The 57,671-nt window shown below is 63.1% G+C and carries 41 protein-coding genes and 1 riboswitch (1 of these 42 running past the window's edge); of the genes, 21 read left to right on the forward strand and 20 right to left on the reverse strand.

What is annotated here, in order from left to right; genetic code table 11:
• Window positions 1–359: 359 nt before the first annotated feature.
• Entirely contained in the window at window positions 360–1,457 is a 1,098-nt protein-coding gene (locus FHS84_RS08135; protein WP_166932830.1) for an MFS transporter, read from the forward strand.
• Window positions 1,458–1,475: 18 nt separating this feature from the next.
• On the opposite strand, the gene FHS84_RS08140 is transcribed toward FHS84_RS08135, so the two are convergent.
• Entirely contained in the window at window positions 1,476–2,978 is a 1,503-nt protein-coding gene (locus FHS84_RS08140; RefSeq protein ID WP_166932832.1) for a glycoside hydrolase family 27 protein, read from the reverse strand.
• 66 nt (window positions 2,979–3,044) lie between these two features.
• On the opposite strand from FHS84_RS08140, the gene FHS84_RS08145 reads away from it, so the two are divergent.
• Window positions 3,045–5,852 (forward strand): DUF5695 domain-containing protein, encoded by a 2,808-nt coding sequence (locus FHS84_RS08145; protein ID WP_166932834.1) that lies wholly within the window; start codon window positions 3,045–3,047, stop codon window positions 5,850–5,852.
• Window positions 5,853–6,152: 300 nt separating this feature from the next.
• Complete coding sequence (locus tag FHS84_RS08150) at window positions 6,153–9,026, forward strand: TonB-dependent receptor domain-containing protein (protein WP_208393764.1); 2,874 nt, start codon at window positions 6,153–6,155, stop codon at window positions 9,024–9,026.
• A 146-nt stretch (window positions 9,027–9,172) separates the two neighbouring features.
• On the opposite strand, the gene FHS84_RS08155 is transcribed toward FHS84_RS08150, so the two are convergent.
• The gene (locus FHS84_RS08155; RefSeq protein WP_166932839.1) at window positions 9,173–9,853 is read right to left on the reverse strand and encodes a GntR family transcriptional regulator; all 681 of its coding nucleotides are present in this window, start codon (window positions 9,851–9,853) and stop codon (window positions 9,173–9,175) included.
• A 223-nt stretch (window positions 9,854–10,076) separates the two neighbouring features.
• On the opposite strand from FHS84_RS08155, the gene FHS84_RS08160 reads away from it, so the two are divergent.
• Together FHS84_RS08160 and FHS84_RS08165 are read left to right on the forward strand one after the other, a co-directional pair.
• On the forward strand, window positions 10,077–12,470 hold the full coding sequence (locus FHS84_RS08160) for a glycoside hydrolase family 127 protein (RefSeq protein ID WP_166932841.1): 2,394 nt from the start codon (window positions 10,077–10,079) through the stop codon (window positions 12,468–12,470).
• A gap of 101 nt (window positions 12,471–12,571) precedes the next feature.
• The gene (locus FHS84_RS08165) at window positions 12,572–14,287 is read left to right on the forward strand and encodes a DUF885 domain-containing protein (RefSeq protein WP_208393765.1); all 1,716 of its coding nucleotides are present in this window, start codon (window positions 12,572–12,574) and stop codon (window positions 14,285–14,287) included.
• 7 nt (window positions 14,288–14,294) lie between these two features.
• On the opposite strand, the gene FHS84_RS08170 is transcribed toward FHS84_RS08165, so the two are convergent.
• Window positions 14,295–15,458 (reverse strand): M24 family metallopeptidase, encoded by a 1,164-nt coding sequence (locus FHS84_RS08170; protein WP_166933861.1) that lies wholly within the window; start codon window positions 15,456–15,458, stop codon window positions 14,295–14,297.
• A 141-nt stretch (window positions 15,459–15,599) separates the two neighbouring features.
• Between FHS84_RS08170 and FHS84_RS08175 the strand changes: the two genes are divergently transcribed.
• The gene (locus FHS84_RS08175; protein ID WP_166932843.1) at window positions 15,600–16,982 is read left to right on the forward strand and encodes an L-serine ammonia-lyase; all 1,383 of its coding nucleotides are present in this window, start codon (window positions 15,600–15,602) and stop codon (window positions 16,980–16,982) included.
• A 3-nt stretch (window positions 16,983–16,985) separates the two neighbouring features.
• Here FHS84_RS08175 and FHS84_RS08180 read toward each other — a convergent pair whose 3' ends face one another.
• The 7 genes from FHS84_RS08180 to hyfB are packed head-to-tail and all read right to left on the reverse strand — an operon-like array spanning window position 16,986 to window position 24,674.
• Window positions 16,986–17,519 (reverse strand): DUF6144 family protein, encoded by a 534-nt coding sequence (locus tag FHS84_RS08180; RefSeq protein WP_166932845.1) that lies wholly within the window; start codon window positions 17,517–17,519, stop codon window positions 16,986–16,988.
• 57 nt (window positions 17,520–17,576) lie between these two features.
• On the reverse strand, window positions 17,577–18,134 hold the full coding sequence (locus FHS84_RS08185; RefSeq protein WP_166932847.1) for an NADH-quinone oxidoreductase subunit B family protein: 558 nt from the start codon (window positions 18,132–18,134) through the stop codon (window positions 17,577–17,579).
• Window positions 18,134–19,624: a hydrogenase large subunit gene (locus FHS84_RS08190; protein ID WP_166932849.1), complete on the reverse strand. Its 1,491-nt coding sequence runs from the start codon at window positions 19,622–19,624 to the stop codon at window positions 18,134–18,136. Before FHS84_RS08190 ends, FHS84_RS08185 begins: the two co-directional genes overlap by 1 nt.
• A gap of 3 nt (window positions 19,625–19,627) precedes the next feature.
• Window positions 19,628–21,076 carry a hydrogenase 4 subunit F gene (locus FHS84_RS08195; RefSeq protein ID WP_166932851.1) on the reverse strand — a complete coding sequence of 483 codons (1,449 nt, stop codon included), beginning with the start codon at window positions 21,074–21,076 and terminating at the stop codon, window positions 19,628–19,630.
• Complete coding sequence (locus tag FHS84_RS08200; RefSeq protein WP_166932853.1) at window positions 21,073–21,729, reverse strand: hydrogenase-4 component E; 657 nt, start codon at window positions 21,727–21,729, stop codon at window positions 21,073–21,075. The genes FHS84_RS08195 and FHS84_RS08200 overlap by 4 nt, the downstream gene beginning before the upstream one ends.
• Window positions 21,730–22,677 carry a respiratory chain complex I subunit 1 family protein gene (locus FHS84_RS08205; protein ID WP_208393767.1) on the reverse strand — a complete coding sequence of 316 codons (948 nt, stop codon included), beginning with the start codon at window positions 22,675–22,677 and terminating at the stop codon, window positions 21,730–21,732.
• On the reverse strand, window positions 22,674–24,674 hold the full coding sequence (gene hyfB / locus FHS84_RS08210; protein ID WP_166932857.1) for a hydrogenase 4 subunit B: 2,001 nt from the start codon (window positions 24,672–24,674) through the stop codon (window positions 22,674–22,676). Before hyfB ends, FHS84_RS08205 begins: the two co-directional genes overlap by 4 nt.
• A 339-nt stretch (window positions 24,675–25,013) precedes the next feature.
• On the opposite strand from hyfB, the gene FHS84_RS08215 reads away from it, so the two are divergent.
• Window positions 25,014–25,358: a hypothetical protein gene (locus FHS84_RS08215; RefSeq protein ID WP_166932860.1), complete on the forward strand. Its 345-nt coding sequence runs from the start codon at window positions 25,014–25,016 to the stop codon at window positions 25,356–25,358.
• Here FHS84_RS08215 and FHS84_RS08220 read toward each other — a convergent pair.
• Window positions 25,355–25,723 carry a hypothetical protein gene (locus tag FHS84_RS08220; protein WP_166932862.1) on the reverse strand — a complete coding sequence of 123 codons (369 nt, stop codon included), beginning with the start codon at window positions 25,721–25,723 and terminating at the stop codon, window positions 25,355–25,357. The two genes, FHS84_RS08215 and FHS84_RS08220, sit on opposite strands and share 4 nt — an antisense overlap.
• A 535-nt stretch (window positions 25,724–26,258) precedes the next feature.
• Between FHS84_RS08220 and FHS84_RS08225 the strand changes: the two genes are divergently transcribed.
• On the forward strand, window positions 26,259–28,151 hold the full coding sequence (locus FHS84_RS08225) for an asparagine synthase-related protein (protein WP_166932864.1): 1,893 nt from the start codon (window positions 26,259–26,261) through the stop codon (window positions 28,149–28,151).
• A gap of 9 nt (window positions 28,152–28,160) precedes the next feature.
• Here the strand turns inward: FHS84_RS08225 and FHS84_RS08230 are convergent, their stop codons facing one another.
• Window positions 28,161–28,892, reverse strand: a complete 732-nt coding sequence (locus FHS84_RS08230) for a hypothetical protein (RefSeq protein WP_166932866.1) — start codon at window positions 28,890–28,892, stop codon at window positions 28,161–28,163.
• Between the two features lie 156 nt (window positions 28,893–29,048).
• Window positions 29,049–29,155, forward strand: a riboswitch (SAM-I-IV-variant riboswitch).
• 63 nt (window positions 29,156–29,218) lie between these two features.
• On the opposite strand from FHS84_RS08230, the gene FHS84_RS08235 reads away from it, so the two are divergent.
• Window positions 29,219–30,271, forward strand: a complete 1,053-nt coding sequence (locus FHS84_RS08235) for a threonine aldolase family protein (protein ID WP_166932868.1) — start codon at window positions 29,219–29,221, stop codon at window positions 30,269–30,271.
• Between the two features lie 7 nt (window positions 30,272–30,278).
• Here FHS84_RS08235 and FHS84_RS08240 read toward each other — a convergent pair whose 3' ends face one another.
• From FHS84_RS08240 to FHS84_RS22065, 5 genes are read right to left on the reverse strand one after another with little or no spacing between them, the layout of a single operon-like run.
• Complete coding sequence (locus FHS84_RS08240) at window positions 30,279–32,009, reverse strand: glycosyl hydrolase family 28-related protein (RefSeq protein ID WP_166932870.1); 1,731 nt, start codon at window positions 32,007–32,009, stop codon at window positions 30,279–30,281.
• Between the two features lie 9 nt (window positions 32,010–32,018).
• Window positions 32,019–34,325, reverse strand: coding sequence for a glycoside hydrolase family 65 protein (locus tag FHS84_RS08245; protein ID WP_166932872.1), 2,307 nt, complete (start codon window positions 34,323–34,325; stop codon window positions 32,019–32,021).
• Window positions 34,322–35,818, reverse strand: coding sequence for an MFS transporter (locus FHS84_RS08250; RefSeq protein ID WP_166932875.1), 1,497 nt, complete (start codon window positions 35,816–35,818; stop codon window positions 34,322–34,324). Before FHS84_RS08250 ends, FHS84_RS08245 begins: the two co-directional genes overlap by 4 nt.
• Entirely contained in the window at window positions 35,815–36,591 is a 777-nt protein-coding gene (locus FHS84_RS08255; protein ID WP_166932878.1) for an HAD family hydrolase, read from the reverse strand. The genes FHS84_RS08250 and FHS84_RS08255 overlap by 4 nt, the downstream gene beginning before the upstream one ends.
• The gene (locus FHS84_RS22065; RefSeq protein ID WP_279589294.1) at window positions 36,581–36,715 is read right to left on the reverse strand and encodes a hypothetical protein; all 135 of its coding nucleotides are present in this window, start codon (window positions 36,713–36,715) and stop codon (window positions 36,581–36,583) included. Before FHS84_RS22065 ends, FHS84_RS08255 begins: the two co-directional genes overlap by 11 nt.
• Before the next feature lie 306 nt (window positions 36,716–37,021).
• Between FHS84_RS22065 and FHS84_RS08260 the strand changes: the two genes are divergently transcribed.
• From FHS84_RS08260 to FHS84_RS08280, 5 genes are all read left to right on the forward strand, one after another.
• Complete coding sequence (locus tag FHS84_RS08260; protein WP_166932881.1) at window positions 37,022–40,387, forward strand: TonB-dependent receptor; 3,366 nt, start codon at window positions 37,022–37,024, stop codon at window positions 40,385–40,387.
• A 188-nt stretch (window positions 40,388–40,575) separates the two neighbouring features.
• Window positions 40,576–41,637: a LacI family DNA-binding transcriptional regulator gene (locus FHS84_RS08265; protein WP_166932883.1), complete on the forward strand. Its 1,062-nt coding sequence runs from the start codon at window positions 40,576–40,578 to the stop codon at window positions 41,635–41,637.
• A gap of 182 nt (window positions 41,638–41,819) precedes the next feature.
• Entirely contained in the window at window positions 41,820–42,368 is a 549-nt protein-coding gene (locus FHS84_RS08270) for a hypothetical protein (protein ID WP_166932886.1), read from the forward strand.
• On the forward strand, window positions 42,365–44,353 hold the full coding sequence (locus tag FHS84_RS08275) for a TonB-dependent receptor plug domain-containing protein (protein ID WP_166932889.1): 1,989 nt from the start codon (window positions 42,365–42,367) through the stop codon (window positions 44,351–44,353). Before FHS84_RS08270 ends, FHS84_RS08275 begins: the two co-directional genes overlap by 4 nt.
• 5 nt (window positions 44,354–44,358) lie before the next feature.
• Entirely contained in the window at window positions 44,359–47,052 is a 2,694-nt protein-coding gene (locus FHS84_RS08280) for a hybrid sensor histidine kinase/response regulator (RefSeq protein WP_166932891.1), read from the forward strand.
• Window positions 47,053–47,082: 30 nt separating this feature from the next.
• On the opposite strand, the gene FHS84_RS08285 is transcribed toward FHS84_RS08280, so the two are convergent.
• Window positions 47,083–47,640, reverse strand: a complete 558-nt coding sequence (locus FHS84_RS08285; protein WP_166932894.1) for a hypothetical protein — start codon at window positions 47,638–47,640, stop codon at window positions 47,083–47,085.
• 215 nt (window positions 47,641–47,855) lie between these two features.
• The gene (locus tag FHS84_RS08290; RefSeq protein ID WP_166932896.1) at window positions 47,856–48,329 is read right to left on the reverse strand and encodes a winged helix-turn-helix transcriptional regulator; all 474 of its coding nucleotides are present in this window, start codon (window positions 48,327–48,329) and stop codon (window positions 47,856–47,858) included.
• 129 nt (window positions 48,330–48,458) lie between these two features.
• Here FHS84_RS08290 and FHS84_RS08295 point away from each other — a divergent pair, with 129 nt between their 5' ends.
• On the forward strand, window positions 48,459–49,010 hold the full coding sequence (locus FHS84_RS08295; protein ID WP_166932899.1) for a TetR/AcrR family transcriptional regulator: 552 nt from the start codon (window positions 48,459–48,461) through the stop codon (window positions 49,008–49,010).
• On the opposite strand, the gene FHS84_RS08300 is transcribed toward FHS84_RS08295, so the two are convergent.
• Window positions 48,982–49,455 (reverse strand): helix-turn-helix domain-containing protein, encoded by a 474-nt coding sequence (locus FHS84_RS08300; RefSeq protein WP_166932901.1) that lies wholly within the window; start codon window positions 49,453–49,455, stop codon window positions 48,982–48,984. The genes FHS84_RS08295 and FHS84_RS08300 overlap by 29 nt on opposite strands.
• A gap of 366 nt (window positions 49,456–49,821) precedes the next feature.
• Between FHS84_RS08300 and wecB the strand changes: the two genes are divergently transcribed.
• From wecB to FHS84_RS08330, 6 genes are all read left to right on the forward strand, one after another.
• The gene (gene wecB, locus FHS84_RS08305; RefSeq protein ID WP_166932903.1) at window positions 49,822–50,958 is read left to right on the forward strand and encodes a non-hydrolyzing UDP-N-acetylglucosamine 2-epimerase; all 1,137 of its coding nucleotides are present in this window, start codon (window positions 49,822–49,824) and stop codon (window positions 50,956–50,958) included.
• A gap of 118 nt (window positions 50,959–51,076) precedes the next feature.
• Window positions 51,077–52,210 (forward strand): DegT/DnrJ/EryC1/StrS family aminotransferase, encoded by a 1,134-nt coding sequence (locus FHS84_RS08310; RefSeq protein ID WP_341801817.1) that lies wholly within the window; start codon window positions 51,077–51,079, stop codon window positions 52,208–52,210.
• Between the two features lie 276 nt (window positions 52,211–52,486).
• A complete protein-coding gene (locus FHS84_RS08315) occupies window positions 52,487–53,206 on the forward strand; it encodes a class II aldolase/adducin family protein (RefSeq protein WP_166932907.1) in 720 nt (239 codons plus the stop codon).
• 195 nt (window positions 53,207–53,401) lie between these two features.
• Entirely contained in the window at window positions 53,402–54,514 is a 1,113-nt protein-coding gene (locus FHS84_RS08320) for an aldose epimerase family protein (protein ID WP_166932910.1), read from the forward strand.
• A gap of 209 nt (window positions 54,515–54,723) precedes the next feature.
• Complete coding sequence (araA, locus tag FHS84_RS08325; RefSeq protein WP_166932913.1) at window positions 54,724–56,235, forward strand: L-arabinose isomerase; 1,512 nt, start codon at window positions 54,724–54,726, stop codon at window positions 56,233–56,235.
• 28 nt (window positions 56,236–56,263) lie between these two features.
• On the forward strand, window positions 56,264–57,671 hold the 5' portion of the coding sequence (locus FHS84_RS08330) for a ribulokinase (protein WP_166932916.1). 260 nt of this gene lie beyond the right edge of the window; the window shows 1,408 of its 1,668 coding nt (coding positions 1–1,408); its start codon is at window positions 56,264–56,266; its stop codon lies off the right edge, out of view.

The raw sequence follows: 57,671 nt of genomic DNA on the forward strand, positions 1-57,671 counted from the left end.
CCCCCTCCCGGCCCCCGTCGTCATCGTCGGGCCCAAGCTCTCCCTCCCGCTCAAGCCAAACGCATTCACCGTCGTCAGAATAAAAACTGGCTGAGTACTGCGGAACCTGTTCAACGAGGCATTGACCGCGGCACTCCAACAGCCCCGGCGCGAGGCGGCTGCGCATGTGCCGCCTTCGCCCGCGCCGGCGGGCGCATTTGTCATCTCGAAAAGTATACGGTATACAGTAATATCGCGATGCCCACTAAAAGGGCGCGACGGCGTTGGCATTCGCTGCGGTGAGGGTTGGATTGCGGACTGTTTTGGCTGCCGTTTGGGCAGTGATCACGTGCACATTGTTCGTCCAGGCAGGCAACGCCTTGCAGACGGACGTTATCGGCCTGCGTGCCGACACCGCCTTCTCTTCCATCATGGTGGGCCTGATGATGGCGGCCTATTACCTCGGCTATTGCGCCGGCCCGATGCTCGGCCACCTTGTCATCGGCCGGGTCGGCCACCATGCCACCATCGGCATTTGTGTCGTGATGGCGGCGGGCGCGATCCTGCTTCAGCCCTTCTTCGTGACGGTTCCCGCCTGGATTGCGCTCCGCGTCGTATCGGGATTCGCTTTGTCTCTGTGTTATGTGGCGATCGAAAGCTGGATCCACGGCAGCGTCACCAATCTGCTGCGCGGCCGCGTCTTCTCCATCTATATGTGCGTGCAGATCATCGGCATGACCCTGGCGCAATGGCTTCTGTACCTCGCAGGGGCCGAAAGCGTCGGCCCGTTCGTGCTCTCGGCCGGATTGTTCCTCTTGGCGGCGCTCCCCATCCTGGTAGCGTACCGGACCCACCCGTCCGACGTGCCGCCGCGTCCGCTCAATATCGCCAAGCTGTTCCGCTATTCCCCGCTCGGCGCCACGGCCACCGTGTTCGCCGGACTGTCGTGGGCGATCCTGTTTACCTTCGGGCCGGTCTGCGCCAAGCGCCTCGGCTTCGACGTCTCCGGTGTCGGCTTGTTCATGGCTTTGGCTGTTGGGAGCGGCGGCCTGCTGCAACTCCCCGCCGGGTGGCTGTCCGATGTCATCGGCCGCCGGCACGTGATCGCGTTGCTGCTGGGGGCGGGTGCCGTCGCTGGTGTGTTCGGCATGATCGCGTCCAGCCGCACCACCATCCTGGTGGCCATTGCGCTTGAAGGAGCCGCCGTATTTCCGATCTATGCCGTTGCGGCGGCGCAAGTGAACGACTGCATTTCACAAGCGGCGCGCGTGGCGGCGGCCGCCGGATTGGTGCTGCTGTTCGGCTTGGGCTCGCTGCTCGGTCCGGTCTTGTGCGGCTGGGTGATGGCATGGTTCGGGACGGACGCCTTCTTCGCCTTGATGGCGGGAACCATGACTGCGGGCTTTGCTCTCACCCTCGCTCTCGGCCGTGATCCGGTGGAGCCGGTGCGGGCCATCGAGGTCGGCCCGCACCCTTAAGTTTTCGCCAGCGCCCCTCTAGCGCCGCCAAACCTTCAGAAGCTGCACGCCGTGAGCCGGAATGGAGAAACCGTTCTGCGCGGGCTGCAGATCGGCATGGGCCCACAGATCGCGGACCTTGGCGACCTCCGGCAACCCGATCTCGGTCCAATCGACCGTCACGCGACGTTCGGTCGTGTCGCGATTGAACACGCCCACGGCCACCGTGCCGTCCTTGAGCTTCTTGGTCCAGATTTCGATCTTGCCGTCCTTCTTGACCGGCAGCCCTTGCGCACCATCCGGGTCCTGGTCGATCGCGATCACCTCGGCATTGGTGAGCAGCGACAGGGTTTCGGCGCTCATCGTGCGCACGTCGTTGCCGAGGATCAGGGGAGCCGCCAGTATCGCCCACAGACTGATATGGGTGCGGTACTCGTCGGCCGTCATACCGCCATTGCCGACTTCCAACATGTCGGGATCGTTCCAGCCGTTGGGTCCGGTGTGCTTGGGTGTTCCGTTCTTGTCGAAGCCGATGGTGGCCATCGTGTTGTAGTTGTCTTCGATATCGCCGGTGGTACGCCACAGATGTCCGCCGACCTCGCGCCCCCAACTGCCGACGTCAAAGCGGCCATATTCGCAAAGGCTGTAAACGATGGGCCGGTCGAGGGTCGCCAGCGCTTCACCCATTTCTTGATAGGTGCCGTAGACCGTGTCCGCGGTGTTGTAGAAGGCCTCGCCGGAGCATAGGTCGTATTTGAGGTAATCGACGCCCCATGCGGCGAAGGTCTTGGCATCGTCCTGGATATGGCCGTAGCTGCCTTCGTATCCGGCGCAGGTCCGTGGTCCCGGCGAGGTGTAGATGCCGAGCTTCAATCCGCGCGCATGCAGATAGTCGGCCAGTCCTTTCATATCGGGGAAGTGTGCATTCGGCTGGAGCTTGCCGTTCTTGTCGCGTTTGCCTTGCCAGCCGTCGTCGATGTTGACGTAGATATAGCCGGCATCGCGCAAGCCCGATTGGACAAGCGCGTCGCCGATCTCGCGCACCGTCTTGTCGCTGATGTCGGTGGCGAACTTGTTCCAGGAGCTCCAGCCCATCGGCGGGGCCGCGGCGAGATCCCGTTGAGCGACTTTGCGTTTCGGCGGCAATGTCGTGGTTTTGAAATCGAGCGCTTTCAGCGCCTTGGGCGAACCGGGCTGCCCGGAAACATCGAACTCCTGGTACCAGATCTTGCCTTTGATATGGATGCCTTTGCCGGCGCGCTCGAGCACGATGTCCTCGGGGGTGAGGCGCGGATTGCCGTTGGAAATCCGGAACAGGATGCGGTCTCCGTCGGCTCGCAGGTCTTGCATTTTCTGGTCGCCGTACCAGACCGAGGTGACAACGCCGCTCCATCCCGCCTTGTCGTGCTTGAGCGTGACGCGGGTGAACCCCGGATAATCCGGTGAATTCGTCATCACCCAGCCGCCGATCGGCGGGGCGGCTTCAGCCGATAGACAAAGCACTGCGGCCAAAGCCGTCGAGCAAACCAGCCTGCGTTTCATGGGTCATTGTCCCTGCTGATGAAAATCGTATACTATATTCCGGAGAGCGTTCTGCAAAGGTGGGATATGGGTAAATTCCGTGTGTCCGGTCGTCCGAAATGGAACGCTGTTGCGGGCCGCATTCTGTGCGGCGTCTCGATCGCGGCGCTCTGCGGCTGCACGCCCGCACAGCAGAGTCTGGATACCTGCCATGGCGGCCCGGCTGCCTGCAGCCGGTTTGCCTCGAAGGACGCGGCCCAAATCCATTTGCAGACAGCGGAATTCGAATTTTCGTTGCAGAAGAGCTCGCAAACCCTCCTGTCGCTCCGGCCCAAGTCCGGGGCCGGTTTCGACTTTGCCCCGTCCGGCCGGTTCGCCGAGCGGCTCGGCAAGGGCGCTTACCGGCTGGGCGACATCGACCTCAGACTGCGTGCGGTTGGAACGGCGGAATGGCGCGACTATTCCTCCGCCCACCGGCGCGTGGCGGTCAAACCGCTCGCCGCCGGACAAGATATCCTGGCCGCTGCCGATATCACGTCGACGCTTGGCGCAGGGTTTCCATTGCGGGTGGAGCGGCGCTGGTCGGTTGCGGCAGGCAAGCTTGTGCTGTCGTTCACGCTGACCAATCCCGGTACCACGCCCATCGAGATCGGCGGTCTCGGACTGCCGATGGTGTTCGACAATATTCTTGAAGGACGCAGTCTCGACGAAGCCCATACCAAGGCGTCTTTCGCCGATCCCTATGTTGGTGAAGACGGCGGCTATCTGCAGGTGACGCGGCTGAACGGTGCCGGGCCGGCTTTGCTGGTGCTGCCGGAGAAGAACACGCCGTTCGAGCTTTACAAGCCCATTCTCGACGACAAGGACGGCGCGGGAAAGCCCAAGCTCTACAGCGATCCCTTGGAACGCGGCACCACGTTCGAAGGCTTCTACGATTGGATGGTGGCCGCCAAAGGCTTCGCCGATACCGAGTGGAAAGGCGTGGAGCAGTGGAACCGCCCCTCGTCGCTGATCCTTGCTCCGGGTGAAAGCCGCTCGTTCGGCGTGCGGTTCGTGCTGTCGCCGGGGGTGCGCGACATCGAGCCGACGTTGATCGAGAACCGGCGGCCGGTGGCGATCGGTCTTCCCGGTTATGTCGTGCCGACCGACATTTCGGCGCAGCTGTTCGTGCATGCGCCGCAGGCGGTCAAGAAAATCGAGGTCTTTCCGTCCGGCGCGCTGACCGTCGGCGAGGGCGATCCGGCCGGCCGCGGCTGGATCAAATATGCGGTGAACGGCAAAACGCCCGGCCGGGCGCGGCTTACGATCACCTATGACGACGGCTCGGTGCAGACCGTGCACTATCTCGTCACCAAGCCGCAGCGTGAGGTGGTTGCCGCGTTCGGCCACTTCCTCACTACCAAGCAGTGGTACGACGATCCCAATGATGCTTTCGGACGCAGCCCGTCGATCATGAGTTACGATCGCGAGACGGGGAAGATTGTCACCCAGGACGGGCGTGTCTGGATCGCCGGTCTGTCGGACGAGGGTGGTGCCGGTTCCTGGCTCGCGGCAATCATGAAGCAGCTAGACAATCCCGATCCGGCGGAAGTGGCAAAGTTCGAGACGTTCGCGTCCACCGTCCTATGGGGGCGGCTGCAGATTGCGGACGGCCCCGACAAATACGGGGTGCGCAATTCGCTGTTTTATTACGACAAGGCTGCACCGGCAGGGGCTTACGATCCCAACACCGATTGGACCACCTGGGCCGCCTGGAGCAAGGAGCGCGCCTACGGCATCGGCCGGTCCTTCAATTACCCGCATGTCGCCTCGGCGTGGTGGGTGCTCTATCGCTTGGCGCGCTTCCATGACGGCCTGACGCGGGAAACCTGGCAAACCTATCTCGATCGCGCCTTCCATACTGCGGTTGCGATGGTCGAAAAGGCGCCGCGTTATGTCGAGTTCGGGCAGATGGAAGGCAATGTCTTCATCGACCTCATCGCCGATCTTCGGCGCGAAGGCCGGGTAGACGATGCCGCCCGCCTCGAAGCGCTGATGAAGAAGCGCGCCGATCACTGGAAGTCCTTGGCGTATCCGTTCGGCTCCGAAATGCCGTGGGACTCTACCGGCCAGGAAGAGGTCTATGCCTGGCTCAGCTATTTCGGCTACGCCGCCGAAGCCGAAAAGACCAAGAATGTCATTCTCGCCTATGATCCCACCATTCCGCATTGGGGCTACAACGGTTCGGCCCGACGCTATTGGGATTTTCTTTTCGGCGGCAAGAAGGAACGCATCGAGCGCCAGCTTCATCACTACGGCTCGTCGATCAATGCAATTCCTCTATTCGATTCCTATCGGCGGGATCCTTCGGACTTTCATCTGCTGCGCGTGGCCTACGGCGGCCTGATGGGCTCGCTCACCAACATCGACGACGAAGGCTTCGGCTCGGCGGCGTTTCACTCCTTCCCCGACACGATGGCCTTCGATGCCTACAGCGGCGATTACGGAGCCAGCTTCTTCGGTCACGCTTATGCGGCGGCGTCTTATCTGGTTCGGCATCCGTTGTTCGGTTGGACGGCTTTCGGCGGCAACGTATCAGCAGTGGGCGACAACGTTGTCATGACGCCCAAGGACAGCGCGCGCTCGCGCGTGTTCGTAGCGCCGGCCGGTGTTTGGATTACAGCACGCGCCGGCAAATTCGCGCAAGTTCGTTATCATCGCACGACGGGTGCCATCGATCTGGTGTTCGAGCCAGCCGATCGCCATACGCCGAAGGCCACTTTCGAAATCGCGGTCACGACGAAAGATGCCGTCCGCTATGACGTCGCTGCGCCGGTTTCAGCTGAACGCGGGCTTTTCAGTGCGGTGCTGTCGGACAAAACGACTGTCGTACATCTGTCGCCGATCAAATTGTAACCGGTACGAGCATTCCGAGTGCGAACAGCACGCGCAGTTATCGCCTGCGCCAACGCGCTGATGCCGATGGTAACGGTACCTTATCATTGCCGCTCTGCTGCGCGTGGCAAAACCGCGACACCGCAGCACGCAACCTTGCAGGATCGTATACTTTATATTTGACACTATATTCTCAGACATGTTCTGCTGCCGGTGCAGTTCAGGGGACCTGCAACAAGGTGGTTGCGCACGAACGCCACCACGTCCATCCAAAGGAGGGCATACATGAGGGGAACACCCAGGATTTCACGCAATGTATTGATGATCGGCACTGCTCTTGCGGCGCTGGCGGCGGGACTTGTGCCGGCCGGTGCGCAGGAGACTCTGGAAACCGTCATCGTCACCGGCACGCACATTCAGCGGCCGAATCTTCAGGCCGTAAGCCCTGTGACCACGGTCGACTCGGCTGAAATCAAGCTTCAAGGTGTGGCGGAAATCGAAACCAACCTGAACCGCTTGCCGCAATTCACGCCCGACGCCAACGAGAACGTCAACAACGGCTCCGGCGGCGTGGCGACGGTGAACCTGAGAAATCTGGGCGCCGGCCGAAACCTCGCTTTGATCGACGGGCAGCGCATGCTTCCCACCGAAGCGATGGACTTGAACTTCGTTCCGTCGGCGATGGTCGAGCGCGTCGACGTGCTCACCGGCGGCGCTTCCGCCGTTTACGGGTCCGACGCCATCTCCGGTGTCGTGAACTTCATCCTCAACAAGCACATGAACGGCGTCAAAATCGACGCGCAGTACAGCATTTCGCAGCACACTAACGATCTCAGCCCGGTTCGCGACGCGGTCGACGCCAAAAAATATAACAAGGCGCCGGACACCGTCTGGAACGGCATGAAGTACAGCGTAACGCTGGCCATGGGCAGCGATCTCGCCAACGGCCGCGGCAACGTTTCTGGCTACGTCGGCTACCGCAGCAACAACTCCGTGCTGTGGGGTTCGCGCGACTATTCCTCGTGTCCGCTGGTCGATACCAACGGCGCATATGAATGCCTGGGGTCGTCCCAGCATGCCTACGGCGTGTTCATTCCCTCGACCGGGCCGAACGCGGATACGGCGTACGCCAATTCCAAGGACGGCTCCAAGACGTGGGTAACGAACGACAAGAGCTTCAACTACAATTATGCGCCTTTGAGCTATCTGCAGCGTCCGGACCGGCGCGTGACGGCGGGTGCGTTCGGAACCTTCAAGGTCAACGATTACATCGAAGCCTACGCCAACTTCATGTACATGAACGACCATACGCATGCGCAGATCGCGCCGGATGCGATTTGGCTCGGTCGTCAGTTCCAGATCAACTGCGATAACCCGCTGCTGAGCAATCAGCAGAAGACCGCGCTCTGCGGTTCCACTACGTCGACCGCGATGGCCAAGAGCCAGGTCGCGTTCCGCATGGTGGCCGCACCGCGCTACGACGACATCCGTCACGAAGACTTCCGCTTCCAGTTCGGTCTGCGCGGCAAGCTGAACGAGGCCTTCAGTTACGACGTCAGCGCGTTGACGGCCCGCTCGGTGATCCCCGAGTTCTATTCCAACGTGATCAACCAGGATAAGGCCGCGTTGGGTCTGCAGGTGGTTTCGGTCGGCGGCGTTCCGACCTGCCTTTCCGTGGTCAATCAAGAGAACGACACCTGCGTTCCGGTCGACGTCTTCTCCGCCAACGGACCGTCGCAGAAGGCGTTGAACTACATCATGACGCACAAGTTCTCGTCGGCGACCCACAACCTGACGCAGTATGCCGTCAACGTGAACGGCGACCTGGGCACCTACGGCGTGACATCGCCGTGGGCGAACAACGGTCTCGCGGTCGCGCTCGGCTACGAGCACCGCACCGAGAAGAAGGTGTTCACGGTGGACGCGCTCGGCATCGCCGATGGCGGCGCCAACGCGGAAGGTAAGATCACCAACGACGAAGTCTATATCGAAGCGGATCTCCCGCTGATCGAGAACAAGCCGTTCGTCAAGGCGCTGACCCTCAACGCCGGTTATCGCTACACCATCTACAACGCCGAATCGGCCTTGCTGTCGATGAAGTCGCCCGAGAAGACGTTCGCGACGTACAAGGTTCAGGCCGAGTACGCCCCGACCGACGACATCCGCTTCCGGGCGGGCTTCAACAAGGCGGTGCGCGCGCCCAACACATCGGAACTCTTCGATGCGATCGGCGTCAGCAACTATCCTACGGTCGATCCCTGCTCCGGCGCGACGCCCTCCAAGAGCCTAGCCCTGTGCCAGCTCAGCGGCGTGACGGCGGCGGAATACGGCCACATCACTCCGTGCCCCACCGACGTGTGCTCGCAGCAGACGGGCGGCAATCCGGCCCTCAAGCCGGAAAAGGCGGAGACCATCACGGCCGGCTTCGTGCTGACCCCGACGATCCTCGAAAACTTCCAGATGTCGTTCGACTATTACAACATCCGGGTGGCTGGCTATATCGCCAATCTCGACGCCAACATCGTGCTCACCCAGTGCTTCGACTCGCAGAACCCCTATTACTGCGGCCTCGTGCACCGTGATCACACGTCGGGCGGCATCATTTTCGGCAAGAACGGCTATGTCATTGCGTCGAACCTCAACATCGGCTCGATGAAGACCCAGGGCCTGGACTTTACCGCGTCCTACGGCTTCAAGACGGAAGCGTCTGGCGATTTCAACGTCAGTCTCGTCGGCACTTATCTGCTGAGCCAGGTGACGGAGCCGTTGCACGGTCTCGGCAGCTACGACTGCACCGGTCTGTTCGGGCCGGTTTGCGGACAGTCGACGCCGACTTGGCGTCACAGCACCCGCGTGACCTGGAACACGCCGTTCTCGGGCGTGCAGCTGTCGTTGAACTGGCGCTATATCGGCCGGGTCAGCCTGTCGAGCAACACCGGGCTGCCGTTCTTCAACACCTCGAAGACGAGCAACCTCAACTCGCACATCTCCGACTATAACTACTTCGACTTGGCGGGTTCGGTTCCGATCGGCGAGAACCTCATCCTCAGGGCCGGCGTCAACAACGTTCTCGACAAGACTGCTCCTGCGATCGACAACGGTCTCTTGAGCAAATTTGGCAACGGCAACAGCTATCCGGGCGTCTACGATCCGCTCGGACGGGTGTTGTTCGTCGGTGTTGAGGCCAATTTCTAGTCGGTCATCAACAGTTTTCCCGAAGACCTGCGGCAACCAGTTTTCTGGTTGCCGCTTTTTTTATCTGCGCGTTTCGGACGGACGCCAAAACGCGTGCCGCAGCCGGTCGGCCCGGCACGGTTCGTCGCTTCAGGAAATGGGAATGGTCAGGCCGTCTTCTGCCGCTTGGTGCTGGCGGAGCGGTCGATCTCGAACTGCTCGCGCAAATCCGTGAGGGTCGAGGAGATGTGTTCGTGCATCATGGTCCGCACGATCTTGGTCTGGCCCTCGCTCCAGGCCTGGAGCATGGCGGTATGCTCGCGCATGGCGCGCTTGCTGCGGCCGGTCGGTTCCAGGTGCTTGTTGACATAACGCTCGCCGACGACATGCAGGCGCTCAATGAACTGCACCGAAATCTTGTGCTGCGACGGACGGACCAGGGCCATATGGAAAGCACGATGCAGCCCGCCCCAGGCGGCGCGATCGTGGGTATCGGCGGTGTCGAGGATTTTCAGCGCATCGACGGCGCGCTGACGGTCGGCATCGTTGGCGAGCTTGGCCGCGCGGCCCACCGCCTCCGGTTCGATCTTGAGCCGCAGGGCATAGACCTCTTCGGCCTCGTCGACCGACATCGGCGGTACGAAATAACCGCGGTTGGTGATCGATAGCAGCAGGCCGTCGCGCTCCAGGCGCGCAAAGGCTTCGCGCAACGGGATCTTGCTGACACCGAGTTCCTTGGCCAGAGCGTCCTGACGGATGGCCGTATCCGTCGTCAACTCGCCGGAGACGAGGCGGTCGCGGATGGCGTTATAGATCTGCTCGGAAAGTGCTTGTACGACGATAGCCATGGTGTCCTCCGACGGGGCGATTCATAGCGCATCTCGCGCCCGCATCATACAGTATACGATGAAACTGTTTCCGGCTTTGTCGCAGCCGTCCTGGCCGCCGTCGTGGTGCTGCGGCCACAATTCTTGGTGAACTGGGCCGGCCGGCGCAGGATGCCATTGTCTGAAAATAGTATACGGTATATCAAATCATCCCCAGGGATCATAACGCCGAGGGTGCTTGCTGATGGAAAACCATCACCAAAAGTTCAACCGCCGCCGCCTGTTGGGCGGGGCCGCCGCTGGTTCGCTCATCGCTCTCCTGCCCGAACCGGTGCTCGCCGCAGCGCCCGCCCCGGCGTTGCCGGCGGTTGCCACGCCGTTGCCGCTCAAGGCTGTCCGGCTCAAGCCGTCGCCGTATCTGACCGCCGTCGAAGCGAACCGCAAGTATCTTCTGTCGCTGTCGGCCGACCGCTTCCTGCACAATTACCACAAGTTCTCCGGCCTGCCGGTCAAGGGCGAGATCTACGGCGGCTGGGAATCGGACACCATCGCCGGCGAGGGCCTGGGTCACTACCTCTCGGCACTCGCCCTGATGCATGCCCAGACCGGCGATGGTGAGTGCAAACAGCGGATCGACTATATCGTGGCCGAACTCGTCAAGGTTCAGGCCGCGCAGGGCGATGGCTACGCCGCCGGCATCATGCGGCGTCGCAAGGACCGCTCCATGGTCGACGGCAAGGAGATCTTTGCCGAACTGAAGGCCGGTCAGATCTATTCCGGCGGTTTCGATCTCAACGGGGCGTGGTCGCCGCTCTATTCGATCCATAAAGTTTTCGCCGGGCTGCTCGATGCTCATGAGTTGGCTGGCAACACCCAGGCGCTGGCGGTGGCCGTCGCGTTCGGCGGTTATATTGAAAAACTCTTCGCCGGATTGAGCGACGAGCAGACCGAGACGCTTCTCAAATGCGAGTATGGCGGTCTCAACGAGAGCTTCGCCGAGATGTATGCCCGCACCAAGGATGCGCGCTGGCTGCATCTGGCCGAACGCCTCTACGACCACCAGAACCTCGATGCCATCGTTGCGCGCCGCGATGCGCTGGCCAACACCCATTCCAACACCCAGATTCCGAAGGTCATCGGTCTGGCCCGCATTTCCGAACTCGATCCCGGCAAGCCGCAATACGCGGCCGGTGCGCGCTTCTTCTGGGAGACGGTCACTCAGCATCATAGCTTCGTGATCGGCGGCGACGGCGACCGCGAATACTTCTTCGAGCCCGACAGTGTTGCCAAGCATGTCACCGAGCAGACCTGCGAGCATTGCTGCTCCTACAACATGCTGAAGCTGACCCGGCAGTTGTTCGCGTGGGAGCCGGATGGACGCCTGTTCGATTATTACGAGCGGACGCACATCAATCACATCCTGGCGGCGCAGAACCCGGCGACCGGCATGTTCACCTACATGACGCCGATGATGTCGGGCGCTACTCGCGATTTCTCGTCGCCCGAAAACGATTTCTGGTGCTGCGTCCTCTCCGGCATGGAAAGTCACGCCAAGCACGGCGACTCGATCTACTGGCAATCGAAGGACGTTCTGTTCGTCAATCTCTACATCCCCTCGACTGTGGAGTGGGGTGGGCAGGGCGCCAAGCTTTCACTCGATACGCGCTACCCTTATGAGGGGCAGATCAGCTTGAAGCTCGATGCCCTCGCTAAGCCGCGGGCTTTCTCGATTGCCTTGCGCATTCCCGGCTGGGCAAAGAGCGCCAGGATCGCGGTCAACGGCAAGCCCGTCGAAGCCAAACAGGAGCGCGGCTACGCCATCGTCCGGCGCACCTGGAAAAAGGGCGATACCATTGCGCTCGAGTTGCCGCTGGATTTGCGCCTCGAAAGCGCAGTGGGCGATGACAAGCTGGTCTCGGTGCTGCGCGGCCCGTTGGTTCTGGCGGCCGATCTCGGTCCCTCCGACAAGCCGTTTGAGGGTTATGCCCCGGCCATGGTCGGCAACGATCTTGTCGCCGGTCTTACCGCGGTAGCCCCGGCAGAGGCCGTCTATCGGGCGGAGGGCGTAGTGCGGCCTGCCGCGCTCACGTTCAAGCCGTTCTACTCCCAGGTCGACCGGCGCACGGCGCTCTATTTCCGTCACTACAGCGAAAGCGAATGGTCGGTGGCGCAAGCGGCCTACGTGGCCGAGCAGGCGCGCCTGAAAGACATCGCGGCGCGTTCGCTCGACGTCATGCATCTTGGCGAAATGCAGCCGGAGCGCGACCACAATTTCCGCGGCGAGAATTCGAACCCGGTGGTCTATCGCGGCCGCAGCGGACGCGATGCGCGCAAGGGCGGCTACATTGAATTCGAGATGAAGGCCGCCCGCGACGGCAAGAAGGCAGGTCCGCTGGTACTCGGCGTAACCTATTGGGGCTCGGAAACCGGCCGCGACTTCAACATCCTTATTGACGGAACGGTGATCGCCCATGTGGTGCTGAAGGAACCCAAGCCGGACGAATGGGTCGATCTCGAATATCCAATTCCGGCCAAGCTGACCGCGGGCAAGGCCAAGGTGACGGTCAAGTTCGATCCGCAGAACGGCAAAACGGCGGGTCCGGTGTTCGGCGTCAATCTCTACACCGCCAAACCTTGACGGCGCCGGAGGCAATAAACGTTGCGGTGGGTGTCGGACCGCAATAGGAGGTGAGCGTTGTGCGCGTTGTTTTCGCTTTGCTTGCGTCGGTGATGATGACCATGTCGATTTTTGGAGCGCCGCCGGTCCGGCAAACCGAAGATGCCAAGTTCGAAGCGATCTACACGGCCGAGTGGGAGTGGCGGCGCGAGCAATTTGCGGCCGGCGAGGATTCCCCCGATGCGACGGCCGCCTCTCGTTTGCCGGATGTGAGCGAAGCGGCGCAGCAGGCGCGACTTGCCCGTTGGCGGGATGTTCTCGCCCAGCTCAAGGCCATCGATAGCGCAAGCCTCTCGGCGCAGCGTGCGGTCGACTTCGAAGTCTACCGTTTTCAGATCGAAACCTTGATCGCCGGTCAGACCTTCAAAACCTATCAGCGTCCCCTGTCGGCAGACACTTCGTTCTGGGGCGATCTCGCCGGCGTGGCGCGCGCGAACTTCCGCAGCGAACGGGATTACCGCAACTATCTCGGCCAGCTCGCCGAAGTGCCGCGCTATTTCACCGAAAACATCGACAATATGCGGGCCGGATTGAGCCGTGGTTTCACCCTGCCGCAAGTCACGCTGCAGGGGCGTGACGCCACCATCCTCAGCATTGTCGATGCGCCGAGCATCGAGGCCAATCCGTTCTATGCGCCGTTCCTGAAGATGCCGGCGACGATTTCGCTGGCGTGTCAGTCCGAGCTCAGAGCCTCCGCGCGCGCGGTGATCGCCGACAAGGTCGTGCCGGCGCATCGCGTACTGCTGAAGTTTTTGCGCGAAGAATACATGCCGGGTGCGCGGGCTTCGATTGCCGCCCGCGATCTGCCGGACGGCAAGGCGTTCTACCGGGCGCAGATTCGCGAATACACCACCCTCGACATTGATCCGGCGGAAGTCCATCGCACCGGTGTCGCCGAAGTTGCCGCGTTGCGTGCCGAGATGGCCGAGGTAATGAGCGATGTCGGCTTCAAAGGCGACTTGGCGGCGTTTCTGACGTTCCTGCGCACCGATCCGCAATTCTACGTCAAGACGCCGCAAGCGCTGCTCGACCGCGCCGCTTGGGTTTCCAAAATGTTCGACGCCAAGGCCGGCGAGTATTTCGGCCGCTTGCCGCGCCAGCGTTTTGCCATCCAGCCGGTACCCGACGATATCGCGCCGTTCTATACCGGCGGACGCGGCGGCCCCGGCATCTATCTGGTCAATACCTACGACCTGCCGTCGCGGCCGCTGTTTTCCCTGCCGGCGCTGACGCTGCATGAATCGGCACCTGGGCATGCTTTCCAGATGCCGTTGGCGGCGGAGAACAAGGACCTGCCGGCGTTCCGTCGCGACACTTATATCTCCGCTTACGGCGAGGGTTGGGCGCTTTACAGCGAGCGGCTCGGCGTCGAAATGGGCATCTATCGCACGCCCTACGAGCGCTTCGGCATGCTGAGCTATCAGATGTGGCGGGCCGCGCGGCTGGTGGTCGATACCGGCATTCACGCCCAAGGCTGGACGCGGGCCGAGGCGCAGAAATTCCTGCACGACAATACGGCACTGTCCGACCACGAAATCCAGACCGAGGTCGATCGTTACATCGCCTGGCCGGGGCAAGCGCTGTCCTATTATCTGGGCGAAATGAATATCTGGAAGAATCGCCGCCGCGCCGAAAAAGCTCTGGGCGCTGCGTTCGACATCCGCGCCTTCCACGACATGGTGCTGGCGCTTGGATCGGTACCGTTGCCTGTGCTCGACGCCGCGACCGACAAATTCATCGCGGCCGGCGGCAAAGGGCCTTATCCCGACGAGGAGTAGGGCGCCGTTACACCGTCAAAATGTCGGATTGAGGCTCGGTGAAGAATTTCGGGCCGCTTTCGGTAATATAGATGTCGTCCTCCAGGCGGATACCGAAGCGGTCGGGCACGACGATCATCGGTTCGTCCGAGAAGCACATGCCCACATCCAGCGGAGTCTTGTTGCCGCGCACGATATAAGGGTCTTCGTGAACGTCCATGCCGAGGCCGTGGCCGGTACGATGGGGCAGGCCCGGCAGGCGGTAGTCGGGTCCCAGCCCGTAGCGCACCAGTACGGCGCGCGCCGCCGCATCGACCTCCTCGCAGGGTACGCCGATTCCGGCCTTGGCGAAGGCGGCGGCCTGCGCCTCCTTCTCGATGTCCCAGATGCGCCGTTCTTCGTCGGTCGGCTTGCCGAAACAATAGGTGCGGGTCAGATCGGACGTATAGCCGTGCAGCCAGCAGCCGGTGTCGACCAGAACCAGGTCGTTTTCCTTGAGGTGCTGCACGCCGGGCAATCCATGCGGGAAGGCGGTGCCGCGGCCGAACTGGACGATGACGAAGGACGAGCCGGGCGAGCCGAGTTTCTTGTGCGCCGCTTCGATGAAGGCGGCCACGTCGCTGGTGCTGATGCCCTCATGCAGGATCTGCGGTACTGCCTTTTCGACTCGCAACGTCATCGCCATGGCCTCGGCAAGGATCGCGATCTCGGCGGGGGATTTGCGGCTGCGGCAAGCCTTGATGACGGGACTTGCTTCCTCGAGGCTAAGCCCGGTCGCGTGTCCGAGCCGGTGGGCCATTGCAAACGGCAAGGCGGGGTCCACGGCAAGCTTCGACAATCCAAGGTCGCGCATGGCGCTTCCGATCAACGCGAACGGGCATTCCTCTTCATGCCAGGGTCTGAGTTCGGCTTCGATCTTGAGGCCGGCGTTCACCGTGCCTTGTTCGAAATACGGGCAGATCAAAAGCGGTTTGCCGGTGACCGGCAGGAACAACGCCGTCAGCCGTTCCGAAAGACCCCACACCAGGCGGCTGAAATAGGCGAGGCTGGCGCCGGGGCCGATCAACAGTGCGTCGGCGCCCAAGTCTCGCGTCAATGCGCGCGCCTTTTCCAGCCGCGCCTCGATTTCGCGTGTTCCGATGGCGGGAACCGCGGGCGTCGCCGGCGTCAACTTTTCCAGCACAGCCGTCATGCGTGAATCGAACACGATTGCCTCCTTCACTGCCGAAGCGCCATGCTATGGTTCTCCGGTTGCCGCGATGCAAGTTCCACCGGTATAGAACCGGGAACGCGAGCAGTATACGTTTTCCATCATTGTACCGGGATGGTGCCGATGTCCGTCAGTTCGATCGTTCCTTCCCGCGTGACACCGCTCAGCGTCACCGATCTGTTTACGATCGGAATCGGACCCTCGAGTTCGCATACGGTGGGGCCGATGCGGGCCGCGCACGCGTTTGCGGACGAGGCGCTGGCACTGGGTACGCCGGTATCGCTGCGGTGCGATCTGTTCGGATCGCTGGCGCTGACCGGGCGCGGTCACGGCACGGACAATGCGGTGCTGCTTGGGCTGTCGGGATGGTTGCCGGAGAAGATCGATCCCGATGCGGTCCCGCAGATCGTCAACGCTATCGGTGCCTCCGGCCATCTCGACTTGGCAGGCAAGGTTGCGGTGCCGTTCGGGCCCGGCAGCGATATCGCGTTTCGCACCGGCGAATTTCTCAAGGATCACGCCAACGCGTTGCGCTTTACGGCGAGCTATTCCGGCGGCCGGAAACTGGAACGCACGTATTTGTCGGTCGGCGGCGGCGCCATCCGTGTCAAAGGGGCCGCTCCGGCGCGCATCAACGTGTCGGTTTCCTATCCCTTCTATGCCGCCACCGATTTGCTTGCGCTGGGCAAAGAGCATGGTCTTTCCATTGCGGCGATCATGTGGGCGAACGAGGAGGCTTGGCGTCCCCGCGCCGAGACCGAAGCCTTCATCGATTCCGTTCGTGCGGCAATGCTCGCATGCATCGATCGCGGTTGCCGTACCGACGGCGTATTACCCGGAGGCCTCAACGTATCGCGCCGCGCCAAGCATTTGCATGAAAAACTTCTGGCGCGCGGCCCTCGCGCCGATCCGTCGGCGATTTTCGAATGGGTCAGCCTTTACGCGCTGGCGGTCAATGAAGAGAACGCGGCGGGCGGAAGGGTCGTCACCGCACCGACCAATGGCGCTGCCGGCGTGCTGCCGGCCGTGCTGAAATATTACGAGGTGTTCGTCCCCACCGCGACCGTCGAAGGCGCGCGTACCTTCCTGATGACCGCATCGGCGATCGGGTTCCTTTATAAAGTGCGCGCCTCGATTTCCGGGGCGGAGATGGGATGCCAGGGTGAAGTCGGGGTCGCGTGTTCGATGGCGGCCGCCGGACTGGTGGCGGCGCTCGGCGGCAGCAACGCCCAGATCGAAAATGCGGCCGAGATCGGCATGGAGCACAATCTCGGTTTGACCTGCGATCCGATCAAAGGTCTCGTCCAGATTCCCTGCATCGAGCGCAACACGATGGGCGCGGTCAAGGCGATCAACGCCGCCTATCTCGCTTTGCAGGGCGACGGCCGCCATGTCGTCTCGCTCGACGCCGTCATCGAGACGATGCGCCAAACCGGCAACGACATGCGCACCAAGTACAAGGAAACCGCGCTCGGCGGTCTCGCCGTCAACGTGGTGGAGTGCTGAGCCTTAGCCCAGCGTGATCTTGTAGCAGCAGGTCTTGTCGCCGCGCAGAACCGACCGGATCACTTCGGCGGTTGCCGGGCGCTGGGCCACCGTCGAGAACATCCGCTCGGCGAAGCCTTCCGAACAGTAGCAGAGATAGGTCGATTGCAGCGTCGGCGCGTCCTTCTTGATCGGGCAAACGCAATAGGACTTGTTCTCGTCGGCCACGATCACGCCCGCCTGCTTGTCGTAGGTGACCTTCCAGCCCCAGCCCTCGCTGATGTCGGCGATGAATTTCTCCATGTTGCCGATCACCGGCGCCAAGGTCTTGTCCATTTCGAGCTGTTCGAAATGGGCCGTGGCGGCGGCTTTGATCATCGTGCGCGCGGTGGCGCGGTCGACGTTTTTCTCGATCTGCGGCAGCAAGGCGCCGACCCAATTGGCGGCAAGCGGAGGCTTGGCCGGTGTTGCCGCTTGTCCCGCCGCAGCGCGGCTGAAACCGCAGGCGCACAAGCCGGTACAGGCGCCGGTCAGAAAACTCCTGCGGTCCGATTTCACGCGGCGCCCCCTCTGGCACACTTCGGGATATAATATAGTATACGATTTGTGAGGACGTCAACGCGCGCCGCTGTCCTCGGGCTTGGCCGCGCGCGAACGGGGAAGCCGGCGTTTCATCAGCGCAAGCAAGCCGGCCAGCAGGTCTTGAGGACTGGGCGGGCAGCCGGGAATATGCAGGTCCACCGGCACCACGGCGCTGACCCCGCCGACGACGCCATGACTTCCGGCAAACAGCCCGCCGTCGAGGGCGCATCCGCCGACAGCCACCACCCATTTGGGATCGGGTGTCGCCGCATAGGTGCGTTCGAGCGCTTCGCGCATGTTGGCGGTCACCGGCCCCGTCACCAAGAGAACGTCGGCATGGCGCGGCGACGCCACGAAATGGAATCCGAACCGCTCGAGATCGTAGAAAGCGTTGTTCAGGGCGTGAATCTCAAGCTCGCAGCCGTTGCAGGAGCCCGCATCGACCTGACGGATCGACAGGCTGCGGCCGAGACGCCGCCGCGCCGTCGCCTGGACCTTTTCCGCAAGTTCGGCGAGGGCGCGCTTGTCGGCGGCCGGTGCCCGTTCGGTCAGCGGTCCTCCGAAGATGCTTTTGAGCAGCAGTTTGCGCATCAGAGGTCATGCCCTGAGTAGGAGCAATTGAACGATTTGTTGCAGAGCGGAAAGTCGGCGACGATGTTGCCGTCGATGGCGGCTTCCAGCAGCGGCCACTGGAACCAGGATGGATCGCGCAAATGGCAGCGGGCCAGCGAACCGTCGCCGTTCACGCGCAGCCAGACGAATATGTCGCCGCGAAAGCCCTCCACCATCGCGGTGCCCTCGGCCGCGCGCGGAACGACCTCGCTCAGGATGGGGCCGGACGGCAAGGTGTCCAGCAGCTGACGGAGTAGCGCGCAGCTTTGCTCGATTTCGGCAATGCGGATGCGAATGCGGGCGTCGACATCGCCGCGCTGCAGCAGCGGGGTCTCGAACGACAGCGTGTCATACGGCGCCCACGGCAGAACCTTGCGGGTATCGAAGGAACGGCCCGAGGCCCGGCCGATGAAGCCGCCGGCGCCGAACTCCATCGCCAGATCGTGCCGCAACATGCCCGTGCGCACGGTGCGGTCCTGCAGCGAGGCAGTGTCCTCGTAGAGCGCGACGATGGCGGGGAATGCCTTACGGATCTTCTTGAGCAGCTTTTCGATTTCGCGCTGCCCCGTCGGCGCAAGATCGGTCGCCACGCCGCCGGGAATGACGCGATCCATCATCAGGCGATGACCAAAGGCGGCGTGCGCCGCCCGCAGAACCTGCTCGCGCACTACGCCGCAGTTCGCCAGCATCAGGCTGAAGGCGGCGTCGTTGCAGATGGCGCCGACATCGCCGAAGTGATTGGCGATGCGCTCCAGCTCCAGCATGATCGCGCGCAAATAAAGCGCCCTGGCCGGAACCTCGGCTGCGCAGGCCGTTTCGACCGCCAAGGCGAACGCGGTGCTGTAGGCAACCGTCGTGTCCCCGGAGGTGCGTGCTGCCAGCTTGGCGGCATGCTCCAGCGGCGCGCCGGCTATCAGCGCTTCGATTCCCTTGTGCACATAGCCCAGTCGTGCTTCGAGGCGGACGACGGTTTCGCCGCTGCAGGTGAAGCGGAAGTGGCCGGGCTCGATAATCCCCGCATGTACCGGGCCGACCGGAATCTGATGCAGGCTCTCGCCTTCCACCGGCAGGAATTCATACCGCTGCGGTCCGGCGGGCTGTTCGGGCGTTCCCTGCGGATGGCGCACCGTCCAGCGGCCGTGATCGAGCCACGGCCTTGTATCGGGAGCTTCGTCCGGCACCAGGCCGACGACATCGCTGATGGCCCGTTCGAGACGGCGGGCGGGCAGGCAATCGCGGCCGAGCGACGGGAAGGATCCGCGGCTGGCGTCGAGACTGAGAATGCCGGTCGTGCCGCTGCCGTGTTCGCGCAAGGCCAGATGCACCGCGCCGGGTTCGCCCCAATGGGCGATCAAATCCCATTTGCGTTCGGCGAGTTGGGTGCGGGCGAACTCCCAGACGTCCTGGGTCACCTCCACCCGCGGCCAGCGGCGGTCGGTGTCACCGATGATGTCGCTGAGTGTGATCATGCTCTACCCCAACATCCTGGCGACATGCTGGAACCACGAGACGATCTCGCCGGGAATGAAGATGCCGAACCCCAGCACGATCGCCAAATGGACCAGCACCGGCAGCAGCGTGCCTTCGTCGCGTCCCAATTCGCCGCGCGGTGCGCCGAAAGCGACCCGATGCAGGCATTGGAACAACGCTCCCAGGGAAAGGAGCAATCCCACCGCCAGGCCCAGCGCCAGCAGCGGATTGGCGTTCACCGCGGCGGTCATGACCAAGAATTCGCTGGTGAAGAGGCCGAACGGCGGCAGACCCGCAATCGCCACCACGCAGGCCACGAAGGTCCAGCCGAGCATCGGGTGGGAGGAGGTCAGCCCGCCGATCGCGTCGAATTTCTGCGAGCCTTTGACGCGAATGATGTGTCCGACGGCAAAGAACAAGCCGGATTTCGTCAAGCTGTGCATCGCCATGTGCAGCAGGCCGGCGAAGTTTGCCAAAGGCCCGCCGATGCCGAAAGCGAACGCGATGATGCCCATGTGCTCGATGGAGGAATAGGCAAAGAAGCGTTTGATGTCGCGCCGGCGATAAAGCATCAGCCCCGCGAAGATCACCGAGGCGAGCCCCAGCGTCACCATCATGGTGCCGGGTGCGATGATTCCGAGACTGCCGGCGAACAGCATCTTGAAGCGCAGGATGGCGTAGATCGCCACGTTGAGAAGCAAGCCCGACAACATCGCCGACACCGGCGTAGGGCCTTCGGCATGGGCGTCGGGCAGCCAGGCATGGATCGGGAAAAGGCCCGCTTTGGTGCCGTAGCCGAGCAGGATGAAGACGAAGGCGACGCTCGACAGCATCGGATCGTAACTGCCGGCATGGGCCGCCAGCTTCTCCCACGTCATCGCCGGCAGGCCTTCGCCCAGCACCGGCTGGGCAACCATATAGACGAGGATGGTCCCGAACAGCGCCAGAGCGATGCCGACGCTCGACAGGATGAAATACTTCCACGCCGCTTCCAGCGCTTCGTGCGAGCGGTAGACGCCTACCATCAGCACGGTGACGAGCGTCGCGATCTCGATCGCCGCCCACATCACGCCGGTGATGCTGGTCAGGAGTGCCAGATTCATGGCGCCGAGCAGGATCTGGAATAACGCGTGGTAGAAGCGAAGATGGGGGCGCTGGAGATGGCCGGTCTCGATCTGGTGTCCGATGTAGCCCTTGCTGAAAACCGCCGTCGTGAAGCCGACCAACGACGTGATGACGACGAAGGCGACATTGAGGTCGTCCACAAACAGAAGTCCGTGCGAACCGGCGGTGCGAACGGTCAAGAGGCCGAGCGAAGCCAGGAAGGTGCATCCGGCCGCGATCATGTTGATCCAGGCGCCGACGCGATAGCTCGGAATCAGCGCCAGCAGGAAGGCTCCCGCCATCGGCAGCAGCAGAACCAGGGCGGCAGGATAGACAAGCCAGTTCATGACCGCTCACCCCGGAAGCTGTCGATCAAGGCGAGATCGACGCTGTCGAAGCGCTCGCGAATGCGGAACAGGAAGATGCCGATCACGATCAACGCGACCAGTACCGAGAACGCGACGCAGGTCTCGACCACGAACGGCATGCCGCGAGCGCCGGTGGCGGCCAGGACCAGTCCGTTTTCGATCGACATGAAACCGATCACCTGACTGACGGCATTGCGCCGCGTCACCATCATCAGCATGCCAAGCAGGACCACCGACAGCGCAAACGCCATGTCCTGATGGGCCAAGCCGCCGACACCCGCCGCGGCCCTGAGCATCAGCCCTGCCGACAGTCCGACCAAGGCAATGCCGGCAATGATCGTGGGGCCGACGCCGACCACGATCTCCACCGTGCGATGGATTTTGAGATTGCGGATCGTCCAGTAGAGCACCAGCGGGATCAGCACCGTCTTGAAGCCGAGTTCGATGCCCGCGGTGATGAGAAGATGCGGCGCATGCTGGGTCTGAGCCTGCCACGCGACCGAAAGCGCCAGAACCAGCGACTGGGCCGCGAAGGTATTGATCAGCGGCGGCAGGCGGTCCTGATAGAGCAGCGAAAAGCTGAGGAGCACCACGAAGCCCGCGAGGAAATGTGCGATGTCGAGCGGTCCCATTCAGAAGCTCCGCGATACGAGCAGGAGAATCACGGCCAGAAGTCCGAGCATCAGCGCCACGCCGGTAAATTGCGGCACGCGGAACACGCGCATCTTGGCGATCGATATCTCGAAGAAGGCCAGCAGCTTGGCGGCGACCGCCAGTTTGAAGAGATAGACTATGAGCCCCAGAGCGATCTGTCCCAGCGAGGCTCCGGCGGGCGCGATCCCCCAGGGCAGGAACACGGCCGAGATCAGCGAAACGTAGAACAGCAGCTTCAGCGACGCGGCGAGTTCGATCTGCGCCAGATGGCGGCCGGAATACTCCAGCACCATGGCTTCGTGCACCATCGTCAATTCGAGGTGGGTGGCGGGATTGTCGACCGGGATGCGGCCGTTCTCGACCACGGCCAGCATGGCAAGTCCGGCGAAGGCCAGCAGCAGGGAAATGTGCGGTGCAACCTGGGTGCCTTGGATGAATCCGGCAATGTCCACAAGCCGCGTCGTGCCGCAAATCAGCGACAGCGCGAAGATCAGCATCAGGATGGCCGGCTCGGCGACGGTTGCGAACAGCATTTCGCGGCTCGAGCCGAGGCCGCCGAAACTGGTGCCGATGTCGAGCCCTGCGAGCGCCAGGGCAAAACGGGTGCTGGCCAACAGCCCGATGATGACGATGAAATCGGCGGCCGACGACAAGCCGTTGGCGAACGCGAACATCGGTACCAGCGCCGCCGCCACCCAGGTCGCGGCAAGGATGAAGGTCGGGGCCGCTGGGAAGATCCAGGAGGCGTCGTGCGAAACCACCGCCTCTTTGCGCATCAGGCGGGCAATGTCGCGGTAAGGCTGGAAGATCGATGCGCCGCAGCGGCGCTGCAACGACGCTTTGGTCTTGCGCACCATGCCGGTGAGGAGTGGTGCCAGCGCCAGGGCCAGGACGGCCTGGAGAATCTGTACGGTGAGATCGCTCATGGCCATATCGCCAGCACCGTGAGGAGGACGACGAGAGTGACGAAGACGATGCCGAGGTAATAGCGGATCGTCAGATGCTGGAACGGGTTGAGGCGACCGGAAACGACGCTGATCGCCCGGCCCACCGGCGCATAGAGCAGAATCCAGGCCGGATCGTTGAGCGAGGTCTCGATGCGGGCCGCTGCAAGATCGCACGGCGGCGGCATGTGAACCGCCTCGCGGGCGCGAAATACGATGGAGGCGTACACGCGGCGGATCGGCTGGGCGAAACTGCCCGCGGTGTATTGGGCATGCACGTTGGCTTCGGGATGTCCGCAATCCCAGGTGTCGCTCCGGCGCGTGCGGCGGTTGGCGAAAACCTTCATCCCGATGGCCACGATCAGCATCGCGGCGACCACACACAATGCGATCACCAGTCCGTTATAGGTGTTGTGGCTGGCAGCGACCGGGGCGAGCGGGGCGGGCAATGTCGCGAACGGCATGGCAGCCTGGGTCAGCATCTGCACTGCCGGGCGCAACAGGTTGGTGTACAGGCCGGGCGCGATGCCGGCGACGCCGCATCCGGCCGCCAGGGCGAACATTGCAAAACGCGAAGCCTTATCGGTTTCCTTGGCGGAGGACGCCGCTTCGCTGCGCGCCCGTCCCAGGAAGGTGATGCCGAACGCCTTGACGAAGCAGGCCGCCGCCAGCGCCGCCGACAAGGCCAGCACCGCCGCTGCGGCGGGAATCATCAGGCGCAGTCCCCATTGCGGCAGGCCAGCGCTGAGGAACGCCGCCTGGAATATCATCCATTCCGAGGCAAAGCCGTTGAGCGGCGGCAGCGCGGAAATCGCGGCCGCGCCGATCAGGAATGCGACCGCGGTCTGCGGCATGACGCGAATGAGCCCACCGAGGCGGTCCATGTCGCGTTCGCCGGTTGCATTCTGGATGGCGCCGGAGCCGAAGAACAACAGGCTCTTGAACAGCGAGTGATTGAAGACGTGGAAGAGGGCCGCGGTAAAGGCCAGTGCGGCCGCGGCCGCCAGCCCGGAACTGCGGAACGCCAACGCCATACCGAGGCCGACAAAAATGATGCCGATGTTCTCGACCGTGTGATAGGCGAGCAGCCGTTTCAGATCGTGCTGCATCAGTGCGTAGAGAACGCCGAGCAGCGCCGTCACGGCGCCGACGGCGATCACGGCGATGCTCAAGGTCCAGTCGACCGGTCCCATCAGGTCGAAGACGATGCGGACGAACCCGTACACGGCCACTTTGGTCATCACGCCGCTCATCAAGGCGGAGACATGACCCGGTGCGGCCGGATGGGCGAGTGGCAGCCAGGCGTGCAGCGGAAAAATGCCCGCTTTCGATCCGGCACCCATGAGAGCCAGCCACAAAACGACACCCGACAGAGCTGGACTGACGCCGTGCGCGCGGATGGCGGCGAAGGTGAAATCTCCGCCCGAGCCCGTCAGGACCGCAAATGCGGTCAGCAGCGCCAGCGTGCCGAACCCGGCCATCGCCATATAGATCAATCCGGCGCGCAGATTTTCGGCGGTGCGGTCGTGGCTCACCACCAGGGCCCAGGACAGCAGCGACATGCCTTCCCAGGATAGAAGGAAGGTGAAGGCGTCGTCCGCCAGGACGACCAGATTCATCGCGGCCAGAAATGCGGGAACGAAGGGGAGGACGCGTTGCGGGAATTGTTCGTGGCGGCCGTAGCCGACGGCGAAGATACTGGCCGCGGCGCCGCCGAGATTGACCACGGCGAGGAATACGGCCGCGAGCGCGTCGATCCGGAAATGCATCCCGACCCATGGAATACCGATGGGCAGTGCCAGCGCCGGTTGGGTCTGGCCGAGCAGGCACGTCAGCGCGATTCCGAGCCCGGTCAGGCATGCAACGGCTGTGGCTGAGTACACGATGCCGTTCGCCCAGCGCGCCGCGGCAGTACAAACGGCGAAACCGGCGATGCCGACCAGCACGGCTTGGCAAATCAACGCGGCGAAGATCAGCATGACGTGTGCCTATCGGTCCGGTTCGCGCACTCGGGCATTCTGCTGTGCACCGCGCCGGCCCCATAATCAAGCTGGGATGATGTCCAGCATATCGTATGAGAGATTTGCGGCATCAATCTGACGTGTTTTAGCGCAGATAATGATATCGAACAGTTAACTCATGTCCCGATCTGCGCCTGGATGGGCAAAAAAGCTCGCTATTCAGACTTAGGAGCGGGTGGATGGGGTGGGAAGGATGACACCCCTGGGTCGGTGATGCTGTATAATCGTTGTATTTCGATATCCCAAGCATTACATCTGCCGGTCTGATGTTGTGAGCTGTAAAGCGGAGCGCGAACGGTGTCGGCTGATCTCAGGAATGCGCTTGTCCTCGTGGACGCGGCTCGCCGCGCCTATCAGGTCGCGCTGAGTGAAGGGTTGTCGCTGGCCCATATCGCCGAGCAGTCCGGCCATCCGCAGTACTGGTTCGCCAACAGCATCCTGCACGTCGTCGACGTCTATGGCGTGCGTACCGGGGAGAGCGCTCCCGTCTTGCTGTCGCGGGATCTCGTCGCAAATCTCAAGCTGGCCGACGATATGCTGGTTCTGATCGATCCCGATACCGGGGAGACGAAATTCGGCGATCTCAAAACCGCCAGCGATCAAGTCGACCGCTATCTGGCGTGGGCCCGCACCGTTTATTAAGTGTGCGATTGTCCGGCTGTCGCTTGCGGGTGGTTGAGTCCTGATTTTGTTCGGTCCACGAACGCTGGCCGGACCACGCGCTCCGGCGGAACGATTGCGATCTCCACCGCCTGTTTGCTGGCGCCGCTTTGCAGGTAATGAAAGCGCGTGATCCCAGAGGCCGTCAGATCGCGCAGTCGGGCGCGATGACCGGACGCCGCGCAACCAAGCACCTCGTAACCGCAGGACTGCGCCTCGCCGAGACCGAACAGGTCTTGGATGATACCCCGCAGCGCCTTCAGTGTTGTGCTATTCGGGATCGTGGTCTCGCGCTTGATGGCGGTTCCGCTCTTCAGATACGTCATTCGCAAGAGAACGTGTGTCATTGCTCTGCCCCCCAAAACTGGTGTGGCCGGCCCAAGACGCACCGTGCGGATATAGCAGCACGGATTGGACGTTCTCGCCATGCCGCTTCCTGCGACTTCCCCTCAGAACAAGTCGCGAGCTGTCTTCAGTGCGCGAGTGCTGCCTCTAGCAACGCCAATTCGAGGTTGTTTTAGCTGGCGGCAATTCCACCTTGCCTTGTGGCCAGTCCCGCTTTGCCGTAGCATGTCGCCAGAGAGTGAATGCAAACACAGTCCATGTCTTCTGGAGTAGTTGCCGCCATGGAGACCAATCCTTCGTGTGATTTGCCACGTCCTCCGGAACGCAAGCCGTGGTCGCCGCCGCGCGTCATCGTGGGCACGTTGAGCCAGGAAACGCAGGCTTCCGGCACTGCGTACGGTTGCGATGGTACGGGATGGACAGCCCCCAGTACCGCTGCAAGCTGATACGAAGTCGAAAAAGCCTGCTCCGGCATGACCGTCACAGCGCCGTAGCCGGGCCGACCTCGATTTTTTCTGCTCCTTGGCAGATTTCGCCATGAGCCCGTTTGCCGGACTTGTGTGTTGGGGCGACGGTTCGCCGACTTCCGAACAGGAACAGCAGCTTGTTGCGATCATGGCGCGACGGTTCGACGGGCAGTTCCATATCCGGCGATCGGAGCATGCTGTTTTCCTGACCCCTGTCTCCGATCCGTCCTGCGACGGGGCGTTGTTCGCTGCCGATGCGCGATTGGACAATCGTCAGGAAATTGCGGCGCGGTTGGGCGTTCGTGTTTCGATAGGCGACGCGGCGCTGGTGCAGGCGGCGTTTGCGCAATCCGGCGACAAGGCAATCGCGGCATTGCTCGGGGCCTTCGCGTTTGCCCATTGGGATGAAGAGGCTCGCCGGCTGACATTGGCGCGCGATTGCCTGGGGCAACGATCCTTATTCTACCATCGCGGCGACGGCTTCGTCGTTTTCGCCTCCTATCTGCCCGATCTTCTCGCGGTTCCCGGTGTCCCGCGCGCCATCGACGAGACGATGGCGGCAAAATTCCTGGCGCAGGATCACAACGAACGGGAACGGACCCTGTATCGGGGTATCGATCGTGTAGCGTCGCGCACGTGTGTTGCCGTCACCGCGCGCCATGCCGAGATTCGGCACTACTGGGCTCCCCGCCTCGACGCTCCGCCGGCCTACGCACGGGAAGAAGACTTGGTCGCGCGCGGACGGGAACTTTTCGACCGCGCGGTTGCACGCTGTCTCAGGGAGGTGCCGCGCGCGGCCGTGCTGACCAGCGGCGGCTTCGATTCCAGCGCCATCGCCGCAACGGCGGCGCGGCAGGGGCATAGCGACATCACCTGCTATACCGGCTTGCCGCCGGACGATCTCGATCTCGCCGCGTCCCCGTTCACCTATTTTGACGAACGCCCGCCGGTGGAGGCGCTTGCGCGTCTGCATCCCGCGCTCCGCCTTAAGTTCGTGACGCCGCGCGGCATGCATCCGCTCTACGAGAACTGCATGCGATTGTTCGAACGCCAAGCGCTTCCCGCCTGGGGGCCAATCGACAAGGCGTGGTTCTATTCCTTGGAAGACGCGATCGAGGCGGACGGCCATCGGGTCGTGCTGGATGGCGCCGTTGGAAATTATGGACTGTCCTGGGCGGGCATGTTCTCGCTTGCGGCGCTGGCACGTCGGGGAAAATTCCTCTGCCTGCTGCGTGAGGCGCACAAGATCGGGCAGGCGCGCGATCAGCCGCTGGGACGCGTGCTGAGAGAAGATCTTTTCCGGCGGATCGCGCCGCGCACTCTACAGCGGCTTGTCACGCGTCTGCATGGCGATGATCCCGATGCCGTGGGCTTCTTCAGCCTGCTCAGTCCCGCTGCGCTCGACACGCTCGGCTTGCGCCGCCACTGGAAGGAAGACCAGTTCGATCCGCGATCACGACGGTTCGGGGACCCAAGGCGCTTCCGCGCCGGATTGTTGTTCGACAAGTTTCAGATCTCGCGGGATATCCGGGCCATGAGCCCGATGCTGCGCGGCTACGAATTGCGCGACCCGCATGCCGACCGCGAACTGCTGGAATTCTGCCTGACGGTTCCGGAAACGCTCTACCGGCGCGAGGGTCTGCCGCGATGGTATGTGCGTCAGGTGTTTGCCGACCGCCTTCCGGCGGAAATTCTCCAGGAACGCCGCCGCGGTGCGCAAAACGCCGGTTGGTTCGAGACGTTGAATGCGCGCAGAGCGATCATCGAATCCGAAATCGCCGGGATCGCGGCGTCGCCGCTGGCGGACCGTTTGATCGACGTGCCGCGCTTGAAACGCCTCGTCTCCGCGTGGCCGGAAAATCCGCGTGACCTCAGAATGCGCGCCGGCGAATACCGTCATGGGCTCGACCGCGCCTGCCATTTCGGTCAATTCATCCGGTGGGTGGAACAGCGGAACGCATAAGCGGTTCCGTCACGGCTCGTAGGTGACGCGCGGGACGCGCAGGCGCTTGCCGTTCGTGAAGTCGAGATAGGTATCGTCGCCAATTCTGGACGCGACATCGATCCAGCGCGCCAGGGGCACCGAGGTCCGTTCGGCGGCGCCGTGGCCGCGAAAGCGAGTCTTCAGAAGCGCTTCGATCTGTTCCAGTTCGGGCGCGAATTCAAAGCGATCCGATGGCCCGATGGCTTCTTCGTATTCCGAGCAAGCGCGCTTGATCGCCAATTCGAGGCCGGGACCGAGAGCGGGCACGCCGTCGAATGCGGCCCTGGCGGTGGCGTACACCGCGCGCGCCATGTCGACGCCGGTCGTATAGAAGACGCCCGCATAGTAATTCCTCGAATAGGGGTTCTCGAAATTGACACCCCACTTGGACGGGCAGGCGATGCCTTTCGCGACCTGCCACGCCGCTACCAATTCCCGCAGCGTCTTGGGGGTGACGTGTACTTTGTAGCACTCGCGGCATCCGTACGGGACGGCCGCTCGGCCGTAGACTTCGCGAAACAGAAAATTCTTGAGGAAGAGACATCGAGGCGGCGTTCCGCGCGCCACGAACACCCAGTTGGTCTCTTTCGATGAGCTCGGCGGCAGTTCGAGCGTCCCGTCCGCATGTTCGACCAGTCTTCCGGCTTCGACGGCGCGGCGGATATTTTCCGCAGCAGTTGTACCGCCCAGCGCCCGCAATTCGTCTGACAGCGTCGTCATCGTGTCTTCGTCCGCGCCGGGGCCCGTCTCGTCTTCATCATACACGAAACAGGCGTGTCACAAACCCGCCGCAATTGGACGAGGCACGCTCCCATTCGAGGCGTTCTGAAGGGACCAAATATCATCTTGCCCGCGGGCACCGGTTACCGTAACAAGGCCGTGCATGAAGAGTTGAGCTGTCGCTCAACGCCAACCTGCTCCCGAGCAAGGTGGCGCTCTCGTTAAGAGAGAATGCGGCCGATCCGGCAACAAACGGGAACGCGCCAGCCGACATCATGCAAGTTTTGGAAAAAACGCGCCATTCGGCGCGCGCGTGAGATGGTGACATGATTCCGCAGCAACAGTTTGCCAGTGACAATTATGCCGGCATTTGCCCCGAGGCGATGGCGGCCGTGACCGAAGCCAACCAAGGGCATGCCTTTTCCTATGGCGACGACGTCTGGACCGAGAAGGCCTCGAATGCTTTGCGTACGCTATTTGAACGCGAATGCGATGTGTTTTTCGTGTTCAATGGAACGGCGGCCAATTCGCTGGCGCTGGCGTCGCTTTGCTATTCCTACAACGGCGTCATTTGCGCCTCGTCCGCTCACGTCGAGACCGACGAATGCGGCGCCCCCGAGTTTTTCTCCAACGGCTCCAAGCTGCTCAACGTCCCCTCGCCGGGCGGCAAGCTGACGCCGGAGTCGATCCGGGCGATCGCCACAAGCCGGTCCGACATCCATTTCCCCAAGCCGCGCGCCGTCACCATCACCCAGCCGAACGAGTTCGGCGTGGTCTATAGCCTCGACGAGATCCGCGCGATTTCGAAAGTGTGCCGCGAACTCGGCCTCAAACTCCACATGGATGGGGCCCGCTTGGCCAACGCCTGCGCCAGCCTCGGCTGCAGCCCGGCTGAAGCGACGTGGCGCGCCGGTGTCGATGTCGTTTGCTTCGGCGGCACCAAGAACGGCATGGCGGTGGGCGAGGCGATCGTCTTTTTCGACCGGTCGCTGTCCGCCGATTTCGATTATCGCTGCAAACAGGCCGGCCAGCTCGCTTCCAAGATGCGTTTCCTCGCAGCGCCGTGGGTCGGCATGCTGGAAAGCGGGGCATGGCGCCGGAACGCCGAGCACGCCAACGCCTGCGCCCGCCGTTTTGCCGCGCGCATTGCCGGTCTGCCGCAGGTGCGCCAAGCCTTTCCGGTAGACGCCAATTCGGTGTTCCTGCACGCGCCGCAGGAAGTCCTCGACGGGCTGCATCGCCGTGGCTGGCACTTCTATTCGTTCATCGGCGGCGCCGCGCGCTTCATGTTCGCCTGGGATGCCGATCCCGTCTGGGTGGACCGGCTGGCCGACGATCTGGCGGCGGAAGCGAAGGCTCTCGCGAAGGTCCCCGCCTGACGGGCCGTTACGCCGCGTTCACGATCCGGAAGGTCGTCGAACCGTTCTCGATGCGGCCGAGGCGGCACGCTTTGGCGTCGATGCGACCGCTCGCGGTTGTGCCGATGCGTACGTTGCGCGCCTCGGGTACGGCAACACCGCTACCGGTGATAGCGACGTGGTCGAGCGTCGTATCGGTCAGCGTGCGGGCGTCTTTGATGTCGGGCGGCACGATGACTCCGAAGCCGTCCGACAGGCTGTCCTCGATGCGGACATCGCGGATGCGAAGGCCGGAAATGGATTTGCGGTGCAGGGCGATCTGCAACGCGGCGCGCCAGGTCCAGCCGTGATCGTAGCCGCCACAGCGTTTAAGGACGCAGTTCTCTACCACGGTGGTGCCGCGGAAATTATTGTCGATCTTCTCGTTCGATGTCTCGAACGTGGTCGAAATCAGGATGCCGCAGCCGCTGGCGATGTCGGTGAACAGGCAATCCTCGATCCGGTTGTTGGCACCGCCGTAGATCGAAGCGCCTTGCGCCAGTGAGGGCAGTTCGCCGGTGCAGCGGCGGATGACGTTGTTTCCCGGCGCGGCGGATTCCTGGGTGAAGCCTTGGTCCGACGGCGCTGGCCAGATGGCGAAGCAATCGTCGCCGGTGTTGCGGGTGGTGCAGTTCTCGACCACGCAGTCGCTGGTATCGACGCACAGGTTGATGCCGTCGGCGAACAGATTGCGCATGCGGCAGCCTTCAACGCGGATGCCGCGGCAGACATAGAACCATAGGCCGACCTTGGTATGCTCGATCCACAGCCGCGAGACGGTGCAGTTCCTGCCGTGCGCGCCGAAAATGCCGTCGTTCTGTTCGCTGTCGTTGCGATACTTGAGCCGTCCGTCGAGCGCGAAATCGGAAAGTTTGCTGTTCTCGCCGCTCAGCTTGAAACGCAGCCGTCGATTGGCTTGCGGATAGAGCGCTTCGTCGCCGACGAAGGTCGTATGCCACATCCCGGCGCCTTGCAGCGTCACGTTGGAAGGTATTTCGATGTCGCCGGTGAGCTTGTAGATGCCGGGCGGCACGTAAGCGATTTTCTTGTCTTTGGCGGCTGCCGCAAGCAAAGCCCGCACCGCTTCGGTGGCGTCGCGTTCGCCTTTGCCGTCGGCGCCGAAATCGGCCAGCGACAATGCGTCGGCCGGACGCGGCAAGGGCGGAGCGACCTGCTCCAAATCCACCAGATCGAGAATGCAATAAGGCGCGTCGCCCGCTTTGGTCAGGGTGACGACATCGCCTTTGGCGAACGGTACATCCTTCAGCCGGACTTCGTCGTAGAAATGGCGCGGCTTGCCGTCGGCCGGATTGTTGGTGAAGGGATAGGTGCCGTACACCCAGGCAAAACGCGACGAGAGAGCAATGTCGGCGATCTTCTCGCCATTGCGCTTAAGAGTGAGGATGTCGGATGTGCCGCTGCCGTCCGGCGCATCGGGTAGCGAGAAGCGGACCACCAGCGCATTCGCCGGGGTTGTTACGGTGAATTCGACCGATTGGCCGCTGCCGAGTTTCACGCAGGTGCCGTTCGACGCTTCGTTCTCGACCCGGAACGGACTGTAGGCAGGGCCCATCACGGTGCCCGAAGTTTTCATCGCTTCGGCCTGATACGTCGTCCACGCTGTATCGGCGCCGACCGGCCGCGTCGGGCGCACAGCCGCGAAGGCCGGAGACGCAGCGGCGAACGCCGCGGTGGAGATCAGAAGTTCGCGCCGGTTCATCGGATTCTCCTAAGCGACTTTGACGATCCGGTCCACCAGAACGGTCTTACCCGGCGCCACCGAGACCGGGCGGCCCCAGACGACGAAACAATGCGCTTGCCGGTTGGCCGCTTCGGCCGCGATCGTCACGGCGTCATGGGTGATATGAACCGCGAAGCCGTCGCCCTTGTAGGCAAGCCGGAAGGCAAGACTCTTCCAGCCGGGATAGAGGCGCGGATTGATGGCGACATGCTCGGGACCGGTGGCGACTCCGCCGAAGCCGAACACCGCCGTCATCCAGGCGCCGCCGTTGGCCGCCGGATGCGATCCGCCCATGAACACGGTGCCGACATAGACTTTGTACTGGGCTTCGAGATCGAGCTTGGCGGTCTTGAGGAAATATTTGTAGGCGAAGTCGAGATCGCCGCATTCCGCCGCCACCATGGCATAGGCGCAGGCCGAAAGGCTCGATCCGTGCTCGGTACGCGGCTCGTAATAATCCCAATTGGCCTTCTTCACGTCGCGGCCGAACCGGTCCTTGAACAGGTTCAGCATCATCACCACGTCGGCCTGCTTGATGACCTGGGTGGGAACGGCCAGTCCCTGTCCGGCGCCGAGATATTCGTCGGGATGGATGCGCTGTGCCTTCACCGCTTCGACCGGAACGTCCTTGAGATTGAAGTAGCCGTCGAACTGCTCGATCAGTCGGGTCTCGGGATCGGGCTCCGGCACATAAAGCAGTCGCGAAGCCTCGGCGAACAGCGGCAGTTCCTTGGCGATGCCGATCTTCTTCACCAGCGCAGCCAGCGCACCGGCATGGCGTTCGGCCAAGTAAGCGACCGCGGCGCAGGCGATTTCGAACGTCGCTTTGGCCACCATATTGGTGAAGGCGTTGTTGTTGACCCGCTCGTGGTATTCGTCCGGCCCGATGACGTCGAGCACCTCGTAGCGGTTCTTGTCCTTCTTGAAATAGGCGTAGGAATAATAGAATCGCGCGCATTCGAGGATCACTTCGGCGCCGCCGTCCAGGAGCACGGAATCGTCGCCGGTGACCTTGAAGTATTCCCACATCGCCATCGCGACATCGCCGGAAATATGGACCTGCTTGTCGCGGAAGTGGGTTCTGAGTTCGCGCTTGGTGAGGGGATCGCCGATGTTGAAATAGGTGCAGGCATCGTCGCCCGTTTCCTGGCTTTCCCACGCATAAAAAGCGCCGCGGAACCCCGCCCCTTCCGTCAGCGCCTTGCGCCGCGCGCCGGGGAGGGTCCGGATGCGATAGCGCAAAAGTTCGGCCGCCTTCTCCGGGCTGGTATGCAGGAAGAAGGGGAACATGAACATCTCGGTGTCCCAGAACACCGCGCCTTTGTAGACCTGTCCCGAAAGCGCACGGGCGGGAATAGAATTGGCGCTGCCGTCGACCGGCGCCGCGATCAGAAGCTGGAAGATCGAATAACGCAGCGCATGCTGGGAAACCTCGTCGCCGTCGATGACGACATCGCTTTTGGCCCATTTGTCGGCCCAGGCGGCGTCATGCTCCGCCTCGAGCACCAAGAGCCCTTGCGCTTTGGCGGCGGTTACGGCGGCAACGGCCGCGTCGGCGGCGGAACCTTCGATGGCGTCGAAGCCGGTCGCGACCGCGAACACCTTGAAGAAGGTATAGGTCTTGCCGGGCTCGGCCGCGAAGGCGACGACGCGCAGATTGCGCTTGCCGTCCCTCACCGAACGTTCCTCGCCGAAGCCGAACGCTGCCGCTTCGGCCACCACGACATCCTTGCCGGCTTCGTTGGTCCGGCCGCGGACAAGCAGCGTCTCGCCGCGCTTTTCGCAAACGAGACCGAGAATATGAGGGCCGTTGAGATCCCAGATGTCGCCGTCGATGCCGGTTTCGATGTCGATAGTGGCGGCGCGGGAAACCGTCACGCTGTAACGGACGACGCCGAGATTTGGGCGTACCGCTGACAGGAACCGCCGCGACGAAATCGTGATCGCGGTGCCGCCGAGATCGAACGCCGTTTCGCGTTCGAAGCTCGCATTCTTCAGCGACAGGGTCTGGCGATGCGATGTGACCGGCCTCGAAAGCGCGGACACCGGCGTGCCGTCGACGCGGATGCGGGTATAGCCGCCGTTGGGGGCATTCACCGGCTCGCGCCAAGCCTCGCCGACCTGATCGAACACGCCCGCCAGCGTGACAGCGACAAGTTCGTCCGGCCCGTATTCGTCGAGCGTGCCGCGATAGCCCATATGGCCGTTGGCGATCTGATAGATATTGCCGTGCCGCATGACGGTCTCGCGGTCATGCGCCAATTCGCGGGTTTCGACGGTCCAGGGATCAGTCATGCCGCATCCCTGGCTTTGTCTTCCACGAACAGCGTGAGGAAGCCGGCGAGAACCATGGCGGCGCCGGCGAGCACGAGCGCATAGATCGTCTGTCCGCCGAACACGGTCTTGACCAGAAGGCCCAGCACCGCCGCGGCGATGATCTGCGGGATCACCAGGAAGAGATTGAACATCCCCATATAGACGCCCATCTTCCGATGCGAGACGGCGCTCGAAAGAATGGCGTAGGGCATGGTGAGAAGGCTCGCCCAGGCAATGCCGATCGCGACCATCGAAATCAGAAGCATGGTCGGGTCCTTGATGACGATCATCGACATCAGCCCGAGCCCGCCGATGATGAGCGCGATCATGTGGGTGGCGACGCGGCCGACTTTCCTGGCGATGGGCGGCAGCAGGAACGCGACCACTGCGGCCACGCCGTTATAAACCGCCATCAGCACGCCGACCCAGTTGGCGCCGTCATTGTAGATCGCGCTGGTGGGATCGCTGGAATGGAAATGGAAACTCGTCACCGCCGAGGTCGTGTAGATGAAGAGGGCATAGAGCGCGAACCAGGTCAGCAGCGTGACGCCCGCAAGCTGCTGCATCGTCTTCGGCATCGCCTTGAGGTCGGCGACGATCTCGACCATGCCTTTGGTGTGGCCGGCTTTGGCACGCGCCGCGGCGGCGAGCTGCAACAGGCCGTAGAACGCGATGCTGCCCGAAATGATGTAGAGGCCGGCGTACCAGTCCTGGGCGAAGATCGCATAGGAAAGAGCCGCGCCCGCCAGGATCAGGAAGAGCCCCTGGCAGATGCAGCTCTTGCGATCCAGGGTGATCGCGTCGGCCGATTCCGCCTCTGTGGAAACGTTGAAGGCTTCCTGTTCCTGCGGCGAGTATTCGCGCACCCGGAAGATGGTCCACAGCACGGCGGCCAGGAACGCAAAGCCGCCGATATAAAAGGACCATCGAACCGAGGGTGGAATAATGCCTGCGGGCGCGGTGTTGGCGATGCCCAGCCATTTGGTGAATACCCAGGGGCAGACCGAAGCGACCACCGACGAAACGCCGATGAAGAAGGTCTGCATCGCGAAGCCTTGGGTGCGTTGCGCATCGGGCAGCATGTCGCCGATGAAGGCGCGGAACGGCTGCATGGTGATGTTGATCGAGGCGTCCATGATCCACAGCATGCCGGCCGCGACCCACAGGGCGGGCGAATTCGGCATGGCTATGAGCGCCAGCGAAGAGAGAATGGCGCCGATCAGGAAATAGGGCTTGCGGCGGCCGAGTCGGTTCCAGGTCTTGTCGCTCATATGGCCGATCAAGGGCTGGATGATGAGGCCGGCGACCGGCGCGGCCACCCACAGGATCGGAATGGCATCGACCTTGGCGCCGAGCGTCTCGAAGATGCGGCTGATATTGGCGGTCTGCAGGGCGAATCCGAACTGGATGCCCACATAGCCGAAACTGATGTTCCACAATTGCCAGAAATCGAGCCGGGGTTTTGTTGTCATTGGGGTCTCGTGGCGCCCGTGCGCACAGTGTGTTCGAACCAGTGATCCAGATCTGCGAGCGAAATTTCTGCAAGGTCGCGCACGACGATGTCGGCGCCCTCGCGCTTCAGTTCGTCGTCATTGTTCTCGCGGGCGATGCCGAGGGTCAAACCGAAGCGGCCGCGGGCGCCCGCCTGCACGCCGCTGACGGCATCTTCGACCACGACCGCACGATGGCGCGTGGTGCCGAGCCGATCGCAGGCGACCGCAAAGATGTCGGGCGCGGGTTTTCCCTTGAGACCGAGTTCGGCCGAGACGACGCCGTCGACACGGGCCTCAAAGAGGGTGGCGAGCCCTGCCTTGCCAAGCACTTCGGCGCCATTCTTCGAGGAGGTGGCGATCGCCACCTTGATCCCGTGCCGGCGCAACACGCCGATGAGGGCGATGGTCGAGCCGAACACCCGCACGCCGTGTTGTTTCAACACGCGGTTGAACGCCGCGTTCTTGCGATTGCCGAGGCCGCAGATCGTCTCGCACTCGGGCGGATCGGCAGGATCGCCGAACGGAAGTTCGATGCCGCGGGATTTCAGGAACGCCGCGACTCCTTCGTAGCGCGGCCGGCCGTCGACAAAGGCGAGATAGTCCTCCCGCCGGAACGGCTCGAACGGTATGGCAGCGCTTTCTGCGCGCTCCGACAGAAAAGCGTCGAACATCTCCGTCCACGCCGCGGCATGCACCGCTGCGGTATCGGTGACGACCCCGTCCATGTCGAAGATGGCGGCGTCAAAATGCATCGCACGCCTCCCATCCGGCGCTCGTACCGTACCCGCGAATTGAACCGAAACGGAAAGCGCGCCGCCGAAGCATTTTGAACTCGAACATCTTGATCCGGACGGCATGCGCCATCTCGATGGCCATTATCGCCGCCTTGGGGAAGCAGCCAATTGCAGCGCATACGTATACTTGAAGGCATGCGCGGATGCGCCGCTCGATCGGCTGTGGCCAAAACGCAATACGCACCGCGATGCGTTCGCGCGCCGCGCACGTATACGTATACGGCAGCATTGGCCGTTTGCGCATGTGGCGGGATTATGCCGGTCGATCACACGAGGTCCGTCGTGCGAGTAGGGGGAAGCCCTCGATTAAACAGCCTACGCACAGATGGCGCGGCCCGAGCGGCAGCCGTGATGGAGCAAGGGCAAAGAGTTTGGGAGGATTGACAAGATGAATAGTGCTGAATTCGGCCGCAAGGCCGCCATGCGGGGAAGCGCGTCGCTGCTGGTTCTGGCGGCGTTCGCGGCCGCTATGCCGGCCTTGGCGCAGGCCGAATCGGGGTCGATGGAAACCATCGTCGTCACCGGCGTCCGGGCATCGCTCGAGAACGCGATCCAGATCAAGCGTAATGCCGATACCGTCGTCGATTCGATTTCGTCGACCGACATCGGCGTGTTTCCGGACAAGTCGATTTCCGACGCGTTGCAGCGCGTGCCCGGCATCACGGTGAACCGCCTGCAGTCGAACGACGACACCACCCATCCTTCGGGCGAGCCGACCAGCATCCTGCTGCGCGGCCTGACCCAGGTGCAGACCTTGTTCAACGGCCATGACAGCTTCTCGGCCGACGGCCATCGCGGTCTGAACTTCAACGACATCTCGCCGGAAATGCTGGCGGGCGTCGACTCCTTCAAGAACCAGACCGCCGACATGATCGAAGGCGGCATCGCCGGCACGGTCAACCTCAAGACCCGCCTGCCGTTCGACGCCGACGATCACGTCCTGTCGGCCTCGGCGAAGGCGAACTACAACGACCGCTCCGATGTCGGCACGTTCGATTACTCCGGCATGGCCGGCAAGAACTTCGACACGCCGTACGGCAAGTTCGGCATCCTGATCGGCTATGCCAACAGCCATGTCGTGACCCAGACCAATTCGGTCATCACGCTGCGCAACGGCACGTTCTGCTCGGGCGGCGACCTCGATTCGAGCGGTCACGCCATTGTCGGGTCCGACGGCTCCATCCCGTGCACGGCCAATCCCTACGGCGGTACCAACTGGGCCTACATCCCCGATCAGGTCAACTATTCCAACGTCAACTACAACCGCAAGCGCGAAGGCAAAGCGCTGGCGCTGCAATGGGCGAGCCCGTCCGGCGATATGCGCTGGAACTTCCAGTACAACGACTCGGCCTACCGCAATGCCTGGCTCGAGCGCTCGTCGAACTTCAACCTGTTCGGCGAATGGGCCGCGCCCGGCTTCAATCCGCTGAGCACGCAGGTGGTGATGCCGGCGGCCGGCACCAGCGCCTTCACCTGGAACGGCGACGGCACGCTGAAGCACGGCGTCATCACCCAGAACATCTTCTCGAGCGGCTGGCGCGGCTCGTGGGGCGGTATGAGCGTGCAGGACGCGATCGACAGCGCCTCGGCCGTTCCCGGCAAGCCGTATGTGAATGCCTGCGCCGCTCCGAACGTCTGCGCCACCAATACGCTCGGCGTCACGCTCGAAAACCAGTCGCGCGTGTTCGACCATTCCGAAGCCACCCGTGATTTCGCGACGTCGTTCGCCTGGGACATCACGCCGAAAATGCACGTGAACGTCGAAGGCAACTACATCAGCGCCAAGACCGGCAACACCGACCTTCTGGTCGCCGACGACATCCTGGTCAATGCCGACTATACGCGCGACGGCAACGGCCCGCCGACCATCAAGGTCCTGCCCGGCGACAACGTGAACTATGCGGCCGGCTTCCTGACGAATCCCCACAACTACTGGGTCAACTTCATTCAGGACCATTTCGAAGCCAACTACGCGCAGGAAAGCGCGATCAAGGGCGATGTCCAGTACGATGTCGACAACGGCTGGCTGACCTACGTCAAAATGGGTGCCCGCTATTCGGCCCGCATCCAGGACGTCAAGTATTCGGCCTACAACTGGAACCCGGTCTCGGCGCCCTATATGTGCAACGGCCCGGCGTTCAACATCGACAACACCTCGCCCGCAGCCTATCCGGCCTCGTGCGGTCATAACGGCGCCTTCAACGGCTATGGCGCGAACATCTGGGAGCAGGGCGACTTCGGCAGCGACTTCTTCGACGGCAGCGTCTTCAATCCGGGTCCGTCCTACTTCCTGAAGAATTCGATCCTGAAGGATCCGAACGCCGCGGCGATGGCGCTGTCCAACCGCGCCGTCAACGAGCCCGGCGGCTGGAATCCGCTGTGCACGCGTTCGGGCAACACCAACGGCTGCTTCGTTCCGTCGGAAATCCTGAACGTCACCGAAAAGGTCACGGCGCTCTATGCCCAGATCGGCTTCGGCGGCGACTCGCTGGCGCTGTTCGGCATTCCGATTTCGGGCAATATGGGCGTGCGCTGGGTGATGACCGATCTGACTTCGACCGGCGGCATCACCTATCCGCAGACCACCTGGTACACCAACCAGCTTACGGGCGCGCCTTGCTCGACGCCGGTTTCGGGCACCCAGGTCACCAACATCCGTTGCTGGCTGACGCCGGAACTCGGCGCCTTCTCCAACGGTGCTTCGGGTCTGTCGAGCTACGGCAAGACGTCCTACATCATGCTGCCGAGCTTCAACGTGAAGTTCGACCTGACCGATAATTCGATCGTGCGCCTGGCGGCTTCGGAAGCCATGGCACGGCCCGATTTCGGGTTCCTGCGCAACTACGTGTCGATCAATTCGCCGGCGATCGACGTGTCCAACACTTCGAACTACGTCAAGTACAATTCGCCGACCGCCGCACACACACCGGCGAACGTGACCGGCTACGACTTCGTGTTCACCGCCGATGCGGGCAATGCAGGTCTGCGTCCGGAAACGGCCTGGCAGTTCGATGCCAGCTACGAGTACTACATCAACGCTTCGTCGTCGTTCGCGGCCGACGTGTTCCTGAAGGAACTCAACAACTCGATTTCCTACGGCTCGGTGGCCCGCACGTTCACCAACAACGGCTCGTCGCAGACAGTCCTGGTGCGCGGTCCGGTCAACTCGTCGAACGGCGGCGAGCTGTGGGGCTTCGAACTCGCCTACCAGCAGTTCTTCGACTTCCTGCCGGATCCGTTCGACGGCCTCGGCGCGCAGTTGAACTACACCCACACCCATCAGTCGGGCATCAAGAACTCGAACCTGGCGGTACAGGCGGGCTACACGGCGGGTTCGACGGTGGCGTTCGGCGGCGGCAACACGGTCGACAATGCGATCATGGACTCGCACCGGCTGGCCGGCATTTCCGACGACAGCTACAACATCGTCGCTCTGTACGAGAAGGGCCCGATCGCCTTCCGCACGGCGTGGAACTGGCGCTCGTCGTTCCTGACCGACAACCTCGACTGCTGCACCGGCACGCCGATGTTCCAGAAGGCTGCCGGCTTCCTCGACGCCCACCTCGGCTACAAGCTGAATGAGCATGTCGAACTGTCGCTGGACGGCTCCAACCTGCTCGACACGCGCATCACCTTCCAGCAGCAGCTGTTCGGCGACACCTCGCTGACGCCGAAGGCCAAGCTGGTGAAGAAGGACACCGGCTGGTCGTATTCCGGCCGCCTGCTGCAGTTCGCGGTTCGCGTGAAGTATTGATCTTTGGATTGGGGCGCTCGCACGGGCGCCCCGTTCCGGACACCTTTCCCAGTACCTTTCCAGGGCCCGCTTCGCCGCGGGCCCTCTTTGTTATGAATGTCTATTCCCGGTTGTGACGCAGCCGCGCTGCTTTTGCCGCCCCGATATGGCATTGTGCGTGGCGCAACGTTCGATGGAACTCTGGGGCGATGGCAGGAAAGCGCGATTCAGACTCCGGACCGCCGCGGCCCACCTCGTTCGACATCGCGCGCCGGGCCGGCGTTTCGCAACCGACCGTATCGCGGGCGCTGCGCGGCGATCCCACCATCAGTCCGATCACCCGCCGCCGGGTCGAATTCATCGCCCGCGAACTCGGCTACAAGGTCGACAAGAACGCCTCCAACCTCCGCGGTCAGCATTCGCAGACCATCGCCATCCTGTTCTTCGAGGATCAGCGCTTCAACGCTTCGCTGATCAATCCGTTCTTCCTGTCGATGCTGGGATCGATCGCGGGCGCCTGCGCCAAGCGCGGCTACGACCTCATTATCTCCTGCCAGCACCTGTCGAACAATTGGCGTGTCGATTACGAAGACAGCCGGCGGGCCGACGGCATCATTCTGCTCGGTTACGACGACTTCCTCACCTACAGTGCCGAACTCGAGCGGCTGGTGGACGAGGGCACCCACTTCGTGCACTACGGGGCGACGCTGGAACGCCATCCCGGCCTGTCGGTCGGCTGCGACGATTACGCCGGCGGTTACGAGGCGACCAAGCACCTCATTTCGCTCGGCCGCCGCTCTATCGCCTTTCTCGGATCGGCGTCGGACCACTATCCCGAGTTCTTCGCGCGCTATCGCGGCTATTGCGACGCCTTGCGCGATGCCGGACTGCCGGTCGTGGCCGAGCTTCAGGCCGATGCGATCAGCGCGCTGCCGGAGGGCGAGCGGGCGGCGCGTCAGGTCATCGACGGCGGCAAGCCGTTCGACGCCATCTTCGCCGCCAGCGATCTGATCGCCATCGGTGCGCTCGGCGTGCTGCGCGACCAGGGCTTGGCGGTGCCCAAGGACGTCTCCATCGTCGGCTTCGACGACATTCCGCCTGCCAGCATGGTGACCCCGCCTTTGACCACCATGCGCCAGGACACCCAGCTCGCCGGCGAGGTTCTGGTCGAGACCTTGCTCAAGCTGATGCGGGGCGAGGCCGCAGAGGCGACCGTTCTGCCCTGCAAACTGGTGGTGCGGCGATCCTGCGGGGCTGCGGAACGCCTGTAATAATAGTGTGAATGCTTCGCGGCGCAGCGAACCTGTAAGAAAGTATCTCGTCCGGGCTTGCCGTCCGCCTGCGTTGGGCAAAGCATTGGGCCGGGATCGGCTCTGGACGGACCGTCCCCGGAAGCGGGACATTGCGCCCATCGCGGGCCTTCGGGGCTCGCCGCAAACACGAAGAGACGGCTTTGTCCGGGGGTAGACATCACGCCAAACGCGCCTTTGCCTGGCTGAGCGCCGCGACAGTTCTGTTCGCGGGCGCAGCGGGTGCGGCCGAGGTCACGCCGGCCGATCTCAATGCGGCGGTACGGTCGCTCGGCTTTTTGGCATCGCTGCAGAACCGCTCTTCGATCCTGATCGGCGTTATCTACAACGGGGCCGACCCGGCCTCGCGGGCCCAGGCCCAACGGGCGGCCGCCGACTTATCGCGCTTGGCCGGTCCCGGTTCGGCGACCGTGTCGGCCCTGCCGGTGGCGGCGCAGGATCTCGGCGCGCAGCGTTTCGACGCCGTTTATCTGATGAGCCTGCCGCCCGAACTGAGCCGCGGCGTCGGCGATTACGTCCGCCGCCAGAGCGTGGTGTCGGTGTCGTCCGACCCGCAGTGCCTCGATGTGCAGACCTGCGTCGTCATGGTGCAGGCCCGTTCAAGCATGTCCGTTGTTCTCGATACCGCCCTTGCCAAGGCCGTGGGGGCGAAATTTTCCACGGTGTTCACGATGCTGGTGAAGCGCAAATGAGCAAGATCCCGACACTGCCGTTTACGGCTCTGCTGTTCCTGTCGGCGGCGCAGGCCCAATCGATGGATTACGGTGCGATCGAGCAGCTCTTCGGCGAGCCCGCCACCACCAGCGCCACCGGCTCGCCGCAGCGCGCCACCGAGGTTCCCGCCAATCTGACCATCGTGACCCGCGACGATATCCGCCGCTCCGGGGCGCGCGACGTTCCGGGAATCCTGCGCCATGTCGCAGGCGTCGATGTGCTCGAATGGGCCAACGACAATTACGACGTTTCCGCCCGAGGCTATAACCAAGCCTATTCCGCCCGCACGCTAGTTCTGGTCGACGGCCGCCAAGTCTATGTCGATTCCTTCGGCTTTACGCCGTGGAGCGTGCTGCCGGTCGAACTCGGCGCCATCCGCCAGATCGAAGTGGTCAAGGGGCCGAATGCGGCGCTGTTCGGCTTCAATGCCGTTGCCGGCGTCATCAACATCATCACCGACAATCCGCGTTACGACGATCACAACACCGCCACGGTCCGGGTCGGCAGCCAGAGCCTCGTCGATGTCTCGGGCGCGGCGCGCTTCGGGCTTGGTCAGGACACCTTCCTGCGGTTTTCGGGCGGCTATCGTTCCGACAAACCGTTCGGAACCGCCAATCCGCTGCCGATCGACGGCGCGCCGCGGCCCAAGAACGACCGTCTTGCGTTCGATGCCGATGCTGTGGTCCGGCTCGCCGAGGACGTCGAACTCGACATCGAAGCCAGCCACAGCCAGGCCAGCCAGTCGGAAGTGTCGGGCGGCTATAAGCTGCAGTCCTCCGACTATGCCACCAATTCCATTCTCGGACGCCTGACGGCCGATACCGGCTGGGGGCTCGTCAAGCTCACCAGCTACGGCAATTGGTTTGCCTGGACCCGCGCCGTGGGACCTGGATTCGTGGCGCCGCGATTGATGAATGCGATGCACGTCGTGCAGGCCGAAGACGTCTTCAGCCCGGCACCGGATCACACCATCCGTCTGGCGGTCGAATACCGGCACAACGAGGTCGGGCCGCGCGACAACCATGACGGCTGGGTGGCGTTCGATGCCGGGTCGGCGTCGGCGATGTGGGCTTGGCAGATCACACCGGAGCTGTCGTTGACCAGCGCCTTGCGTTTCGACAGCGTGTCCTACAACAGCAAGCTCGCCGCGCCCGCGCTGGCGGGCGGACAACCGCCCTTGAACGGTCCGCCGATGCAGATCGACCAGTGGAGCTTCAACACCGGTCTGGTGTGGTCGGCATCGTCCACCGACACCCTCCGGCTGATCGCCTCGCGCGGCGTGCAACTCCCCAATCTGGTCCAGGTGTGGGACGCCGCGTTCGGGCAGGGTCCCGGCATGCAGCCGTTGAAATTGCGGCCCTCCTCGGTGACGAATTTCGAAGCCCTGTGGAACCGCCGTTTTGTGACCTTCGATGCCCGCTTGCAGCTCGCGGTTTTCCATCAGATGACCGACGATGTGCTGTCCACCGGCAGCGGCACCATCGACGTGTCGGGCAAGCCGGGCATGGCGCCGGTCAATGTCGGCTCGTCGCAGGCGACCGGGATCGAAGCCGGTTTCGACGGCCGTCTGGCCGGCGACTGGACGTGGTCGGTGAGCTATCGCTACGAGATCATCAACGACAATTACGTCCGTGGCCTGGTCCGGACCGATCTCATCAATTACGAGGACACCACGCCCCGGCATGTCGTCAAGGCCGGTCTCGGCTGGGCCAGCGGTCCATGGGAGGCCAACGCCTTCCTGCATTTCCAGTCGGATTCGGCGGGGCTGCGGCGTTTCGGGCCTTATCGCGTGCTGGTTCCGGTGCAGCCCTTCACCACCATCGACGCGCGCTTGGCCTACCGGCTGACCGACCAGTTGACACTGGCGATTTCGGGCCGCGACCTCTTCAACGCCCAGCAGCAGCAGACCTCCGGACCCGACGTGCAGCGTCAGTTCTTTGCTTCCCTCGCCTTTGATATGTAGTCCCGATGAACGACACGGACCTTTTCTGGCAGATCACGGTGGTCGAGGCGCTTCTCAACCTCGCGATCTTTGCCGCTGCCGTGATCGCTTACGGACCGGTCACTATTCTCGCGGCGCGGCTGCGGGTCGGCACCAAGGTTCCGCGGGGGGCGGCGACCGGCGTTCTGTTCGGCATCGCGACCGCGATTGCGGTGTTGCAGCCCGTCCATCTGATCGGCGGCGCTCCGACCGGCAGCCAGACGGTTCTGATCGCGCTTGCCGGATTGCTCGCGGGACCCTTGGCGGCGCTGGCGGCGTTTGCAACGGCGGCGACGACGGCGCTGGTGCCGCTGCTCGAAGGCATGCCGTTCGAGGGATTTGGCCTCGCCATTCTTGGGATTGCGGCATTGGCCGGCGTCCTGCTGCGGTTCGCTCTCGACCGCCGTCGCGGGCGCCGGGGCGATGTCTCCTACTGGCACCTCCCGATTCTGGGCGGCTTGTCGGCGGTCCTCGGCCTCTTCGCGCAATGGGCCTTGCAGGGATGGAGTGCCACGGCGCTGTCGGCGCTGCCGACGCTGGCCGCCAATATCGTCGAGATCACCATTCTCGGCACTCTGTTGCTGCACGAAAAGCGCCGCCACGAGGCGGAAGAGGATTTGCGCGCCAGCGAACTGCGTCTGGCGAACCAGGCCCGCGAACTGGCAGCGCGCACCGAGGAGTTGGCTGCCCAGGCGCGCGAACTGGCCGCCGCCCGCGATGCGGCCGAGGCCGCCGACCGCGCCAAGAGCGAATTTCTCGCCAATATGAGCCACGAGATCCGCACACCGATGAACGGCGTCATCGGCATGGCCGGGCTTCTGCTCGACACCAATCTCGACGAGGAGCAGCGCCGCTATGCCGAGACGGTGTGCGAATCCGGCGAAGCGCTGATCGACATCGTCAACGACATTCTCGACATCTCCAAGCTCGAAGCCGGGCGCCTCGAACTCGAGGCGATCGTCTTCCGTATGGGCGACCTCGCCGACAAGTCCGCCGGGCTGCTGCTTGCCAAGGCGCGCGAGAAGGGGATCGACATCGGCGTTTTCGTGGCGCCCGACGCCTCGGGATCGTTCCGCGGCGATCCTTCGCGGTTGCGGCAGGTGCTGCTCAATCTGATCGGCAATGCGGTGAAGTTCACCGGCCATGGCGGCGTGGCGCTTCAGGTCTCTGCCGGCGACGGGGCCGGGCGGGTCCGTTTCGAGGTGATCGATACCGGCATTGGCGTCGCCGAGGACCGCCGCGACCGGTTGTTCCGGAAATTCAGTCAGCTCGATTCCTCGGTTACCCGGCGCTATGGCGGCACCGGGCTCGGACTCGCCATCTGTAAAGAGCTGGTGGAACTGATGGGCGGCGAGATCGGCGTCGTCTCCGAACCGGGCAATGGCGCCACCTTCTGGTTCGAAGTGCCGCTCGAAAAGGTCGCCGAAACGTCGTTCGCACCGGCCTTCCTGCCGCGGCGCCGGATGCGGGCGCTGGTCGTCGATGAGGTGCCGCTGATCGGCTACGTCACGCGCCGCCATCTCGAGTGCTTCGGCTTCGAGGTGACGACGGCGCTCAATCCGATCGCGGTGTTGGCCGAGATCGATCGCGCCGAGCGGCAGGACCAGCCGTTCGATCTCGTGGTGGTCGACCATGTCATGCCGGTATTGCCGGGCGACAAGCTGGCGGCGCGCATCCGCGCGCTTCCGGCGGGCGCGGCGATCAAGCTGGTGCTGCTCACCTCCGCCGGCCGCGAAGCGGTGGAAGATGCCTCCGCCGTCGATGCCGTTCTGGAAAAGCCGCTGCAGGCGCGAAGCTTCGGCGAATGCCTTGCCGCGCTGTTCCTGCCGCCGGTCCGGCACCAGATGGACCCAATCGAGCAAGCCAAACCGGCCCGGACCGCCAAAGGCGGGCTCGCGGTGCTGCTCGCCGAGGACAACCGGGTCAACCAGGATGTGGCGCGCACCATCCTCAGCCGCGCCGGTCACCGCGTCGATGTCGCCGAGAACGGGCGGGCGGCGGTCGAAGCCGTGCGCCGCAACCTCTACGACGTTGTCTTGATGGACGTGCAGATGCCGGAGATGGACGGCATCGAAGCGGTGGCGCTGATCCGCGGCCTGCCGCGGCCGCTGAGCGCGGTGCACGTCATCGCCATGACGGCCAATGCCATGGAGGGCGCACGCGAGGAATATCTCGCAGCCGGCATGAACGACTACATCTGCAAGCCGGTGCAGCCGAAAGTCCTGATCGAGAAGCTTGCCGCCCTCGCCGCTGCCAAGTCTGCGCCGGTACGGGTGGCGGCTCCGCCGGTTGCGGACGATGCTCCGCTACTGGACGAACAGAACCTCACCGATCTGCTGGATGCGGTTCTCACCGAGAAAACCATCGGTTTCGTCGAGGTGTTTTTGCAGGATGCCGCGGATCGGCTGGCCCAGATCGTCGAAGCCAGGACCGCCGGCGATCTCGACGGCTGCCGCCGCACGGCGCATTCGCTCATCAGCATGGCCGGCACGTTCGGCGCCGCCCGGATGAGCGCGCTGGCGCGCCAGCTCGAAACGGCGTGCAAGAGCGCCGATGCCGCCGAGGCGGCGCGTCTCGCCGAACGGCTGCAAACCTGCGGCCTCGAAACGGCCGTCGCGCTGACCAATTGGATTGCCAAGAGCCGCGCCGAAAACGCCGGAACGGAGAATCCGCTCTCCTGAACCGCTGGGCCGGATCGAGACGTGCGACGTCTACTGGAACAGAAGGGCGTTGCGCGGCCCGCGGCTGCGGATTTTCCGGGCCCGCGTATGGCGCGGCATTCTGAGGCACAACGCGGTCCCCGCTTCGGTGATTTCCTCGTCGCCCGCCAGGCAGGTGCCGATCAGCCGAAGCACGTCGCCGGTCGAAAGCCGTTGCAGCATGGCTTCCTTCTCCCGCCATGTCGCCAGGCACTGCCGTTTGTCGAGCTGGAGGATGATCGCGTCGTCCAGCACCACCACCCGGCGCAGAACGGCGGTCAAGTCTTCCCGCCGGCGGCTGTCTTCGAGCAGACGCACGCGGCGCAGCATGGCGGTCACGCTGGTGTCGAGGCGGCTCGACGGGATCCGTTCCTGCGCGCCTTTCTCGTTCAAGGCCTCGGCACTGACATAATAGCGAGCGTTGGCGGCGCTGGAGCCGGCGGGACCGCTCGGGACCATGAGGCCGCCGCGGGAGTCGATCACCAGCCCGGCCAGCAACGCGACCCGCTCGGGGCGCTCGTCGCCCGTCGCGTTCGTAAGGTCTTCCTCGCTTTTGACTGTGCCGTGCATGCGCGCTGCTAGACGTAAACCATCGTGGTTGTCCCAGTGGGACAAAACATCTCATTAGGGTAGCCAATTTACGCGACGAAATCCCCCGCCATATGATGGATCACGCTGCCGCAGGCATCGTGCCTTATGGTTGCCGCATCAGTTTTGCCTGAAAAACAAGCGAAACACGTCGCGCGCGAATGCGGCGAACGCAAGCTGCGGGCCTGTCCGAAAGGTTAATCCTTCGGCGGCGGAGCGCGCAGTTTCTCGTGTGCCCGCAGCCAGAGCTCGAAATCCTGGAGCCGTGTAACCAGTGCGATCCCGAGCGGCGTCAGACCGTACGTGACCTGCGGCGGCTGCCCCGGAATCTCTTGGCGATAGACCAAGCCGTCGCGTTCGAGGTGGCGCAACGACAGGGTCAGCATGCGCTGCGAGATCGGCTGGAGGCTGCGCTTGAGTTTGGCGAAGCGCATCGGCTGATGCTGAAGTCTGCCGAGGATCGGAAACGTCCAGCGGTTGGCGAGACGCTGCAGCAGTCGATAGGCGCGGTCGAAATCATCCGAAGCCGCCGGATCGTCCGCGGGCGTGGACGACAACACCGTGCTGCTCACTCCTTCGGGAGCGCAGGCGTCCTCCGATTCGGGCAATACTTCGGTCACGATGCCAACCGAAACCGGCGCAGCGCTCTTTTCGCTACGCATACGGAGCATATACTCAACATCAATCCCCCCGAGGCTCCGGTATTCCGAAGACCTTCGTACACACAGAACGCAGTACTGACAGATAGAAAATATCTCGATTCGAAAAAAAAGACCAGCCAGTCGGAAATGAGGTGGGTCATGACGCGCAAGAAAAGTATTGATCGGGAGCGGATTCTCGATGCTGCTGAGCGGGTCTTGATGAAGCGCGGTGTGCACGCCATGACGCTCGATGTGGTGGCGGGCGAAGCGGGCATATCCAAAGGCGGTTTGACTTACTCCTTCGCGACCAAGGAAGCGCTTTTGGCGGCACTGCTGGACCGCGGACTCTCCCAGATCCGCCCCAGACTTAAACTGTTGCGCGAACCGGACCGTGGTTTACCGCATCCCGAGTTGCGCGGCTTCCTGAATGCTTGCCTCGACAGCTCCGCGCTGACGGAGAAGAGGGTGCGCGCCGTTGTGGCGGCAGTCCTGCATGCGCCCGGCTCGCTCAAGACGACGCGATCCTATCTCAAACGGATGTTGTCGAAGTTCTCGCCCCGCTCGGAGCAAGGCCGGCGTGCGCGCATGGTTTTCTACGCAACACAAGGCCTCGTCCTGTTGCAGGGATGCAGCCTCGTTACGCTCCCGGCGGCCGAGCGCAAGCTGATCGTGGAGGATTTCGTCAGTTTCCTGACGCCGCGGACGATGTGATCTCCATGGCGGCAACGGGCGGTGGCGCGTTGTCGTTCTGCACGATGCTGCGGACCAGATTGAGCACCGCTTTGCGCACGCTCGGATCCTTGATCGAGACGTAGCACTTGAGCAGATCGACGCCTCCGCCTCCGGCCAGCGCCGCCATGCGCGCGGCGCCTTCGCCAGCGCCCGCCGCGGAGCTGAGCGCAGCCTCCTGATAGAAGTAGTCGATCGGCACGTTCAGCTCGCGCGCAATCGCGTAAAGGCGCGTCGCGCTGATCCGGTTCATGCCTTTCTCGTATTTTTGCAATTGCTGGTAGGTGATGCCGATGCGTTCAGCCAGAAGGTAGGCGTCTACATCCATTGTGCGGCGCCACAATCGCAGCCTGCCGCCGATATACTGATCCATCACTCCGGGTTTCTTGGATTCGTTATGGTCTTTTGTTTTTTTTTCCACGCTCATCCACCAAATCACTTGGCCGACGTAGTTAACCTCAAGTAATGCCGCGTCTCCAGAAGGAACATGTCTGTTACTCGGGAGCCGTCGTCGCAGTGCCTTTTGATACACGCACGAGGCTTTGCGGTTTTCGTTCGCATCTGCTCACGCGCTCGTGATGACGGGTTGCCGTCGCTTCGCTCCGGGACCGTCGCAGGTTATTCCGTGCACGTATCAAGTGACGTAACGTCACCGCATTTATTGCGTGCGAATGGTACGAGCGCTGTTGCGCTGCCCTTCCGGAATGTCGGTATGAAGCCTCAACAAAAATGAGGTGTTCGCGTGCTGGCCCGTACCGATGCGAGGTCTTTAGAGTCGATTCGTGCCCGCCCTTTGAAGGTCGCGTTCGTGATCGGCACCCGGCCCGAGGCGATCAAGCTGTTTCCCGTGATCCACGCGCTTCGGCGCGAGCCGGATTTCGCGCCGCTGGTGATATTGACGGCGCAGCATCGCGACATGCTCGATCAGGTCATGGCGATTGCCGACATCGCGGCCGATGCCGATCTCGACATTATGCGGCCGGGCCAGAGCCTGACGGGTGTGACGATAAGTGCGCTCGGCGCCCTCACGCCGCTGATCGAGCGCGAAAAGCCGGACCTCGTGGTGGTGCAGGGCGATACGACGACGGCGTTCACCGGCGCGCTTGCCGCCTTCTACGCCAAGGTGCCGGTCGCGCACATCGAAGCCGGTTTGCGCAGCGGCAAAAAATATTCGCCGTTTCCCGAGGAGATCAATCGCTGCCTCGTCGATGCCATGACCGACGTGTTCCTGCCGCCGACCGAGGGCGCCAGACAAAATCTTCTCAAGGGGGGCTATCCCGCCGACCGTATCCACGTCACCGGCAACACCGTGGTCGATGCGCTGGTCTGGATTCGCGCGCGCCTTGAAACCGATGCGGCCTTGCGCGCCGGCATCGAAGCGGAATTGCCCCCGTCGGTTGCCGGCCGCCGTCTCATCCTCGTCACCAGCCACCGCCGCGAGAATTTCGACGGCGGCATCGCCTCCATCTGCGGCGGCCTGAAGCGTCTGGCCGAACGCGGCGACGTCGAGATCGTATTCCCCGTGCATCCCAATCCGAACGTCCGCGGTCCGGTGTACGAGATCCTGGGCGGTGTCGACGGCATCGCGCTGGTGCCGCCGCTGAACTATCTGCAATTCGTCGCTCTGATGATGCGCGCCCATCTGATCGTCACCGATTCCGGCGGCGTGCAGGAGGAGGCACCCGCGCTCGGCGTGCCGGTTCTCGTCATGCGCGATACCACCGAGCGCCCCGAAGGCATCGAAGCGGGAACGGCGCGTCTCATCGGAGCCGACGGCGATCGCATCGTTGCCGAGGCCAACGCCTTGCTCGACGATCCCGTCGCATACCGGCGGATGGCGCAGGCGCACAATCCGTTCGGCGACGGCAAGGCGTCGGAGCGCATCACGCAGATTCTGCGGGCGTATTTACTGGAACGCCTCGCCGCATGACCCGCTTCCGGCTCGCGCGGTGACGCAAACCGAAACATTAAGTGCTTGACTGCGCGTTGAAATTGCAGAGGGCGGTGGCTAGAACGCGAGCGTAGCGAGATTTCCCCGGAGGATTGTCGTGGGCGCTTCCATTCCCTTCATCGATCTGCAAGCCCAGCGTCGCCGTCTCGGCGAAGAGCTGAATGCGGCTGTTCTGGCGACGGTTGCGTCCGGCCAGTATATCCTCGGCCCGCAGGTGCGCGAGTTCGAAGAAAAGCTGGCCGCCTTCTGCGGCGTCAAGCATGTGGTGGGGTGCGCCAACGGTACCGATGCGCTGGTGCTGCCGCTGATGGCGTGGGGCGTCGGCCCCGGCGATGCGGTGTTCGTGCCGTCGTTTACCTTCGCGGCCACGGCGGAAGTCGCGGTGCTGGTCGGCGCCTCGCCGGTGTTCGTCGATGTGCTCGAAGACACCTTCAACATGGACCCGAAGAGTCTCGAAGCCGCCATCGCCCTGGTGAAGAAAGAGGGCAAGCTCAAGCCCAAGGTCATCGTCCCGGTCGATCTGTTCGGCCAGCCGGCGGACTACAAAGCGATCGAGCCGATCGCCGCGCGCGAAGGCCTGAAACTGTTGTGCGACACCGCACAGGGTTTCGGCTCGCGCTATCACGGCCGCGTCACCGGCAGCATCGGTGATGCCGCTTCCACCAGTTTCTTCCCGGCCAAGCCGCTCGGTTGCTACGGCGACGGCGGTGCGGTGTTCACCAATGATGCCGCTTTTGCCGATCTGTTGCGGTCGATTCAGGTCCATGGCCAGGGCGTCGACAAATACGAGAACGTGCGCATCGGCATGAACTCGCGTCTTGATTCCATCCAGGCGACGATCCTGATCGAGAAGCTCAAAATCTTCGCCGACGAGATCGAACTGCGCGAGAAGGTGGCGCGCCGCTACAATGCGGGGCTCGGTGCTTCCAACCGCATCCGCGTTCCGGTGGTGCCGGAAGGCTGCACCTCGACCTGGGCGCAATACACGTTGCAGGTTCCCGACCGCGCCAAGCTTCAGGCCGATCTCAAGGCCAAGGGCGTTCCGACCGCGGTCTATTATTCGATCCCGCTGGCGCGGCAGAAGGCCTATGCCCAGTACCCGAGCGCGCCGATCCCGGTGACCGAGAAGATCAGCCACACCGTGGTGTCGCTGCCGATGCATCCGTATCTGGATGAGGCGACCCAGGACACCATCATTGCCGCGGTTCTGGAGTCGGTCGGCCGCGACTGAGAGTTTTTCTCGACAGAGCGAGCGGGCGGTCCGGCAGCGGGCCGCCCTTTTTGTTTCCGACAGAAAAAAGTTTTGCGAGAACGAGAAGCGGTCGCGTCCGGTAATGTTCGAGTGCTGGGCTAAGTCGGTATTCCACCGGGCTTTTTGCCATCCTGTCGCACCTGTAAAAACTCCCTTGAACCGTGCGGGAGGTTTCCCCATCTATCCTATATCCCAACATTTGCGACCGAACCGATCCTTCGCGGGATGTGCTTTGGCGCGTCCTCAGGAGATGTGATGACCGACGACGAACTCAGCCTGCGCCAGGCGATGATCGCGACCTGCCTCAAGATGAACGCGGCGGGCCTCAATGTCGGGACCGCCGGAAATCTGAGTGTGCGCTTGCGCGACGGCTTCCTGGTGACCCCGACCGGCATGGATTACGAGACGATGCAGTCGGGCGAGATCGTGGCGATGGATTTCGACGACCGTTACTACGGCGATTTCTATCCCACCTCGGAATGGCGCTTTCATTCCGCCATTCTCAAGGCGCGGCCCGAGGTCAACGTGGTGCTGCACAGCCATGCGCTCTACTGCACCATGCTGGCGAGCTGCCGGATGGGGATTCCGGCCGCCCACTACGATATCGCCTCGTTCGGCGACGACCACATCGAATGCTCCGGCTATGCGCCGTTCGGAACGCCCGAATTGTCGGCCGAGGTCTTGCGCGCCTTGGGCCATCGCAAGGCCTGCCTGCTCGGCAATCACGGCGTGCTGGTACTCGGCCAGACGATCCCGAAGGCCTTCCGGCTGCTGCAGCAGATCGAGTTCCTGGCGCATCATTACATCGGCACCCTGATGCTCGGCCGCGGCGTCGTGCTCTCGAAGGGGGAGATGAACGTGGTGCTGGAGCGTTACAAGACCTACGGCAAGCAACCCGGCCAATTCGAGCGCTCCGATGCCCCGGCCGAATTCCAGATCATCCCGCCGGAGCGCGGCGGCGACCGGCTGCCCTGAACCGGTTTCGGTATAATATATAATGTGTGGCTAAGGTCGTTTGCGGATCGTTCTTCCGGGTGGTGCGGCGCGCCGGTTCGGGATGCGGCGGCAACGGCCGAAACAAGGGTGGTAAGCCGCTTTTTTGTCTGACATAATTGCGTGTGGTGACACACCAAGAATAGAGCCCTGTCGAGGGCAAAGGGGAATGCTCGGATGTTGAAACTCATGGTGGCCTGCCTCTCCATGGCGGTGATGGCGGCCAGTGCCGGCGCGGCGATCACCAAGGCGCCGTTCGGCAAGACGGCGGACGGCAAGGCTGTCGACCTTTACACGCTGACCGGCAAAAACGGATTCGAGGCGAAAATCTCGACCTTCGGGGCGACGCTCGTCTCGCTCAAAGTGCCCGACAAGAACGGCAAGCTCGCCAATGTCGTGCTCGGCTTCGATACGGTGAAGCCCTATGTCGACGGCGTGCCGTTCTACGGCGCCACCATCGGGCGCTATGGCAACCGCATCGCACTCGGCAAGTTCACGCTCGACGGCAAGCCGGTTCAGCTCACCGTCAACGACGGCCCCAACAGCCTGCACGGCGGCAAGGGTTTCGACAAGCGTCTGTGGACGGCGCAGCCGGTCGAATCGAAGCAAGGTCCCGCGCTCAAGCTGACCTATGTCAGCGCCGACGGCGAAGAGGGCTATCCCGGCCAGCTCACGGTGCACGTGACCTACGCCGTCAAGGCCGACAATTCGCTCGCCATTTCCTACGAAGCGACCACGACCAAGCCGACGGTGGTGAACCTCACCAACCACAGCTATTTCAATCTCACCGGCGATCCCAAGAACACGATCCTGAACCACCTGTTGACGCTCAAGGCCGACCGCATCACGCCGGTCGACAAGACGCTGATCCCGACCGGCGAGCTTCGCCCGGTCAAAGGGACGCCGTTCGATTTCACCAAGGCGACCGCGATCGGCGCCCGTATCGGGGCCAATGACGAGCAGCTCAAGTTCGGCCGGGGCTACGACCATAACTGGGTGCTGACTTCGGGCGGCGGCAAGCTTGCCACCGCGGCGATCCTGGAAGACCCCACGAGCGGCCGTGTCATGGAAGTGAAGACCACCGAGCCGGGCATCCAGTTCTATTCGGGCAACTTCATGGACGGCAAACCGGCCGGCAAGGGCACTGTCTACAATCACCGCACCGGCCTGTGCCTGGAAACCCAGCACTTCCCGGATTCGCCGAACAAGCCGAAGTTCCCGTCGACCGTGCTCAAGCCCGGCCAGACCTATCACAGCGAAACCGTACTGGTGTTCCGTAACGCCAAATAAGTCCGGCGGGAAACCCGCCGCGTTATTCGCCGCCGCTGCGCTCCCCGTGCAGCGGCGGTTCTGTTTTTGGGGTGCCGTTCCGGGCCCCAGACCCCCCGCGTCCTGACGCCGCCACCGGGGTCGGGTGGTCAAATTGTCTGATTTTTTCCGTGCCAGTCCCCCTCGCCCTGTGATATCTCAGCGGGGCAGTTTCAGCGGAAGAATGGTCCATGTCCAAGATCGCAAATTACGAACTTTGGTTTGTTACCGGCAGCCAGCATCTCTACGGGCCTGAGACCCTCAAGCAGGTTGCGGCCGACTCCGGCGAGATCGCCAAGGCGCTCGACGCCGCGCCGGCGATTCCGGTCAAAGTCGTGTTCAAGCCGGTTCTGGTGTCGCCGGATTCGGTGAGCGAACTTGTTGCGGCCGCGAACAATGCGCCGAACTGCATCGGCCTCATCACCTGGTGCCACACCTTCTCGCCCTCGAAAATGTGGATCAACGGCCTCAAGCATCTGCAGAAGCCGGCGGTCCACCTGCACACCCAGTACAATCGCGACATTCCGTGGGCGTCCATCGACATGGATTTCATGAACCTGAACCAGGCCGCGCACGGCGACCGCGAGCACGGGTTCATCTGGACGCGCCTCAGGAAGGACCGCAAGGTCGTGGTCGGCTACTGGCAGGACCCCAAGGTGCAGGAAAAGATCGGCTCGTTCGCGCGCGCCGCACTGGCCTGGGCCGATTGGCAGGGCGCCAAGTTCGTCCGCTTCGGCGACAACATGCGCGAAGTGGCGGTGACCGACGGCGATAAGGTGTCGGCACAGTTCAAGTTCGGCTTCTCGGTCAACTATTACGCCGTCGGCGATCTGGTGAAGCGGATCGATGCCGTCAGCGAGCGCGAGATCGACGATCTGATCGCCGAATATGCCGACGCTTATGTCCTGACGCCCGACGTGAAGAAGGGCGGCGCCCATTATGACAAGGTGCGCAACGCCGCGAAGATCGAAGCGGGCCTGCGCACGTTCCTCAAGGACGTCGGCGCCAAGGGCTACACCAACACCTTCGAAGACCTCTACGGCATGGCGCAGCTGCCGGGCATCGGCTCGCAGCGGCTGATGGCCGAAGGCTACGGCTTCGGTGCCGAAGGCGACTGGAAGACCTCCGCCCTGGTGCGTGCGGTGAAGACCATGACGACCGGCCTCAAGGGCGGCACCTCGTTCATGGAGGACTACACCTACAATCTCGATCCGGAGAACATGTGCAACCTTGCGGCGCACATGCTCGAAATCTGCCCGTCGATCGCGGCCGACAAGCCGAAGCTCGAAGTGCACAAGCTCGGCATCGGCGGCAAGGAAGATCCGGCGCGTCTGGTGTTCGATTCGGCGGCGGGCCCGGCGACGGCGGCCTCGCTGATCGATCTCGGCAACCGCTTCCGCCTGATCGTCAACGAAGTCGACGTCATCAAGGCGCCGCACGACATGCCGAAGCTGCCGGTCGCGCGGGCGATGTGGAAGTCGCGTCCCGATTTCGAGACCGCGGCGATGGCGTGGATCCTGGCGGGCGGCGCGCACCATTCGGCGTTCAGCCTGTCGGCGACGACCGAAATGCTCGAAGACTTTGCCACCATTGCGGGCATCGAGTTCCTGGTGATCGACGCCGACACCAAGATCCGCGACTTCAAGCAGACGCTCCGCACCAACGAAGTCTATTACGCGCTCAATCAGGGTTGGGCGGTCTAGTCACTCTTAAAAGGTTCAGGGAAGGAACATGGGCAGTCGTTATGCGATCGGTCTCGATTACGGGACCAATTCCGTTCGTGCGCTTATCGTCGACGTGGCGGACGGCCGCGAAATCGCCGCCGCGATCTGGACCTACGCGCACGGCCATACGGGCGTCGTGTTGGGCAAGGATCCCAATCTGGCGCGCCAGCATCCGGCCGATTATCTGAAGGGCGCCGAGGTCACGATCCTCGAAGCGCTCGCCACGGCGGCGCGGGACGTGCCCGGTTTCAAGTCCGAAGAGGTCGTCGGTATCGGCGTTGACACCACCGGCTCGACGCCGATGCCGGTCGATGCCGACGGCATTCCCCTGGCCCTCGATCCGAAGTGGAGCGAGAATCCGAACGCGCTGGCGTGGCTGTGGAAGGACCACACCGGCTGGGCGGAAGCGGCCGAGATCACCAAGCTGGCCGCCGACATGCGTCCGCAATACCTCGCCAAGATCGGCGGGGTTTATTCGTCGGAATGGTTCTATTCCAAGATCCTGCGCTGCCTGCGGGTGGCGCCGGAGGTGTTCGATGCCGCCTATTCGTGGATCGAACTCGCCGACTTCGTGCCGGGCGCGCTGTCGGGCACGCTGGCGCCGGGCAAGTTTACCGCCGGCATCTGCGCCGCCGGTCACAAGGCAATGTACAATGCCGCCTGGGGCGGCTACCCGGACAAGGAATTCCTCGGCAAGCTCGATCCCAAGCTGGCGGCGCTGCGCGATCGTCTGACGCCGCGGGTGAAGGACGTCAGTGCCGCCGTCGGTGGCCTTTGCGAAGAATGGGCCAAGAAGACCGGTCTTTCGGCGGGCATCCCGATTGCGGTCGGCGCCTTCGACTGCCATCTCGGGGCCATCGGCGCCGGCGTCAAGCCGGGCGTGCTGGTCAAGGTGCTCGGCACGTCCACCTGCGATATCTCGGTGCAGCCGAATACGGTCAAGCTGGCCGACGTTCCCGGCGTCTGCGGTATCGTCGACGGCAGCGTGCTGCCGGGCTATTTCGGCCTCGAAGCGGGCCAGTCGGCGGTCGGCGACATCTTCAACTGGTTCGTCGAATACGTGAAGCCGACCGGGCTTGGCCATGTCGAACTGACCGAAGAGGCCGCCAAGATGAAGCCGGGCGCCTCCGGCCTCGTCGCCCTCGACTGGAACAACGGCAACCGCACGGTTCTGGTCGACCAGCGCCTGACCGGCCTGCTGATCGGACACACGCTCTACACCACCCCGGCCGAGATCTATCGCGCCCTGGTGGAAGCGACCGCGTTCGGGGCGCTCACGATCATCAACCGGTTCGAGGAATACGGCGTCAAAATTGACGAGGTGGTCAATTGCGGCGGCATCGCCGAGAAGAACGCTTTCATCATGCAACTTTACGCCGACGTCACCGGCCGCCCGATGAAAGTGTCGCGCTCGG

Source organism: Rhizomicrobium electricum (assembly GCF_011762045.1).
GTDB lineage: Bacteria > Pseudomonadota > Alphaproteobacteria > Micropepsales > Micropepsaceae > Rhizomicrobium > Rhizomicrobium electricum.

What these genes read in the sequence shown, in the direction of transcription:
- FHS84_RS08170 (WP_166933861.1), bottom strand. Translation starts at nt 15,458, where the DNA reads ATGACGGCTGTGCTGGAAAAGTTGACGCCGGCGACGCCCGCGGTTCCC.
- FHS84_RS08145 (WP_166932834.1), top strand. Translation starts at nt 3,045, where the DNA reads ATGGGTAAATTCCGTGTGTCCGGTCGTCCGAAATGGAACGCTGTTGCG.
- FHS84_RS08175 (WP_166932843.1), top strand. Translation starts at nt 15,600, where the DNA reads ATGTCCGTCAGTTCGATCGTTCCTTCCCGCGTGACACCGCTCAGCGTC.
- FHS84_RS08290 (WP_166932896.1), bottom strand. Translation starts at nt 48,329, where the DNA reads ATGCTCCGTATGCGTAGCGAAAAGAGCGCTGCGCCGGTTTCGGTTGGC.
- FHS84_RS08225 (WP_166932864.1), top strand. Translation starts at nt 26,259, where the DNA reads ATGAGCCCGTTTGCCGGACTTGTGTGTTGGGGCGACGGTTCGCCGACT.
- FHS84_RS08275 (WP_166932889.1), top strand. Translation starts at nt 42,365, where the DNA reads ATGAGCAAGATCCCGACACTGCCGTTTACGGCTCTGCTGTTCCTGTCG.
- FHS84_RS08230 (WP_166932866.1), bottom strand. Translation starts at nt 28,892, where the DNA reads ATGACGACGCTGTCAGACGAATTGCGGGCGCTGGGCGGTACAACTGCT.
- FHS84_RS08220 (WP_166932862.1), bottom strand. Translation starts at nt 25,723, where the DNA reads ATGACACACGTTCTCTTGCGAATGACGTATCTGAAGAGCGGAACCGCC.
- FHS84_RS08150 (WP_208393764.1), top strand. Translation starts at nt 6,153, where the DNA reads ATGATCGGCACTGCTCTTGCGGCGCTGGCGGCGGGACTTGTGCCGGCC.
- FHS84_RS08260 (WP_166932881.1), top strand. Translation starts at nt 37,022, where the DNA reads ATGAATAGTGCTGAATTCGGCCGCAAGGCCGCCATGCGGGGAAGCGCG.
- FHS84_RS08200 (WP_166932853.1), bottom strand. Translation starts at nt 21,729, where the DNA reads ATGGGACCGCTCGACATCGCACATTTCCTCGCGGGCTTCGTGGTGCTC.
- FHS84_RS22065 (WP_279589294.1), bottom strand. Translation starts at nt 36,715, where the DNA reads ATGGCCATCGAGATGGCGCATGCCGTCCGGATCAAGATGTTCGAGTTC.
- FHS84_RS08285 (WP_166932894.1), bottom strand. Translation starts at nt 47,640, where the DNA reads ATGCACGGCACAGTCAAAAGCGAGGAAGACCTTACGAACGCGACGGGC.
- FHS84_RS08165 (WP_208393765.1), top strand. Translation starts at nt 12,572, where the DNA reads ATGTCGATTTTTGGAGCGCCGCCGGTCCGGCAAACCGAAGATGCCAAG.
- FHS84_RS08190 (WP_166932849.1), bottom strand. Translation starts at nt 19,624, where the DNA reads ATGATCACACTCAGCGACATCATCGGTGACACCGACCGCCGCTGGCCG.
- FHS84_RS08205 (WP_208393767.1), bottom strand. Translation starts at nt 22,677, where the DNA reads ATGAGCGATCTCACCGTACAGATTCTCCAGGCCGTCCTGGCCCTGGCG.
- FHS84_RS08240 (WP_166932870.1), bottom strand. Translation starts at nt 32,009, where the DNA reads ATGAACCGGCGCGAACTTCTGATCTCCACCGCGGCGTTCGCCGCTGCG.
- FHS84_RS08155 (WP_166932839.1), bottom strand. Translation starts at nt 9,853, where the DNA reads ATGGCTATCGTCGTACAAGCACTTTCCGAGCAGATCTATAACGCCATC.
- FHS84_RS08250 (WP_166932875.1), bottom strand. Translation starts at nt 35,818, where the DNA reads ATGACAACAAAACCCCGGCTCGATTTCTGGCAATTGTGGAACATCAGT.
- FHS84_RS08255 (WP_166932878.1), bottom strand. Translation starts at nt 36,591, where the DNA reads ATGCATTTTGACGCCGCCATCTTCGACATGGACGGGGTCGTCACCGAT.
- FHS84_RS08300 (WP_166932901.1), bottom strand. Translation starts at nt 49,455, where the DNA reads ATGAGCGTGGAAAAAAAAACAAAAGACCATAACGAATCCAAGAAACCC.
- FHS84_RS08315 (WP_166932907.1), top strand. Translation starts at nt 52,487, where the DNA reads ATGACCGACGACGAACTCAGCCTGCGCCAGGCGATGATCGCGACCTGC.
- hyfB (WP_166932857.1), bottom strand. Translation starts at nt 24,674, where the DNA reads ATGCTGATCTTCGCCGCGTTGATTTGCCAAGCCGTGCTGGTCGGCATC.
- FHS84_RS08140 (WP_166932832.1), bottom strand. Translation starts at nt 2,978, where the DNA reads ATGAAACGCAGGCTGGTTTGCTCGACGGCTTTGGCCGCAGTGCTTTGT.
- FHS84_RS08235 (WP_166932868.1), top strand. Translation starts at nt 29,219, where the DNA reads ATGATTCCGCAGCAACAGTTTGCCAGTGACAATTATGCCGGCATTTGC.
- FHS84_RS08245 (WP_166932872.1), bottom strand. Translation starts at nt 34,325, where the DNA reads ATGACTGATCCCTGGACCGTCGAAACCCGCGAATTGGCGCATGACCGC.
- FHS84_RS08265 (WP_166932883.1), top strand. Translation starts at nt 40,576, where the DNA reads ATGGCAGGAAAGCGCGATTCAGACTCCGGACCGCCGCGGCCCACCTCG.
- FHS84_RS08295 (WP_166932899.1), top strand. Translation starts at nt 48,459, where the DNA reads ATGACGCGCAAGAAAAGTATTGATCGGGAGCGGATTCTCGATGCTGCT.
- FHS84_RS08185 (WP_166932847.1), bottom strand. Translation starts at nt 18,134, where the DNA reads ATGCGCAAACTGCTGCTCAAAAGCATCTTCGGAGGACCGCTGACCGAA.
- FHS84_RS08160 (WP_166932841.1), top strand. Translation starts at nt 10,077, where the DNA reads ATGGAAAACCATCACCAAAAGTTCAACCGCCGCCGCCTGTTGGGCGGG.
- FHS84_RS08320 (WP_166932910.1), top strand. Translation starts at nt 53,402, where the DNA reads ATGTTGAAACTCATGGTGGCCTGCCTCTCCATGGCGGTGATGGCGGCC.
- araA (WP_166932913.1), top strand. Translation starts at nt 54,724, where the DNA reads ATGTCCAAGATCGCAAATTACGAACTTTGGTTTGTTACCGGCAGCCAG.
- FHS84_RS08195 (WP_166932851.1), bottom strand. Translation starts at nt 21,076, where the DNA reads ATGAACTGGCTTGTCTATCCTGCCGCCCTGGTTCTGCTGCTGCCGATG.
- FHS84_RS08280 (WP_166932891.1), top strand. Translation starts at nt 44,359, where the DNA reads ATGAACGACACGGACCTTTTCTGGCAGATCACGGTGGTCGAGGCGCTT.